We start from the raw sequence: 54,308 nt of genomic DNA, 5'->3' as shown, positions 1-54,308 counted from the left end.
AAGATTTGCTCGATACAGTAGGGTTTTAGTAGTAGGGATCATCGGATAGGACGACGAGAAAGATGACAAGCGGAAACATCACATCTGCAGAACAGGACGTATTGGACGAGATCGAAACGAAGGATGTCGACTTCCTTCGTCTCCAGTTTACCGACATCCTCGGCACCGTCAAAAACGTCTCCGTTCCGGCCCGTCAGGCCGAGAAGGCGTTCACCGACGGTATCTACTTCGACGGCTCCTCGATCGAGGGCTTCGTTCGCATCCAGGAATCGGACATGCGCCTCGTCCCCGATCCGGACACGTTTGCGATTCTCCCGTGGAGAGATAGCGAAGAGAGCGCGTCCGCCCGAATGATCTGTGACGTGTACAACACGTCGACGGGCGAGCCGTTCGAGGGAGACCCACGCTACGTACTCAAGCAAGCGCTTGAGCGTGCAGACGAGATGGGCTACACCGTCAACGCTGCACCGGAACCTGAGTTCTTCCTGTTCGAAGAGGACGAGGACGGACGTGCGACGACGAAAACGAACGATGCCGGCGGCTACTTCGACCTCGCACCGAAAGACCTCGCGAGCGATGTCCGACGCGACATCATCTACGGCCTCGAAGACATGGGCTTCGAAATCGAAGCAAGTCACCACGAGGTCGCACAGGGCCAACACGAGATTAACTTCGAGTACGACGACGCCCTCTCGACAGCCGACAACGTCGGAACGTTCCGAACCGTCGTTCGCGCAATCGCCGCCGAACACGACCTGCACGCGACGTTCATGCCAAAGCCGATTCCGAAGATCAACGGCTCGGGTATGCACACGCACCTCTCGCTGTTCACCGAGGACGGTGAGAACGCGTTCCACGACGGCGACGACGAGTTCGACCTTTCGGAGGAAGCCCACGCTTTCACCGCCGGTATCCTCGAGCACGCACCGGCGATCACGGCCGTCTCGAACCCTACTGTAAATAGCTACAAACGGCTCGTGCCCGGCTACGAAGCACCCGTCTACGTCGCCTGGTCCGACCGCAACCGCTCGGCACTGATCCGGAAGCCAGCCGCACGCGTCCCAGCCGCCTCGCGTGTCGAGGCTCGGTTCCCCGACCCATCGTGTAACGCGTATCTCGCGTTCGCCGCGCTCATCCACGCCGGCCTCGAAGGGATCGAAAAGGGACTCGAGTGTCCGGATCCAGTTCGAGAGAACATCTACGACTTCGACGAGGAGAAACGAGAAGAGTACGGTATCGAAACGCTCCCAACGAACCTCGGCGAAGCCGTCGACGCGCTCGAGGAGGACGAGGTCATCTACAACGCCCTCGGCGATCACATCGGACCGAAGTTCGTCGAAGCCAAGAGCCAGGAATTCAAGGAGTACCTCGTCGACGTCTCCCAGTGGGAACTCGACCGGTACCTCGAGACGTTCTAAGACCGTCGAACCGGTCGTTGGCGGCTTCAAACCAGCTACTGTGGCCGCTTGCTGTCTATATTCTTCCTTTTCGTTTTTCAGCTGATGAGTTACATCGACGATTCCCTCGAATCGGCTCCGGCTATCGAATTGGGGCCAGACTATCGTATCGTCCCTGGGGACCCGTTCGCGTTCGTCGATGCGGCGGCACCATCCGTACCGAACTGCGGTAACGCCAGAACGATTCCTCCAGCGACGAGTCCGACGAGGAACCAGACGAGATAGCTCTCGAACAGGATCAGGAGTCCCGCGGCGGCACCCAGCACCGACAGTCCGATGAGCAGTTGCGCGACGGTCCGTATCGTCATCGACCACCCGGTTCGGGCTGGTGGCACGTACTGCCAGACGACCAACGAACCGATCGCCCCACCGAGAAGGGCCGCCGCGTCCAGCCGGTTCCCGACGAGCAGCGAACAGACCGAAATCGCGGCCACGGTCACGAAGACGCCGGTTGTCGCCGCGTGCGGCCCGCGATCGGCGAGTCGCCGTGTAACCGAGAGGACGGCGAGCAGGTACGCGAGTGCGACTCCCGTCCCGACAGCTACGTCGATCGGGTAGTGAAGACCGACTCCGATCCTCGAGAATCCGACGAGAGAGATCACCACGGCCCCGGCCGCGTATCGAGCCCGCTTGGAACCGAGATCGGTCTCGAGGACGAGCATCGTCCAGATCACCGTTCCTGCGATAGCGTGTCCGCTGGGGAAACTCGTTGTTCCGACTTCGACCGCAGGAGCGTAGAGATGTGAGAGAACGGGCGGGAGGCTCTCGGGAGCGATCGTCGGACCGACACCCGGCCGCTCAACGGTGAAATAGCCTTTCAAACCAACCATGATCGCGTAGCCACCTATGACGATCCCTAGCCACGGCGCGAACCGATGGCGGTCGACGAGCCAGTACGCGAGGATGACGGTGGGTGCGACGAACCAGACACTACCGAGATAGGAGAGAAACGCGAAGAGAAAGGCCATCCACTCCGGGAAGGCGTTCTGCACGGCTTCGACGGACGCCGATTCGAAGAGCATGTTCTCACCGGACACACCTTGGAACACTATAACTTTCGGTGGGTTTCTCAGTCAGAGCATCCGTCGAGAACTCGGTACCTTCAGGACCGCCACTCGCCGATTCGGTTGCGTATTCGGCCAGGGATCCCGAGAATCGAGATCCCGGTGCCGAATAACACCATCAAGACGTAGACGCCGAGCGTCGACGTCCAGACGACGAACATGGCTAGAATGGCCCAGCCGCCCTCGAGGAAGTAAAACGCCGCAATCGCCATGGCCGTTCCGTAGAGCAAGACGAGATACGGCCCCCAGCCAACCAGGTGCCCCCGACGCACTCGTTTCCGGACGTAGCGTTTGAGTTCTCCTTCAAGGGAGTCACGCTGGACCGTCCGCTGGTCGACATCTTCCTCGAACGACTCGAGGCGATCGCGAAGTCGCTCGATTTCTTCTCTGAGCGCTTCCGGATCGTCGGATCTGTCCCGCGTGCGGGCGCTCTTGCGGTCTTCCGATCGATCTCCGTCGGCACCCGTGGCGTCGTCGGTCATCGCTTCTGTCGAAACCTGTCGCACGCCGGGACTTTGTAGCTGCCGATCCGTATCACGACCCGCAAGGACGGCGTTCAAGACCGCGCCGAAGATGATGATAATCGAGCCGATGTAGAGCCAAATGAGAACGAGCAACACCACACCTAACACGCCGTAGACGGCGTAGTCGTCCACGAACCCGGCGTACAACGAAAACGTTCGGCTCAGGAGAAACCAGCCGATCGAAGCGACGACGGTTCCAGGGACCGCTTCGCGGAGTTTGATATCGACGCCCGGAAAGATAAAGAACATCGGAAGAAACGCGGCGAACAGGCCGGACAAGACCAGAAGTGGACCGACTACCGCGACGCCGACGAACGGAACGAACGCGATCACCCCTTCGACGATCGCGACGACCGTGAGCCCGCCCGTAACAGCGGCTGCGACGAGCAAGGCATCCCAGAACGTATCCACGAGGGATTTTGAAGCGGCAGTTCCGTAAATCTTCGAGAACGCCCGATCGAGTCCGCGCAGGACCCGGCTCGAACCCCAGAGCAATCCCAGCGCACCGACGACGGTCGCGCTTCGAACCCCGGTCTGGTCGACGAGCGTCTCCGCGAGCAGTTCCTGTGCCGACGGCGTAAGGACGTCACTAACCGCCGTCGAGACGTAGTTCGCTAGTGCTTCGCCGCCGATCGTCACCGCGAGCGCGAGCGCGAGCAACGTCAACGGCACGAGCGAAATGAACCCGTAAAAGGCGACACCGGCGGCTAACAGTGTCAACTGTTCGGTGCGCGCGAGATTGATCACTCGTCGACCCACCTCGAACAGTCGTCTGTAATCGATCACGTGTACCCAGTCGTGACCGAGAGGCAAATATCGCCACCTCGAGCGGCCCGAAGTGTTTCTATAGATACTTTTTTGTCATATCATTTCGACCGTTCGTGTATGGCCGAATATCACTGCCCTGACTGCCGCGTGACGATGGAGGAAACGGCGATCCAGTCAGAGAGCGGCGGGGCGCTCACCGCCGATTCCGACGACGGGAGTGCCGTCCTCGAGAAGGTCGGAATGAGTACGTCGACAGCTGTCGAATCGGTCCGGTGCCCGGAGTGCGGTCTTGTTCGCCTCTACGCGGACGGAAACTAACGCAATTCGATTATCTGAGAATTTCTTCGACACAGATCGAGAACGATAGCACCGCAACTGTTCGGGCTACTCCACGAGCGACGCCGCAGTCGCGTCGAAAATCTCCTCGACGGTCGCGTCGGACTTGAACGTCGTTCCGCCGTAGTGGGTCTTCGACGTTCGATACCCCGCATCACGAAGATCCGCGAGGAAGTCGTCCATCGCGTTCGCCGGAAGCCCCCAGTTTTTGCACAGTTTGTGTTGATCGTAGTGGGTCGGCTCCTCGAGTTCGGCCTCGAGCGTGCGGAGTAACTCCCGAGCGGTCTCTGCGGTCTCGAACTCGTCGGTGAGCTCTCCGCGGACCGCCTCGAGGAATTCGTCATCCTGAATCGCACCGAGCCAGATCGGTCCAGCGACGAGGATTCGCTCGCCGCCGCAGTTGGGACACCGCTCGAGCGGCTCCGCGATCAGTCCTGCGGACGCTTCGCGGTGGAGACAGTCCTCGCAGTGAGAGAGATAGCCGAGTTCCTCGAGCGCGCGATCCGCGGCGGTCGATTTCCGGTCGAGCTCGAGGTACGTGCGAACGTAGTGACTCGTCGCGTGGGTCAAGATTGGGGTGACGCCGACGTCGAAGCGAGCACCGCTTCGAGCGAGCGCAGAGAGGAGCGTCCGAACGCCCATCTCGGTGTGATAGTCGGTGTTTCGCGGCACGGAGCTGTAGGACCGCATCCCGCTGTTGAGGTGGGCACCACACAGCGGTGCGGTATCGGTCGCGGTGACACAGACGAGGTTGTGACAGTTCGCGAAGGCCGCGTCGGCGAAGGGCATTGGCGTTCCGAACGGGTCGAGGTCGATCACGTCAAACATCGACTCGTGCATCAGGGCGTTGGCGTTGGCCCGTTCGACAGTCGCCTCGCAGTCGTTTCGCTCGAAATTCTCCCGAGCGAGCGACACGGCTTCGGGGTCGATATCACAGCACGTAACGTCCCATCCGTCTCGAGCCGCGCGGACGCCGCGGACGCCGCTCGCGGTCATCGCATCGAAGTACGTCTCGGCTCGCGGTTCGCGTCCGCGAAAGGCACGGAGCGTCGCGATCGTCAGGTCGCGGTTCATTTCCTGGCGCGGGTTATAAAAGACCGACTCCTCGAACCCCTCCGTTTGTTCGCCGGGTACCTCGAGTTCGACGTTTCCCTCCGTGACGCGCATATCCGTACTCCGTAGAGCGGGGCGAAAAACGGCGTGGTCTGACTCGAGTGGCGTTCGTACACGGAGAGAACTGCTCTCGAATACCTGTACCCGTTCTCGGGGTGCTCCGGGATCTTCGCACCGGACGAAACGCCACGACAACCAAACGGATTTTACAGTTCGGAAGAGAGGTTCGGTCGTGTCCGATTCGAACCCCGTCGAAGAGTGGGAAGCCCGGCTCGAGGAGTCGGGACAGCTCACGCCCGACATCGTCGAGCAGATCACGAGGCTGCACGACGACCGCGGGGTCCGCGCCATCGAAGCCGTCGGGGAGCGGCGAGTGAAATCCTACCAGGATTTCACGATCGTCGTCGGCTACGACGACGAGTACATCGTCGAGGGCCGAGGCTGTACGTGCAAGGACAGCGAGTATAACCTCGATAACGACGATCCGACCGACCTCTGCTGGCACGCGCTTGCGGTCGCCATCGCCCGGCGCGTCGGCCACGTCGATTACCACGATATGTGGTACTCAGAAGTTCGGGAATTTTTGTAAACTCGAGAACGAAAGACGGACGAGTCGTCAATCCTCGGCGCAGATTTCGACGAAATTCCGCAGAATCTGCAGTCCCGTCTCGCCGCTCTTTTCTGGGTGGAACTGCGTCCCGAAGACGGTTCCGTCCTCGTTCGCGACGATCGAGGGGAACTCCTGTTCGTAGTCGGTCGAGGCGACGATCGCGTTCGCCGCGTCCGGAACGGCATAATAGGAGTGGACGAAGTAGGCGTACTCCCCATCGACGCCCTCAACCAGCGGGTGATCTCGCTCGATCGAGAGTTCGTTCCAGCCCATGTGGGGTACTTTTTGTCCGTTATCGAAGCGAATGTTCGTTCCGGGAATCAAATCCAGACCCTCGACCGCGGCGTCGCCGTCGGTTTCGCCCTCCTCGCTCGAGGTGAGAAGCATCTGCATTCCGAGACAGATTCCGAAGAGCGGCTGACCGCGTTCGGCGACCGCGAGGAGATCCTCGCGGATCGAATCGGCGTTCTCAACGCCCTCCCGAAATGCGCCGACGCCGGGGAGGACGACTCCGTCGGCGGCCTCGAAGGCCTCTGGGTCGTCGGTGATCTCGACGGCCGCACCCGCACGCTCTAATCCGCGGGTAACGCTCCGGAGGTTCCCCAGGCCGTAGTCGACGACGACGACCGAGGCGAGTTCCTCCTCGGGCGGCGATGGCATCGTGCTCATAACCGTAGATTCGTGTGGGAAGGCAAGTGCGTTACTCTTCGAACAATCGATTACGGAAAATCGAGTACCGTTGTCTTAGCACTCATTGTACGCCGTCTGTCACATGATCTCGGAAACCGCATTAGACGCTAAAGCCGTCTGCGAGTGCCTCGAGCGTGAACTGGTCTCCATACACTCCCGATACCGACCACCGGGAAGGATAGCTCTCTCGTGACGTCAGCGAAAACTCGATCGATCCGTGAGCAATAGGTGGCCGTCGTTACTTCGCGAGCGACTCCGCCATCCGTTTGGGGAACCCCTTCAGCAATTCCACGATTCCCATCGCTTCGTCGCCTTCTCGAATGTACGACCGGGTTCGCTGGCTGATTATTTCGACAGTGATGATCAACAGCAGGATCACGAGGATCGTCGCCATCATCTCGGTGTAGGCGAACAATCGCTGTTGGGTGTTCAATATGAGCCCGATACCGCCACCGCCGATGATACCCAGCGTGACGGCGATTCGGATGTTGATCTCGAAGATGTACAACGTCCACGCAATGAACGGCGTGTACACCTGCGAGAGCATCCCGAAGACGATCACTTGAATCCGGCCGGCACCCGTGGTACGGATGGCCTCGATCGGACCGTCTTCGATCTCCTCGAGTTCGTCCGTGAACAAGCGACCCAGATTTCCGACCGTATCCGTCGCAACTGCGAGTGTCGCCGTGAACGGCGAAACGCCACCGAGCGGGACGTAGATCAGCGCCCAGACGAGCGCTGGGATCGCGCGGATCGACGACATCATACCGCGGAACAGGAAGTTAAACGGGAACGGCGTCACTCGACCCGATCCGAGCACTGCAAACAGCAGGGCTAACGGGAAGCCAAGAATGGTGCCGCCGAATCCGATCGCGAGCGTGATGCCGGCCTCGTGGAAGAGGTTCTGTTCGACGATGAAATCGACGTACTGCATGAAGTCGATAAACGGCAAAAACCCGAAGTAGGTCGTTCGCGGAAAGTACTCATCAAGCGCTTCAGCGAAAAACGGTGCGTAGTAGAAAAGCTCGTGGATCGAAAATCCGACCATCGTCAACGCGTAATTAAACGCGAATAGCAAGATTCCGAGGGCCCCGCCTGCAAAAATCCAACGACGCCGCCGAGCGCGTTGAATAGATTTGAGCTTTTCTTCGACGGCAGGTGAAACCGTTTCTGAAGGCTGTTCTGTGTCCGTGCTCATACGTCGGCGACCCCCGTTGCCCCCGTTGCTCCCGAGTCGCTATCGCTTTCGTCTTCCCGATGAGCGCCGAGGCCAGTCAGTTGATCGATGTTAACGTCTTCATAGATCCGTTCGATCACATCGAGATCGAATTCGTCTTTGTAGCCATCGAAGACGAGCTCGCCGTGTTTCAGCCCGATAAAGCGTTGACCGAACTCCTGGGCGAGGTTGACCTGGTGGAGGCTTATAGCCGTCGTTAGCCCGTGTTCTTCCGTTGCTGTCAGGAGGTATTCCATCACTTGTTGGGCACTGCCGGGATCCAGACTCGCAACGGGTTCGTCAGCCAGTAACGTCTCGGGTTCCTGGACGAGTGCACGGGCGATTCCGACTCGCTGTTGTTGACCGCCACTCATCCGGCGTGCACTTTGCTGAGCCTCGTCGAGCAATCCGACGGTTTCGAGGGCCTCAAGTGCGCGATACTTGTCTTCGGTATCGTTTCGTTTGAGAATGCTACTGAGCAGGCCAGTGCGTTTGAGCGAACCGGTGAGTGCGTTCGAGTAGGCGCTCATCTGTCCGATAATATTGTGTTGTTGAAAGATCATCGCCGTGTCGGGGTGCGGCTGAGTGATCTCAGTTCCGTTGATGACGATCTCCCCTGATGTGGGCTGGGTCAATCCGTTCATACACCGGAGAAGGGTAGATTTACCAGATCCGGAAGTTCCCAACACCACGACGAACTCGCCATCAGGTATCGTAAACGAGACATCGTCTAACGCTTGCGTTTCGCCAAATCGTTTACTGAGATTATTTACTTCGATACTACTCATCTATTGTGAGCATACAGAGTCTTCGTTTCATCAAGCGGTGCTGAGTCGATACGTGCGGTGACGAGAGATTATTCGTCAGCCACGTCTTCGAACGCGAGATCAAGGGTGTCCATCGCGTCTTCGATCGGTTCGTAATCCTCGATTGTCGCTTCTTCGACACCAGTGAACCAGAGCGGATCCTCGGCATCTTCATCAACTAAGTCTTCTTCTTCTGCTTCCAACAAGGCCTCTTCGATTTCTTCGACGACGGGGTCGTCCCAGTTCGACCGTGCGACAATCGGTGCGCGGGGGATCGGATCAGAAACAGCAAGCAACTGCAACTCTTCGTCGCCCGTGTCGAGATTGTCGACTTCGGCGGAGTGTTCCATGAAATCGTCGGACATCTGGTCCTCGGAGAGGTACTCGGACGAAACGAACGCACCGGTCCCCGCTGCGACGACGTCCTCCCGTTCAAACAGTTGATTCAATGCTGTGTCGTGATCGGAATAGCTAACCTCGAAGTCTTCCGGTGAGCCGTCGGGTGCGTCGCCAACATCTAACCCACCTTCGTGGAGCATCATAAGCGGGTAGAGTCCGCCACTGACCGAAAGTTGGTCGGCGAGATGAACATCGTGGTCTTCTTCGATGTCGGAGAGTTCATCAATCGGACTGTCGGGCGTCGTCACGATTGTCGAGAAATACACTGCGGCACCGTGTTGGATGCGCATTCCGAGGATGTCCATCGAATCCGGAGCGGCGACGACGCCGGTCGGCGAAATATCGGCCAGTTCGGCCTGTTCGTTCTCGATGGCCGCAACCGTCGCGGTGTAGCTTTCGGCCTCGCTGTAATCGACTGTAATATCGGCTTCGTCCTCTACGTACTGGAAAAACTGCGCATACTGTTCGGACATATCGACACCGCCCTCCGCCGGGTTGAGGACCATATCGATCACGTCGTCGTCGTCACTGCCAACGAGATCCCCGATACAACCCGCGAGTCCAACGGTTGCAGCGACACCGGTGCCTGTTAAGAATGTTCGTCGATTAGTACCCATTCGAACACGTTCTGACATAGTTCCTACTGATGTGCAACGCATTTAGTGTTTTCTATGTCACGAACAGAGGACTATAGAGAATATATGATGTATAGCTTAATATTTCTGGCCGTAAGCGGTTAAAAAGTGTCTAATCGCCGCTGGTTACTCGAGCTTCCGTCGACGCCGGCGAGATCAGCGGCCGTCTCCAGCGCTTCCCGAAACGTATCCTCCTGGCTTCGGTCGTACAGCGTCGCCGCCGGATGAACGGAGAGGACGACCCGGCGAGACGTACCGTTAACTCGGATCTCCTCGACGGTTCCCGCCGCGGAGGTTACCGAAACGGACCGACCGAGCAAATGCTCGCTCGGGACCTTTCCGAGCGTGACGATCACGTCCGGTTCCATTCGGTCGATTTCGGCCTCGAGGTAGCCGCGACAGTTCTCGAGTTCCGATTTTGTCGGGTCGCGGTTCTCGGGCGGACGACAGCGAACGCAGTTAGTAATCCGAACGTCTCCACGCTCGAGGCCGACCACGAGCAACGTGTCGTCTAACACCGAGCCACTCCGGCCGACGAAGGGCTCTCCCTGTTCGTCCTCGTTCGCTCCCGGTCCTTCGCCGACGAACAAGATGTCGGCGTCTTCCGGGCCCGTTCCGTTGACGATCTGACTCCGCGAGTCGACCAGTTTCGGGCATCGTTCGCAGGCGGTCACCTCGAGTCCGTCCAGCTCCTCGTCCATGGTCGTCGCTTGGACGCCCCGGTACTACGTGTTTCGGGTCGCAACTGCGTGGCCCGCCAGCGATCGGTTACGATGGAGTCACAGACGGCTCGAGTCGCTACCGGTCGCCAAATCGATACTCGTGGCCCGCTCGCGCGGCCGCTCGAGCGACCCGAATCGGCTCCGGTCGACCACCATCGGGCGTGAACGCGCGAACGAGTTCTACCGCCTTCGAATGCTCGAGCCCGACGGCGCGGACGTACACCGTCTCGCCGTTGACCAACACCGGCCGTCTCGGAGGGAGAGAGCGATAGCGCTCGAGGCGCTGTGCAAGCCGGTCACCAGAAAAAGCGTCTCTGAGGCCGTCTTCAAGGCCGTCGCTGTCTTCGAACGTCACCGCGATAACCGATCGATTAGTTGTTCTCGCGATACGTGAGAGGTCGACGATGTTGTACCACGCGGGGGCGATGGCACCGAGTATCACGTCATCGATGTCCGGCCGATCGAACTCGTCGATAAGCGAAATGACCGCACCAGTCGCGTCCGTTCCGCCGACCGTACACGAGGAGAACGCGAACTCCTCGACGGTTCGGTCGGCCCGAACGACCGCGCCGGCGAGCGTGCTTCGCTCACCGGCGGCTGATTCGGCGATACCCAGCGCCCGCGCCCCGGACTTCATCAGGAGTCGTCTTCGTCCTTGATCTCCTCGAGCCGATCGAGCAGTTCGTCGCTCGAGGCACCGTTTTCGAACTCGAGCGTGCCGTCGTGGTGGCTCTGTTCGGACTCTACCGCGTCATCATCATCAAAATCGGCGTCAACCTCTTGCTGTTCGGATTCGTCGTAGCTTCCGAATCCCATACGGTAGTACATACGACCCGGGGCATCAAAAGTTCCATGGGTGGCAAAAACATCATATTTCGGTACTATCGACGCCAGTATTATATCACCAGATACCGAGAACCCGTCCATGGAGGTTCAACACGTCACCGAAGATGCGGAGACGTTCACCTGTAACGCGTTTCTCGTTCGTGGCGATCAAACGATACTTGTGGACGCTGGCGCGTGGGACGGCGTCGTCGATGAGATCCGAACGTCCCTCGACGGCGAAACGATCGACGCGATCGTCCTGACTCACCAACACGGAGATCACGTCGCCCAACTCGAGGCCGTCTGCGACGCGTTCGATCCGGATGTGTACGCGTACGCGGATCACCCCCTTCGAACGCACGAGATCGATGACGGCGATACTGTCCGGATCGGCGACGAGTCCTTCGAAGTCGTTTACACCCCCGGTCACGCCGACGACCACGTCTCGTTCGTCTCCGGAGCGACGCTGTTTTCCGGCGACGTGGTCGTCCACGACGACGGCGCGTTCGACTACGGGAGCTTCGGCCGAACCGACATGGCCGGCCAATCTCGAGAGACGCTCATCGAGAGCCTCGAGGAACTGCTCTCGCGGCTCCCCGACTCCGTCGAACACATGTACGCGGGACACGGCGGCATCTTTCACGGCGACGTCACTGACGTGGTCGAGACGGCCCTTGAGCGAGCCCAAAAGCGCGAGCCGAAGTATCCAGACGAGTAGCGCGATCGCTCAGCGGCTAATTCTGACGCTCGAGAACGATCCCGTCGCTCGAAAACCGATTGTACCGCAACGAAAAACCGAGCCGTCGATTATGTTGCGCGTGCTTCCTTGGCTTTCGGTCGGAGCTTCTTGTACCCGCACTTGCGACAGCGGTTCGCGTCTTTCGAGTTACGAGCGTTACAGCGCATGCAGATCATCTTCTCGAGCATCCGTTTTTCCGCAGCGTCGAAACTGGCCATACAGGTCGGTTGTCCGTGGCGCATATAATGCCTGCGGTCCGGACTCACGGGAGTTCCCGCGAGGGACGTCTCGCGGGGTTCGTTGGGGGAAGAGCGAACGTTTGCAACTAGTCACTCGTCGGCCAGGTAGTCGTCCTGCACGGCGACGACGTCGCTCGAGTCCTCACACTCGGCGTACCGATCGAGGGGCTCCTCGTTGAGCGTCAGGAACGTCTCTCCCCAGCGGAACGGCTCGAGGAGATCCTCGGCCGCTTGGTCCTCGCCGAAGATACGGAGCGCCCCCGCGAGCGCTTCGACCGTCGTCAGCTGGAACGGGTTGCCGTAGTTCACGGGATTGGCGGCGACGAGAAACGGGAGCGCGCGGTGGACGCCGTTCATCGCGAACGACGCTTCCTCGGCGGACTCCCACGAACAGTCCAGTGCGACGAGCGTCCGAAGTCCGTCGGCGGCGTCCGCCGGCGAGAGCGCCTGCTCGGCGTGGGGGTTGAGAACGACCCCGTAGGGTACCTGTCGCATCGACCGATGGAGGATTGCTCGGTCGAACTTCTCGAGGCGACGGGCGGTGCACTTCTTCGGATCGTCGTCGCCTTCGTAGTAGACGTGACACTCCACACTCGTCTTTCGACGGGGTGAGAGAAAAGGCGTGTGACTCGAGTCAGTCCGGTTCGCCGAAGCTGTCTGTGACGATGAACCAGGCGAAGGTGAGAACGACGACGAGGAGGAACGCGCCGGCGGCGAAGCCGAAGGTTTCCGTGCCGCCGACCATTCCCTCTCCGAAGGCACCGGCTACCCATCCCGCCACCAACCCCACGAAGACGGTAGCAGTAACGAGGATGATTACGAGGTTTCGGTCGGCCATCGCGAGCGAGTTATCACCGGACTTCGATAAGGAGCGTGCCTGAAATCGCCAAGTCTCGCGGGCGAAAATCGAGACAGGAACCCCCCTCACGCTCGGGGCGACTACGCCTCGTGGATCGTCTCGCCGCGGTTCAGTCGCGCGGCGATGGTAAACGTCTGTTCGGCCTCCCGACGGGTCGGGAAGTGCGCGGCCAAATATCGAGCCGTCGCAATCAGTGGCACCCACTGCCGGACCTCGTCGCCGTCCCCGTCTCCGTTCCGTTCTCGAGCCAATTCGAACTGCCGAAACGCGGCCTCGAGGTTCTGGAGCGTGTGAAATCCGGCGTCTTCGCGCAATAGGGCATGGCCCAGCGTTCGCTTTAATTCAACCACGTCGCCGTCACAACCGACGAACTCGGCGACGAGACGACCTGCGCGGTTCACCTCGCCTTCGGCGTCGAACGTCTCGAGGAGGTCCTCGAGGACCGTGTCCGGATCGCGGCCCGTCTCGTTGTCGGCGGGTGACGGAACGGGTGCGGGCGGCGTGTTGAGGAAGCGATCGAGGTAGACGTTGAGCGCGACGTCGAAGACGCCCCGATAGAGTTCGATTGCGTCGGTTCGGCGCGTCGATTGGTGGACGGCGTTCGCGTAGGTGAACGTGTGGTGGACGGTGTTCCAGTCGGAGAACTCGTTGGCCGTACCGAATTGGGCGACTCGAGTCGCCGCGGCCCGCGCCGTCTCCTCGGCGAGCGCTTCGGTGCTCGCCCCCGCGCGTATCGCGTCTGCAAGACTCGAGACGATCGCCTCGGGGTCGTCCGAGAGTAATATTTCCTGGAAGCCGGAGGGAGATTCCCAATCGCCGCCATCACCGCTATTACCGCCATTGCGACCGGCCGTCGCATCCTCGCCCTCCTCGAGGAGTCGCTCGAGCCCGCTCGTGTCGGTCACGTCGCCGCCGTAGACGTCCTCGAGGAGCGCCACGAGATCGACCGGCTGTCGCCACGCAGACCGTTCGTCGCTTCGGGAGGCGGTCGCGAGCGGTTCGACAAGGCTCGCGAGCGTCGTCGGCGCGCGCTCCCAGCCGACGTGCTCGAGGCTCTCGAAGGCCTTGTTCGCGAAGTCGAGGACGTGGCCGGTCGAGAGGTAGGGGTGGTCCGTCGCGGCCGCAAAGACCAGTTCCGCGACCGCCGCTTCGTCGTGTCCGGCTTCGATCGCCGTGCGAAGACAGCGCTCCGCCCCGTCGGTATCTCGAACCTCGATGCACTCGCGGAACCAGGATTTCAGCCGCTCGAGGGAGACGTCGGTCGTCGAGAACGCGGGTTGGGAAACGGTCGGCGGCTCGCCGTCGCAGTCGCTCGCGACGTGGCGAGCGCCGGTGTACAGCGCTCGCTTTCGATCCTCGGGTTCGAGGTTGTCCATCACGTTAGCCATGCAACCGAGAATAGTCAACCCGGAGCTCCACCCCGACTCGCGATAGTGGGTTCCAAAGTCGAGGGTCGTTTCGACGGGTGAACGGTAGTCCACGCCCGCATTCAGTAGTCCGATCGTCGACTTGGCGATCACGAGTCGAAGGTTCTCCTCGAGGCCAGTCTCGAGGCGGTCGGCCCAGTGCTCCGCGGGCGGTTTCGCGCGCTCCGGCGTGGGATCGACGTAGACCGTCCCGTCCCGAATCTCGACGGGATACGTCTGGACATCGTCGGCCCACGGATCGAACGTGTCGCCACAGGAGAGTTCGAACCGCGCGTGGTGCCAGTGACAGGTGAGGATGCCGTCCTCGACGGTGCCCTCCGCGAGCGGAAATCCCATGTGCGGACAACGGTTGTCGACCGCGCGTATCTCGCCCTCGTGGGCGAAGACGGCGAGCGCCGTTCCGCCGCGGGAGACCAGCGTTCGCCCCTCTTCCTCGAGGATCTCGAGCGAGGAAACTTCGTACAGGTCGTCTGAATCGGTAGCCATGCGAGACACCACCACGCCATTGGTGAAAACCGTTCGCTGAACGAGGTTTTTGTCCAGCTATTGACTGGTTTTCGAACGCGCTTGCGAGACGTCTGCTCCTCCAAGACGCCCGCACTTTTTACCCGTGGGATCGAACCCGTTCAGATATGGACGGCGACCTCCTCGTAAGACGATACTACGACGCGCTCGACGACCACGAGTACGAGACGCTCGAGGGTATCCTCGACCCGGCGTTCGTCCAGCGACGGCCGGATCGGACCTTCGACGGCCGCGAGGCGTTCGTCGAATTCATGCGCGAGGAACGGCCGAATCCCGACACGAGCCACGAACTCGACGCTGTTGTCGTCGGGGATGAAGGTGATCAGGTCGCCGCTCGAGGGCGGGTGCTCGAGGGCGAGACGGAGCTATTCGAGTTCGCGGATTTCTTCGAAACAGCGAACGGGTCGATCGTTCGGTTAGACACGTACAGCCGATAGGTGCACCTGCGTGGGTAGCAACGGATGTTCTCTCAAAAATTGGGGAGGTCCGTGTCAAGCACGACGGTTACTCGATCTCGATTTCGCCACGCATCGTCTCCGGGTGAAGCCGACAGACGTACTCGACTATTTCGTCGGTTGCGTCGAACTCGATGAATTGCTCGTCGCCACCTTCGGTTGCTTCTTCGGTCTCGTAGTCTTCGACGACTTCGTCGTCCTCGTCGACGAGTTCGATGTTGTGTTCCTGGCCGTCGCCTTCTTCCCAGCCAATCTCGTACGATTCACCGTCTTGGAGCGTGAGCGTCGGATTATCTTCGTCTGCAATCTCTTCGGGTTCGACGCCGAGCCAACCCTCAGTCAGCCCTTCGAACACGATCCGCGTATCTGGCTCGAGCGCCTCGTCGTCTTCTTGTGCACTTGCAGGCAGACTGCTAATGCCGATCAGAAGTGCTCCGCCGGTTATCTGGATAGCTCGCCGCCGTGTTGTCTCTCGTACCATCAAACTCATCTGGCTACAACGAGGTTATTAAACCTTTCATGCCGCCATATTTATGCACAATAATAGGGTCCTAGCCGTTCTACCGTGAGAATAGTAGAGGCAGGACGTTATTGTATCGCGTTGTCGTCTGTACTGATCGCGTGGTTCACCACAAAATCAAATAAAGAAACAGAGCTACTGTCAATTATACCGGCATCTGGCGTACAGACGACGGCTCGCGCCTCGAGGGCTACTCGAGCGATCCTCACTACTCGAGCAAATCGTCGCTAATTCGGCTCCTGCAGGAAGGGGTGTTGTGGTGCGTCGGAACGACCTGAACGACCGCGATAATCGGGACCGCACGCCGGGAGCATTCGGGGTGGAGCGACGGCCCTTCATCGGTCACTCGGACGCCCAACTTCGTCACGAGAAGCGACAAAGCCCCGAAGCTCGAGGCATCCCTCTGCTTCTCGAGGGTTTGGACGATGCCCACGACCGGACCGTCCCCCGGCGGAATCATCGCCCACACTTGACACCGTTAGGCCGAACAGTTGTTCGGCCCCAACTCGAGTTCGACTCGATCCTCCGAATCCAGTTCCTCTCCGAGCGCGCCGCGATTTCGGTCGATGATCTCCTCGTAGTTCGAGGGCTTTTCGCCCGCATCGGCCATCCGCTCGACGAACTCCTCTTCCTCGAGTTCGAGGATGTCGATCCCGGTCCTGGCATCCTGGACCGTCGTCTCGATCGGCTCGCCGGGTGCGCCGTGGGCGAACTCGCCATCGGCGGTGACGGTGACGTGGCCCGGACAGACGACGATCGACTCGGGTTCGGCGAGCACGGTTCGGTGCAGGGTTTCATAGAGCATCCGTGCTCCTTTCTCGCCCTCGTCCTCGTTGAACTCGAGTTCCGTCCGGCCCGTCGAATCGACGTGGAGGGTGTCGGCGGTCAGCAGGGCCCGGTCGTCGACCAGTACCGAAATCATCTCGCTGGTGTGACCTGGCGTCTCGAGGGCCTTCAGCTCGAGCATGCCGACCTCGAGGACCTCGTTTCGCTCGAGGGACGTGTAGGAAATTTCGACGCCGCGTTCGGCCGCCCGCTCGCCGAGGTAGTAGGGGACCTCGAGCCTGTCTGCAAGGTCGCGCCCACCCGACACGTGGTCGGCGTGGACGTGCGTATCGAGGACGCCGACGATCGAGAGTCCGGCTTCTTCGGCGGCGACGGCGAACTCGTCGGTGTCCGCGGTGGGGTCGACCACCAGCGCCTCGCCGGTTTCGGGACAACCGACGACGTAGGAGAGACACCCCTTCGCCCGTCGTTGAATCTGGACGAGTTCGACGGAGTCGCCGACGTTGATCTCCGCCCGATCGTAGACCCGACTCCAGCCTTTCATCCCGCCCTCGACGGCCGCGACATCGTACTCGTCGGTCGCGGACTCGAGTTGAGTCGCGAGGTTAGCCGAGGAGATCCCCTTCGCGCAGATGGTGAGAACGCGACCGGTGCCCTCGAGGTGTTCTTCGAGTTCCTCGAGGCGGCCGTCGAGTTTCTCCTCGGGGCCGAAGGGAAAGTTGATCGCGTCGGCGACGTGCCACGACTCGAAGCTCTCTTCGGGGCGCGTATCGACGAGCGTGTACGCCTCGCCGTCGTCCTGTAGCTCCGCGAGTCGCTCCGCCGAGAGTGTGGTGACCATACCTGTTCCTAGGCGGTCTGAGACCTAAATATCGACTGCTAACTGCGGTGTACGAGAGCGGGCCGGAACGATCACGGACCGTCCTGAAAACGAAGGTGTCGCATCGTTCGAGACGTCGTCACGACACGATTGTGAAACCGGGTGATGGACCGCGGCTACACTCGATCGAAACGCGTCCGCGGTCACCGAATCGAAAGCGCTCGAGTGCGATTACTCGAGGTCGAACCGATCGAGCTTCATCACTTTCTCCCACGCGTCGACGAAGTCGTGTACGAACTTCTCCTCGGCGTCGTCGGTTCCGTAGACTTCCGCGATGGCTCGAAGTCGGGAGTTCGAACCGAAGACGAGGTCCACGCGACTCGCCTCCCATTTTAGGTCGCCCGTTTCGCGGTCGCGAACCTCGAAGACCTCTTCGGATTCCGAGGACGCTTCTACCTCCGTGTCGTTGTCGAGCAGGTTTACGAAGAAATCGTTGGTCAGCGTCTCGGGCTGGTCGGTGAAGACGCCGAGGTCTGAGTTCTGATAGTTCGCGTCCAGCGCGCGCATGCCGCCGACCAGAACCGTCGTCTCGTCGGGCGTCAGATTCAGGAGTTCCGCCTTGTCCACCAGCAGTTCTTCCGTCGGACGATCGGCCTCGTCACTGCGGTAGTTGCGGAATCCGTCCGCTTCGGGTTTGAGCGCCTCGAAGGACTCGACGTCGGTCTGTGCCTGCGAGGCGTCGGTTCGGCCGGGTTCGAACGGAACGGTCACGTCGTAGCCGGCATCTGCTGCTGCATCCTCCACGGCTGCAGCGCCACCCAGCACGATGAGGTCGGCCAGCGAGACCCTTGTCCCGTCGGAGCGCGAACTGTTGAAGTCCTCCTGAACCCCTTCAAGCGTCTCGAGCACCGTCTCCAGTTCCTCCGGATCGTTCACGTCCCAGTTTCTCTGGGGCTCGAGGCGAAGGCGGGCACCGTTCGCTCCGCCGCGCTTGTCGCTGTCGCGGTAGGTCGAGGCCGCCGCCCAGGCGGTCTTAACCAGTTGGGAGGTGGACAGATCCGTACCAAGGATCGTTTCCTTGAGCTCGGCGACCTCCTCGTCCCCGATCACGTCGTGGTCGACGTCGGGAAGGGGATCCTGCCACAGCATCTCTTCGTCCGGAACCTCGGGACCGAGGAACCGGATCGGCGGGCCCATGTCGCGGTGGATCAGCTTGTACCACGCCTTCGCGAAGGCTTCCTGGAACGCCGCCGGATCCTCCCGGAACCGCTGTGAGATCTCTCGGTAGTCCGGATCCTCCTTCAGCGCGAGGTCCGTCGTGAGCATCATCGGCGGGTGCGATTCCGACGGCTCGTGGGCGTCCGGCACGTCGTCGTCGGCAGACTCGTCCTTCGGTCGCCACTGGTGTGCACCGGCGGGGCTCTGCTCGAGTTCCCACTCGTACTCGAACAGGTTGTCGAGGAAGCCGCTGTCCCACGAGATCGGCGCGTCGGTCCACGCGCCCTCGAGGCCGCTGGTGATCGTGTCGTTGCCCTTGCCGGTGCCGTGTTCGTTCTCCCAGCCGAGGCCCTGCAAATCGATAGGGGCCTCTTCGGGCTGTGCGCCGAGGTTATCGTCGGGGGCGGCACCGTGGGTTTTCCCGAACGTGTGTCCGCCAGCGATGAGCGCGACCGTTTCCTCGTCGTTCATCGCCATGCGATCGAACGTCTGGCGGATGTAGTCCGCGGCCTTCTCCGGATCGGGTTCGCCGTTGGGGCCTTCGGGGTTCACGTAGATCAGGCCCATGTGGTCGGCCCCGAGCGGTTCCTCGAGAGTACCATCGTCGTCGTGGCGCTCAGATCCGAGCCACTCGTCCTCGGGACCCCAGTAGACGGCCTCGTCGGGCGCGTAGGCGTCTTCGCGTCCGCCGGCGAAGCCGAACGTCTCGAATCCCATCGACTCGAGGGCGACGTTCCCGGTCAGGACGATCAGGTCGGCCCACGAGAGTTTGCGGCCGTACTTTTGCTTGACCGGCCAGAGCAGGCGACGCGCCTTGTCAAGGTTGACGTTGTCCGGCCAACTGTTGAGTGGCGCAAAGCGCTGTCGGCCGCCGGAGGCACCGCCGCGGCCGTCGGTGGTACGGTAGGTACCTGCGCTGTGCCAGGCCATTCGAATCATCAACGGCCCGTAGTGGCCGTAGTCCGCCGGCCACCACTCCTGAGACGTCGTCAGCACGTCTTCGATGTCCGCCTTCACTTCCTCGAGATCGAGTTTTTCGAACTCCTCGGCGTAATCGAAGTCCTCGCCCATCGGGTCGTCGTCACGAGCGTTCTGGTCGAGGAGCTTCAGGTTCAACTTCTCCGGCCACCAGTCTTGATTAGACCTAGTCATCATGAGGGTATTGCTACTTTCGCTTATTAAGATTTTCTAATCTGCTAACGAAGTCTTCGATACGAACCAAGTAATATTTCTATTTTGGGAATTTTTATCAGCGATAAGGCGTGCTCTGTCACCGGTACAACCGCTGACAGCCGTCACAGATTGAGCCATTCAACGGGAACAGAGCTATTTTCTCGACGTTAGGATAGCCGTCTATCAGCAACGCTCCGGGTGGACCGACGCTGTGGTGGTTCTGGTTGTCCAAAACGGGTTCCCAGTGTGTCGCAGTCGGCGCCATCCGTCTCGAAAGAGTCACCCGTCTCGAACGGATCCTCCGAGGCCGTGATTCAGTGAGTCTTCCTTGCACGTTGGTAACCTCCCCTGTCGTCGGTAGCCTGCCCCTGTCGTCGGTAGCCTCCTCCTGTCCTCGGTTAGACGTTGTATTACTACTCGCACCAGTTCCTTCTCGTATCCAATACATAGTTTCCTAATTCCCGAATTTGTTTTCGGTGTTCGATGTCGAACTCGCCCGAATTGGCTTGAGGGAACTCGAGGAGCGATATTCTTGCCACGGGATCGTCGGCCCGCGCCGAGCGTGTTCGAAGACGAAATCACTACATACGCCTACTGTGAATCGCGAGTATGTCACTCGTCAAGTATCTCTCGTCGCTGTTGATGATCGTCATCGGAATCGCCGTCATGGTGTTGCTCGCAACGGTCGTCTTTTTCGTCACGATCTTCGTCGTCTCGACGGGATCGGACCTCGCCGGATACAACCCCGGTGATGACTACGTGGTTCTCTCCTCGACGCTGATCGTCGTCGCGGTCATCCTAACCGGCGGCTTCACACCGCGTCTCTCCGGCAACAGCGATGACGACGACGCAGCGGACGACGAATTCGGCGATCGAACGTTCCGATAGGCTTTTTGGCGATAACACTTCCGTCGATATCGGAGCGGAAGGGGCTGATTTTCCGTCACTCCGGACGAAGCGAGCGGTGGTCGTCTGCTCGAGAGAGAAGTTCTTTGCTAGCGACAGTTCCGGTCGTCAGCGGTGGCGCCGAACCGGAGAACCGCGCGATCGGAGACCGGAAGACCGAACCAGTAAAGGCGAGCGCTCTCGTCGTCGGTGATATGACGACGACGCTCGGAACCGCAAGCGCGGGGCCCGGCGAGATCGCCACGGGCCGTCTCGAGATCGGAGAGACGAGAGACGGCAGCCCGTTCGGATTACCCGTCGCCGTGGTAAACGGCGCGGAGCCCGGGAAAACGCTGTACCTGCAGGCGGCGAGCGACGGTGACGAGTTGAACGGTGTCGGCGTGCTTACGCGAGTCGTTCCTCGGCTCGATCCCGCCGAAATTGCAGGGACGATTCTCATCGTCGGAATCGTTAACTATCACGCGTTTCAGGTCGCCGAACATCGAAATCCGATCGACGATACGAAGATGAATCGGGCCTTTCCCGGCTCGGAAAACGGCACCTCGAGCGAGCGGATCGCCCACGCAGTCTTCGAGGTGGCACGGAAGGCGGATCTGATCCTTGACCTCCACCAGGGATCGACGAGTCGGATGATCGACGAGGTTCGGGTCCGCTGTGGGAAACGCCACCGCCTACACGACGACTGTCTCGAACTCGCGAAGGCGTTCGGCTGCGGCTACGTGCTCGACCAGAAGGGGCCGGACGGACAGCTCGCACGAGCAGCACCCGATAAAGGGATTCCGACCGTCGATCCGGAACTCGGCGGCTGCGTCGGCTGGGACGAAACCAGCATTCAGAAAGGGGCCGAGGGCGTGTTCAACGTCCTTCGGTACTACGACTTTCTCCCGGAAAGCTACGACCTGAACCGACAGATTCGCGCGAGCAGCTTCGAGCAGTACGGCTCGCCCGTCGGCGGGCTCGTCACGATCCAGAAAGAACTCGGCCAGCAGGTTCGTTCGGGCGAAACGCTGTTCGAGGTGACGAGCGTCTTCGGCGAGACGAAAGCCGAGGTAACGGCCGACAGCGACGGCGTCCTCTGGCGAACGCGGCGGCTCCCGCAGGTCGCGACCGGAGAGTACGTCTGCTCGGTCGGAACCGACGTCGACTCCTTCTGACGATGCCAGCCGATCTCGTCTGTCCCGCGTGTGACACCGTCTACGACGCGAGTCCCGACGAACCCTGGCGCTGTTCCTGTGGACGTGCTCTCGAGTTTCTGGAAGGCGGGCCGCTCGAGGAGACGGAGGACGTGCCGAGGGAGTTGAGCCTCGAGGAACCGAGGAACGACCTCTGGGCGTTCGCAGATCTCCTTCCGATCGAGAAACACGTCTCGCTTCATGAAGGAGCCACACCGCTCGTCGACGCTCCCCGGTGGGACGCGTCGTTCAAGCTCGAGTACGTCTTTCCCACGGGGTCGTTCAAGGACCGCGGCGCGACGACGACGCTCTCTCGAGCCGTCGAACTCGGCGTCGAGAAGGTGATCGAAGACTCGTCGGGGAACGCGGGTGCGGCGATCGCCACCTACGCCGCTCGCGCCGGACTCGAGGCGGACATCTACGTTCCGGCGGACGTCAAACGATCCAAGCTACGGGCCATCGAACGCGTCGGCGCTCGTCCCGTGCAGGTCGAGGGGACGCGCGCTGACGTGACGACCGCATGCCTTGAGGCCGTAGAAGACGGGGAAACGGGATGGTACGCGAGCCACGCGTGGAACCCGGCGTTTTACGCGGGGACGATGACGTTCGCGTTCGAACTCGCGGCCCAGCGCGGGTGGACCGTCCCGGACGCTGTCGTCCTCCCGATCGGCCACGGCACGCTCTTTCTCGGGGCCTACCGAGGCTTTTCCCGCCTCGAGGAAACGGGGATCACCGACGACATCCCGCGTCTGCTCGGCGTTCAGGCGACGAGCCACGCGCCGGTCGTTCGACGCCTCGAGGGGGAAACGAGTGCGGGCGTTCCGAGCGCCGTCGACGAACCTCAGGCGACGGTCGCCGACGGAATCCAGATCGCCGAGCCGGCCCGCGAAGACGAACTCGTAGAGGCGATCGAAGCGAGCGGCGGAGATGCAATCGCGCTTGAGAACGAGCCGATCGAAACCGCGCTGAATCGGCTCCATCGAAGCGGTTTCTACGTTGAACCGACCAGCGCGATCGCGCCGGCGGCGGTTTCTCGATACCGAAAATTGGGGATACTCGGAGACGATGACGATATCGTCGTCCCGTTGACCGGAAGCGGTCTTAAAATCTCGTAGCCGGACCGGAGTCTGGGACGTCCCCATGATCCACAGCGGGCGTAGACGTCGACCAAAGAGCTGTTAGGCCGGCGACAGTCTCTCACGTATCCAACAAACACTTATAAACCGGACAGTAATTCTCACGTATGAATCGTCGAAGCCTGCTCGCCGGCGCGACCGTCCTCGGGATATCGAGCGTCGCCGGTTGTCTCGGGACGATCGGAATGGACGAACACGAAGCGTCACCCGCGAGCGTCGACGAGTCTGCACGCGAGGAGACCGGATACGAACAGAGCGCGGTCGTCGAAGACACCCTCGAGGAGTCGGTTGATCTCGTAATCACCTCGGAGGAAGTGAGCGTGACGAACTACGTCACTGAACACGAGAAATCGGTGTCGGTCGGGCCGCTCACGCTGGACGACGGCGGCGTCTTCCTCGTCGTTTCGACGCCTCAGGTTAGCATCCTCGGCCAGCAGTTCAATCCCGTCGAGGATATGTCGGCCGGAGAGTTCGTCGCAGAAATCGAAGACAACTACGACGGGATGGAGAACGTCACTCCGCAGGGAGAGGAAACAGTGACAATCCTCGATCAAGAGACGACCCAGACCAGATTCACCGCCGACGCGACCTACGACGGCTCGAGCGTCGAGGTTTCGATACACATCAGCGAAGCGGTCGAAACCGACGACGACCTCCTCGTGACCGTCGGCGTGTATCCAAACGAACTCCGGGACGAAGAGGAACCGAACGTCATCTCGCTCATGGAGAGCGTTTCCGACGTTGCACCCGAAGGCGGCGACGAAAACGGAAACGAGTCTGAGGACAGCGAAAACGGCGATGGGGGCGACGAAGACGAGGACGAAGGTATTTTGGGTATTTGAACGGTTCGAGGCGAAAGACGGACGGATCGTTCGACACGACACTTTTCACCGAATCGAATCCAATCGTTGCGAACCCGAATAGTTCGGTCCGCGAGCCACGACCCGGTATCGTTCGAACCCGACATCCCTTTACTCGAGCCCTGAATACGGGTCGGTATGTTCCTAGCCCTACGCGAATCGGTCGAAGGCGCCCTCGAGGGGGCGCTCTCGGCCCTCGAGTACCCGACCGGGGACCTCGGGATCGAAGAGCCGCCCGAAGACGTCGACAGCGTGATCGCCTCGAGCGTCGCCTTCCGACTGGCGAGCGAAGCAGGCGCGCCGCCGCCCCAGGTCGCCCAGCAACTCGCGGACGAAATCTATACCGACGAACTCGAGTACGTCGCTCGAGTCGAAACGCAGGGTCCGTATCTCAACTTTCTGCCCAGCGACGCCTACTTCAAGGCGACCTTACAGCGGGCCACCGACGAGCGCTACGGCCACCTCGAGGATCGGGACGAATCCGTCGTCGTCGAGCACACGAGCGCGAACCCGACAGGGCCGGTCCACGTCGGCCGCGCCCGGAATCCGATCATCGGCGACGCCGTCTCGAACCTCCTCGATACGGCTGGCTACGATGTCGACCGCCACTACTACGTCAACGACGCGGGACGGCAGATGGCCGTCTTCACGTGGGCCTACGAGACCTTCGACGAGGCGGACCTCGAGGACGAGCCCGAACGCGACCGCATCGAGTACGATCTGGTTCGATACTACCGCAAGGGCAACGCCTATCTCGAGGACGCCTCGGAGGCCGAGGTCGAGGAAGCCGAAGCCGAAATCGAGTCGATCATGCAGGGCCTCGAGGCCGGCGACGAGGAGGCCTACGAGCGCGTTACCGAGGTCGTCGATCAGGTGCTCTCGGGGATGAAGACGTGTCTCGCCAGACTCCCAGCCGAGTTCGACGAGTTCGTCAAGGAAACGCGGTTCATGAAGGATGGCTCGACCGACGACGTCGTCTCGCGACTCAAGGAACTCGACGGCGCGGTCTACGAGGAAGATGCCTGGCAACTCGAGCTCGAGGAGCAAGGCATCGACAAGAACCTCGTCTTCTTGCGCTCCGATGGCACCTCGCTGTATCCGACCCGGGATCTGGCCCACCACGAATGGAAACTCGACAACTACGACCGCGCCGTCACGGTGCTGGGCGAGGATCACAAACTGCAGGCCAAACAGATTCGAACGACGCTCGAGTTACTTGGCAACGACACGGACGGCCTTCGGCAGGTGCTTTACTCCTACGTCAACCTCCCCGAGGGGAAGATGTCGACCCGCCGTGGAACGGGCGTCGACCTCGACGACCTCCTCGACGAGGCAATTTCGCGCGCACGCGACGAAGTCGAAACACGTCTCGACGACCGCATCCGCGACGACGATTTAGACGACGAGGACATCGAGCGCATCGCCCACCAGGTCGGCATCGGCGCGGTCCGGTACGATATCGTCTCGAAACAGCCGACGAAGGCGATTACTTTCGAGTGGGAGCAAGCACTCGATTTCGAGGCCCAGTCCGCGCCGTACGTCCAGTACGTCCACGCGCGCTGTTGTGGGATCCTCGAAGAGAGCGACGCTGCGGACGACGCCGACGCGGCCGTCGAAAACCTGTCGGCGGCTGCGGACGCGGATCTTCTCGAGACCGAGGCCGAACGGAACCTCCTCGAGACGATCGGACGGTTCCCCTCGGTTATCGACGAGGCGGCCGAAGACCTCCAGCCACATCAGGTGGCGACGTACACCCGCGAATTCGCGGACGCGTTCAACACGTTCTACCGCGAGTGCCCGGTCCTCGCCGACGACGTCGACCCCGAGGTTCGCGAGGCGCGACTCGCGCTCGTCGCCGCGTCGCGACACACCGTCGCGAACGCGCTGTCCGTACTCGGCGTCGCCGCTCCGCGCTCGATGTGAAAAACGGGCGTCGCAATCTCTCCGCGAGACCGGTCCGATAGCGGTGGCGGCGGAGGCTTCCCTCGCGGAACCGGTCCGGGACGGTGGAATGGTGTCTCTCGCATAGTGATTATTAGTGAGGGAAGCCACCACAGCCGAGATCGTATGGTAGCCAAACGTCTTGTTCTACATCAGGAACCCAGCCGGACCAAGTTGTACGAATCCCCCATTCGATGTCCGCTTCAATCTCAATGATTCGAGTAGACCCTCCACAGTTATCAGAATATTTGGCAGCTGCCCTCGACCGGCGAAGCGTCCGTGCATTCGGTGAAGCTAATGTATTCGATTGCGCTGTCGCCTGCCTCCCCAGGCTCAAGCGTCCCGTGGCGTGTACTCCAAGCCAGTTCGGTGTTGTTCACCGTGTTACATGTGATTTCAGAACACAACCAGTTAGTCAGATGAAACGTAATTGAGACCAACAGCGACGATCGTGATCAGTACACCCACCCAAATCAAGATGTAGCCCGCTCCCTCGGGGGTAGGGCCAATTTCCCGGAGCAGCAGATCGATTCCAGCGACTATCGAAATTTGAAAGCCGAGTATCCCGAGTAATATATCGTCCATGTTTGAAATGATATAATTTTTCTATTAAATATGTTGCGATGACACTTAAGAAATCATCCGAGAAGAATGTCACGAGTCCGGTCGTTGAGGTTTTCCTCCCCTGTTGTATCCTTCCTATGGGTCGAAATACGTTCTCGAGAGTACACTGAAAGGTGAGGATGTCAGAGAACTCTTAACAAACCGGGATGATGGTGTTTCCGGGTTGTCTCCGCGATTCGTCCGGTGGTGTTCAGATGAGGTTCAAGGAGTGAGTCGTGGCGTTTTCTGAGTGATTTATGTCCGAAAACGCACACTTCACGGGAATTATCGGCCAGATAGACTCGGATTTTGTGGAGCGGAAAGCAACACCGCGACTGTTGATGAAGTTCAGTATTCAGCTCCACCTTGCTGGACTTTCGCTTTCGAATACTGTTCGAGTCCTCGAGGTATTTGGTGTTGATCGGGCCCGATCGACCGTTCACAACTGGATTTACAAGGCCGATCTACAACCGGAATCCGGTCGGAGTCCGGATCACATCGCGGTTGACGAGGCGGTGATCCGACTCGACGACGAACAGTTCTGGTTGTACGCTGCCGTTGATCCTGAATCGAACGAATTGCTCCTACGAAGCTCAAGTCGACGAGAACCAAAGTTCTCGCGAGCGGCTTCATTCGTGAGCTTCGAGAGAAACACGACGGTCTCTCGAGGGCGAGCGCTTATCATCCAGAAACCTACTCGTTTCGAACGCAACCCGTGAGTCTGAAGTAGTTTATCGAAACCGCCGACCGTTCGAAGCTATCCCTTGCCGTGGTCAACCGCGAATCGTGGTTCGTCGTGTACACCCCCGAAGAACCCGCTGGCACCCATTCGGCACTGGTCGCTATCGAAACGAGTCCCCGCTCGTGGGAGGGCTTTTGGACCTTCGATCCGGAGTCGGTAACCGAAATTGACTCGTACATTCGAAAGACGCTGTAGGCACCAATCGGATCATGGTTCGAACGCGACTCACTGTAGCCACTGGTGCGAGCGCCGTCTCCGAAAAAAGTCAGTGTCCGACTACGCGGTTGCGAGAGCTTTGTGTTTGAACTCTTCTTCGGACATGTTGTTCTCGATGAACGCGACTGCCCACGCGACATCAATGTAGAAGCTCAACACCGTATCGCCGTCCGTGTTGAAGATCGTAAACTCGATCGTCTCGATCGATTCCACGAACGTTTCCGGATCGTCGATCGCCTCCGCGGCGACGATGCCGAGCTCCTCGACGACCGCGTAGAGTTCGTCCTGGCTCAGCGTGTCCTCGAGCGTTACCTCGACATCGACGTGATAGCCGTCGCGTTTGATGTCGTCGACTTTCACGTCCGTGTGACCGAGATCGATCTTATCTTTATCGAATCCGGGGACTTCGTCCGATTCCTCGTCGTCGGAATCGTCGTCGCTTTCGTTTCCATTACTATCGTCGATACCATTGTCGCCGTCATCTCCACTACCGTCACCGCCGTCGTCATCACCGCCATTCTCTTCACTTGTACTGTCTGAACAACCCGCGAGTGCGGTTGCGAACACGGCACCACTGCCGAGGAGGATCTTTCTTCGCTCCATATTCACCCACTCCAGACCACCCCTGATTAGTAATCATATCATTCTTTCCGGAATGGGTTGCTATCCGGAAATCTTTCCTGTAACCCCTCGCTATCGGGCAGTTGGCCGCGAATAACCGTTCAGAAGCCGTGGTAGTACGTCGTGCAACTATTCAGGTGCCGATTTATCGGGTCAGTACTCACCCAAATCCGCGCTCGTCGATCAGCCACAGAGAGTCCGTGCGCCCGAAAGAGTCGAAGGTCGTCGTGGTAGCAAGGAGCTACCCGGACGAAATTCGTGATGGTGGGAAAAACAGCCGGATTGCCCACAAAATCTTTCGCGGTAGTGGAAGACGGAGCACCGGGTCGTGCCCAAACCAGTCGTCGATCAGGAATCGGTCTCGGCTTCCGTGATACCCTCCGGGCGGTCTTCAGCGGAAGCCGAGCCGTCCACGGATGAATCCGACGAACCGGACGCTTCACCGCCGGTTCTTCCGGCGATAGCTGGTTCACCGCTGGGACCGTCCGACCCGTCCGCGGTAGCCATACCCGAGACGATCTCAGAAAATTCGGCTGCCAGTTGTTTGTACGCGACTGCGGCGGGACGCTGGCTGTCGTACACGACGAGAGGCGTCCCGGCGTAGACGCTTTCACGGACTGCGGTGTCGTCCGGGATCGCACCGACCAGCGGAATGTCGAGCCGGGAGGCGATGTCCTCGGGGGAAACGTTGCTCTCCGAGCGGGTCCGAGTAACGATCAATCCGCCGGCTTTCCCCTTGGCGTGATCGGTCAACTCGAGGGTCTTTTTGGTATCGTGGACCGACGCGGGTTCCGGCGTCGAGACGAGCAAGACGGCATCTGCGAGTCCGAGCGGGAGAACGGTTTCGTGGCTGACGCCAGCGCCGACATCAAGGAAGACGTACGAAAATTCGTCGCGCAGTTCGTCGACGACCTCCCGGAGTCCCTCGGGCGAGGTCTCGGCGTACTCCTCGAGTCCAGTTCCGCTCGGGACGGCCACAATATTGTCCGTCAACGGATACGTCGCGTCCGCGACCGAGGCGTTTCCGGCAAGCACGTCGTGTAGGGTGGTCGAATCCGTACTCAAGCTGACGAACCCCGCGAGGTTTGCCATTCCCAGGTCGGTGTCGACGATCGCCACGCGCTCGCCCGTCTGTGCCAATGCAGTACCGAGGTTTACCGTCGTCGTCGTCTTCCCAACACCGCCTTTTCCACTCCCGATGGCGAATACCGTCTTGTCGGACATATTGATTATATCGCCACAGTGTGGCGGGAACACCTTAAATCGTGACATATATCCTTCCATAATCGATCCGGAATTTAACTCAGTTAGTGGAATGGCCGAACCGAATTCGATCACAACTCTCGATCAATCCCGGAGAAAATTGGCGTTCACGCCGACCGCGAGCCACTTTTGCGCGCGTGCTCGAACAGGTCAACAAATACTTACCCGCAGCAGTGCTTTGTACGACCAATGAGTCAGGAGGGCGAGCAGGAACACTCCGACCGGAAGAAATACGAATTCCGGAAGGTTATCGAGGATCTCAAGAATTTCGAGGGGTCGGGAACTCAACTCGTTACGATCTACGTTCCCGACGACCGCCAGATTAGTGACGTCGTCGCACACGTCACCCAGGAACACTCCGAAGCGGCCAACATCAAGTCAAAACAGACTCGGACTAACGTTCAGGACGCGTTAACGTCCATCAAAGATCGGCTTCGATATTACGACACCTTTCCGCCAGACAACGGTCTCGTCCTGTTCTCGGGCGCCGTCGACTCCGGCGGCGGCAGGACAGAGATGGTCACAAAAGTCCTTGAGAGCCCGCCCCAACCCGTCGAATCTTTCCGTTATCACTGTGACTCTGACTTTCTCACCGAACCGCTCGAGCACATGCTCGCGGACAACGGCCTGTACGGCCTGATCGTGCTCGACCGGCGCGAGGCTAACGTCGGCTGGCTTCGAGGCAAACGCATCGAACCGGTCAAGTCCGCCTCCTCGCTGGTCCCCGGCAAACAGCGAAAAGGTGGTCAGTCCGCCCAGCGATTCGCTCGACTCCGCCTCGAGGCGATCGACAACTTCTATCAGGAGGTCGCCGAGATGGGCAACGACCTGTTCGTCCCCAAACGACACGAGATGGACGGCATCCTCGTCGGCGGTCCGTCACCGACCAAAGACGAGTTCCTCGACGGCGACTATCTCCACCACGAGATTCAGGACAACGTTATCGGCAAGTTCGATGTCTCTTATACCGACGAATCCGGCCTGAAGGAACTCGTCGACAACGCCGAGGACGCCCTCGCCGACGCGGAGGTAATGAAGGAAAAGCAGGAGATGGAGCAGTTCTTCGAGGAGCTCCACGCCGGCGAGAAGGCGACCTACGGTTTCGAACAGACGCGAGACAATCTCATCATGGGGTCGGTCGAAACGCTGTTGATCAGCGAGGATCTCCGGTCCGACGTCGTCATCTTCGACTGTCCGGAGTGTTCGAACACCGATTACGAAGTGATCGATCGGCGCAAATCGACGCCGGACCACGAGTGTACGGAGTGTGGCACTGCGATCGAGGCCGACGAAGAGAATCGAGAAGACGCGATCGATCACCTCATCGAAATCGCCGAACAGCGCGGCACCGAGACGAAATTTATCTCGACCGACTTCGAGAAGGGTGAACAGCTGTACAACGCCTTCGGTGGCTTTGCAGGGATCTTGCGTTACAGTACGGGCGTCTAGCGATAGCGGCCAAGGGAAGCGTCATCTGGACCGAGAACTTTTTAGCCGCTCCTCTGCGTCCAATAGGTGAGATGGGGAACTCGAGTGCAGATCCCGATATTCTTCAAACGGTCGCCAAGCGATCGCCACTGCTCGAGCGACTCGAGGACGGTCCGGCGGCCAAGCCCGAACTCATCGAGGTCCTCGATTGTTCCCGGTCGACGATCAATCGAGCCATCCGCGAACTCGAGGGATTAGACTGCATTCGGCGAACCGACGACGGCTTTCAACTGACCGTCGCGGGTCGACTCGCGCTATCCGAGCATCGCCGAAGTCTCCGGACGTTCGAATCGGTTTCTCAGCTGAGCGATCTATTGCGAGACTTGCCAGCCGAGACGCCGATAGCCGTCGAGATGGTACGCGGTGCGACTCTGCTCGAGACCCCACCGCACGCGCCGAGTGAACCGCTCGAGGAAATTATCGACCTGATCGGTCGGGCCGACCGGATCCGCGGGATGGCTGCGGCCGACAGGATGCCGAAGTTCCGACAGCAGTTCTACGACGGATCCGTTAACGGAGATCTCGATGTCGAACTACTTCTCACGGAGGATCTCGCGAGGTTTACGCTGACAGAATACACGCAGCGACTCCGCGAGTTGATCGTCGACGGCGGCGTCGATCTCTACGCAGTCGAAACGGTGCCCTACGAGCTATCGATCGTCGAAACGCCGACGAAATCGGTCGTCTACGTCATCCTGCTTAATTCGGACCTGACACACCGGGGAGTAATCCGAAACGACTCCGCGGACGCAATCGAGTGGGCGCACGGATTGTTTCGGCGGCATCGGGCAAGCGCGACCTCGTTGTCCCCGTTCGACGATCGCTGATAGGGTCGGTTGTACGCCATTTCCGGCCATTTGCCACCCCGACCTGGCGACAAACCGGTAAACAGGGACAACCGACCCTATGAGCCGCCGCCTGCGCTCACAGCGTCCCGCGCAGATAGACCGCATCGTCGGTGATCTTCTCGATGCTCCCCGAATCGAGCGGGTGCGCCTCGTCGGTAACGGACCCCCAGCCGAGTTTCGCTTTGATCGTCTCGGTGAGGCCAGGGTCGAGAACGACGTAGCCGCGACCGTTCTCCACGTCGGCGATGCGCCCGACTGCAGTCCCGTCGGCGTTTAGTACGCGCTTTCCGGTGTCCGAGGGTTCGAGTTTCTCCCGCATAGTGTAGTTCCGGCGTTCGACTTCGTTGAATTCGATCGGCGCGACTGCCGTTTCGGTCGGCGAACGGCTGGTTTTTCGGTCAGCGTGCGTTCGTCCGACGCGCAATCGATCGTCCACAATCACAGGACGATGTTCGCTATCGAGTATCCACCGTTACGCAGGAACGCACACTAGATAAACCATCGAAACCGTTGTCATAGCTCACAGAATGTTACTTCCCGGAACGAGCCCGAACGGAGGCGAGACTCCGATAAGTTCACCTTGTCGCCTCGAGTCGGACGGACGATGGGTTCTCTCCGATCGAACCGCTCTCGACGACGGCCGCCGATTCCCAGCTCCGATGACCGTTTCGTACGATAAACGAGCGACTTCCGCGAATAACAGAAGGGTTATGACCGTCCTACCGTAGTATTATTCGTCTCCATATGGCATCGTCTTCGATCGCGACCGCCGTCGATGATCCCCGAGTCACCCCCCAGTTTTGTCGCTCCGTTCGGCATCCCGACGGCGACGTCGTTCTCCTCGGCGTCGTCCACGACCACCCGGCGAGCGTCGGCCGCGTCCGGACCGTCCTCGAACGGGCCGAGCCCGATATCCTCGCCCTCGAGTTGCCCTCGGCCGCCGTGGCGTTGTACCGAGCCTACGCTCGAGACGATCGGTCGCCGCCTCGGTTCGGCGGCGAGATGAGCGCGGCGATCGACGCCGTTTCGAACGCAGATATTACTGGTATCGACGCCCCGAACTGGCCGTTCTTCCGCCGCCTCGTTGCTCGACTCGTCGCCGATCGCGTCTCGCCCTCGACTGCCCGCCGCGTCGTCTCGAGCCTCGGAGGCGCGACGCGGGATGCGCTCACCTGCCGCGTCGCTGCGACACTGACAGACGTGACCTCGATGACCGTCGCCTGCGATGAACCGATCGATTACTCCTGCGAGCACGACGACGACCCGGAAACCCAGGCCGCTCACGAGCGGGCACACGTCGCGGGCGTCCAGGCGCTTCTCGGCGGGACAACGGGGACCCCGCCGAATTCGGTCGACTACCGCGACGAGACCCGCGAACGGTGCATGATCGAGAAACTACGAGACCACCGAGAGCGAGGGTCCGTCGTCGCCGTCGTCGGCGTGGACCACCTCGACGCGCTCGAGGCCGGATTATCGGCCTCGACGTAGGTCCTGGCCGGTGGGAGTACGCGATTCCTCGATCTCGAGAATCAGTATCGCACCTCACAAAGAGATCTTGTCCTCACGAAAGTAGATATTACCGGGACTCACAGCGATTCAGGCAGTCTCACAGCGATTCAGGCGGTGGTAGAATGCTATCGATGAATCGACGACACGCAGTTCCAGCAGTACGTGAACGTCTGGTCGGACTTGTTTCGAGCGCCACAGTGGGGACACTGCATCGTGTCGCCGTCGAACTCGAGGGTCTCTTCGAGTTCCGACGGGTCGTCGAACGCTTCCCGAGCGGGATAGCGTTCGTACGGCGTCTGGGGTGACGATTTCGGACGGCCCTGATCCGGTTCTGAAAACGACGGCGACGACGCCGTGTCGTCGCTCGCTCGGCGGACGTAGAAATAATACAGTAACAAGTGGAGCAGGGCGAACAGGACCACGTAACCGGCGAGCCACCCCCAGGGGTCCATGTGTGAACATAACGCACTCCACACACTTGGCTATTCCCTGCGTTCAAGCCATGAGAGAGTCAGCGTCGGGAGACAGTTCAATCAGTTCGGGGATTCGAGATCGCGCTGGAACTCGTCGAAGACCTCGAGGTTGTCGTCCAGCTCGTACTCGAGGTGGCGTTGCTCCTGTCGGTTGACGCCGGCGTCCTCGATCGGCGTGGCGACGGACTCCCAGCCGGGTTTGATTTTGACGCTTTTGGCGGGCATCCCGACGGCGATGTGGTGGGCGGGAATGTCGTGCTGGACGATCCCGCGTGCGCCGACGATCGCGTTCTCGCCGACCCTGTTGCCGGCGCGGACCATCGAATCGTACGTGAGACGGACATCGTCTTCGACGATCGTGTGGAAGTTTCGAACCGCCGTCTGGTCGACGACATCGTGGTCGTGGCTGTAGACGTGAACACCGTCCGAGATCGAGACGCGGTCGCCAATCGTTAGCTTCCCTCGGTCGTCGAGGTGGGCATCGTCGTGTACGACCGTGTTGTCGCCGATCGTGATGTTGTGCCCGTACGTGAACGAGATCCCCTTGAAAAATCGGCAGTTCTCCCCACAGTCCTCGAAGAGGTGGTCCGCGAGCATCCTGCGGAATCGGAGCGCGAACTCGACGTTGTCCGCGATCGGGAGACTGTCGAACTGCCGCCAGAGCCACTGGAGGTGTTTCGACCTGCGGAACGTCTCCTCGTCCTTTTCGGCGTAGTACTCGCTCTCGAGGGTCGTGTGACACGGGTCGTAGCTCTGTAGTCGGACGCGTTCGGCCGTCGAGACCGACGCTCCGGCCTGCCATCGATCGTAGGCATCTCTGTCACCGGAGAGGTCGATTAGGACGTCTTCGACGACGCTGCACGTATCTTCGTCGCCCGAGAGTCGGTCGTCGACCTCCGCTACGAACTCCCGCATCCCCGCCTCTGCCTTCTCGGGAAGCGAGACGTACCGCTTTGTCATATAGACGTATTACTCACGGGGAGGTCATAGGGGTTCGGTTGTCCGATCGACTTGCCGGACCTCCGCGTTCCTGTCAGCGTAAAATGTTTTTGAGGGCGGTACAGCCTCAAGAAAACACGAGCGATGCGAGACGAGCAACCACGAACGCACACAGAACACCAGCGATCAGAACCACCGTGATAACCATCAGGAATCCGATGACGGTTCCCAGAACAACACCCACCATTCCCAGCGGACCGGGAAGAGCCACCGCCCCGGACTGGAGGAGGAACACACCGACGACCGCTACGATGACGGCGATCGACGCGAGGACCCAATGTCTCTTTCGAGAGCGGAACTCGTCCATACGCGCATCTAGTAGACAAATACCGTAAGGGGTTCGATCTCCCCGTGGACGGCGTGTCCGATCGCGGCGTTGACGGTATGGCCGCCTTGAGACACCACCGTATGGCGGGCGGGTTCCCACCGAATGGGCACGTTCCGTACACCCTAAGTCCCCTCGCTTCGAACGATCGCATATGCATTATAGCGAACTCGGCGACTCCGGCCTCGAGGTCAGCGAGGTCGGCTTCGGCGCGTGGGTCGTCGGCACCGACTGGTGGGGCGACCGCTCCGAGGAAGACGCGATCGAGATGGTCCGGTACGCCGTCGAGCAGGGCGTCACGTACATCGACACGGGCGACGTCTACGGCCACGGACGGAGCGAGGAACTCATCGGCGAGGCGCTCGCCGACGTGCGCGAGGACGTGACCCTCGCCACGAAGGTCGGCTACGACTTCTATAACAACCCCCAGGCGGGCCACGGCGAGCTCCCCAAGGAGATGGATCCGGAGTACCTCCGCGAGGCCGTCGAGAAGAGCCTCGAGCGCCTCGAGGTTGAGACGATCGACGTGCTCCAGCTCCACAACGCGGACGCCTCCGAAATCACGCCCGACGTACTCGAACTGCTCGACGAACTCGAGGAGGAAGGAAAGATCGACGCGACCGGGCTCGCGCTCGGCCCCTCGATCGGCTGGCTCGCGGAGGGCGACCTCGCCATCGAAGAAGAGTTTGACTCCGTCCAACTCGTCTGGAACATGCTCGAACAGGAGGTCGGCAACCACTTCCTCGAGACGATCGACCGAACCGGCTCGTCGACGAGTCTCATCCCCCGCGTTCCCCACTCCTCGGGCATCCTCAACGAACAGGTCACCCCCGAGACGGAACTCGGCGAGGGCGACCACCGCGGCTTCCGTCCCGACGAGTGGTACGAGACCGGCTGGGAGAAACTCGAGGCGCTCCGGTTCCTAGAGCGGGCGGAGTCGGGCTCCGCGAATAGCTCGAGCGTGAAGGGGTCGCGAGAGCACGCGGACGCCGTGGAGGGAGAACGCACGATGGGACAGGCCTCGATCGCGTGGCTTCTCTCACACGACGCCGTCGCGACTGTGACACCAACCTTCCGAACGAAGGCGGACATCGACGAGTGGGCGGCCGCAAGCGACGTCCCCAAACTTACCGACGAGGAGATGGCCCGCGTCGAGGAACTGTACGAGAACGACTTCAATATCGACCGCGACGACGGCATGGACTCGCTTCGCTCGTCGGTCGACGGTGCGGATATCGAGTCGGCAGGACTCGACAAGCTGGCCGCCGACTGACCGGCTAAATGCCTTTTCAGCGTTCGGCGTTTTTGCCCCATCGCTCGAGCCACTGTTCCCACGTCACCGACCCGACGGTCCGTTCCGGACACGTCGACGCGCCGGAGCGGAACCCACGGGCGATCGTTCCCGGAATTGGTACGGAAACGATCGGCCGCCGCGCGGATCGAGCGTCACGGTACGCACGCGCAAGGTCGGCGGCAGTTCGAACCTCCGGGCCGCCGACGGGTGGCACCCGCCCACCTGGCTCAAGCGTCGCGAGGTCGACGATCTCCGCGGCGGCCTCTCCGGTGTCGATCGGTTGCATCCGAAAGTCGGTCGGCATCGGCCAGACCGGCAGCCGCGAGACCACCGTGAGTACCTCGAGGACGAACTCGTGAAACTGCGTCAGGCGAACGATCGTCGAGGGAACGGCGTGTTGCTCGACGATTCGCTCGGCGGTTCGCTTGTGTTCGTAGTAGGAGTAAGGAATCTCGTCGACGCCGACGATAGAGACGTAGACGACGTTCGAGACGTCGGCAGCGTCGGCGGCCTCGAGGAGCCGTTCGGTCCCGCGAACATCGACCGCCTCGCTGTCTCCTCGAGGTGCGGTGGCCGCGTGGACAACGACATCGACGGTTTCGGTCGCGTCCGAAAGTCCGGTCCCATCCACCAGGTTCAATTCGACCCACCCCGCCTCGTCGGCTTCTACCGGAGGCGACCGACTCGCCGCGCGAACCTCGTGATCCGCGTCGCGCAATCGGGGGCGCAACGCTTCTCCGAGCGTCCCCGTCGCGCCGGTAAGGAGCGTCCGAATTGTTCCGCTCATGTGCGTCTAAAGCGTAGCGGCGAGAGAGTAAGTCAATACTACCGGACCCGTCTGCGGGGTTTATACGGTGAGAGAGGACAGAACACGTATGAAATACGTTCGGCTCACTCTCGACGCCGGCGGTCGTGCGGATGAGATTCATCCGATGTACGACCTGCTCGTCGACGAAACGGTTGTCGACCGAGCAACTGCGATGCACTGGAATATCACGGACGAAGAGCTCGGGATCATGCACTTCGTCGAGGGCGACGCCAACCAGTTTATCGCGGCGCTCGAGCGAATTCCGGAAGTACGTGCATACGAGATTGCGCGGGCAGGTGACGGGAAGTTTTACGTCTACGTGCGTGACGAGATGAGCGAACCGCTTTGTGACCTGTTTTCGGAGCTCACCCGCAGTCCGGTCGTCGTGATTCCGCCCGTCACTTATGAAAGCGAAAGCGGCACGGTTTCCTACGCGGCGTTCGGCCCCGCAGGCGAAGTGCAGACAGCTATCGACCGTATTCCAGAGCCGATCGAGGTGACGGTCAGCGAAATCGGCGGACTGTCGGCCGTCCCCGGTATTCACGAACCGCGACTCTCACCCCGACAACGAGAGGCGCTCACGGTCGGTCTCTCGCACGGATACTACGAAATCCCCCGCGAAGCCAGCCACGTGGATGTCGCGCGTGCGATGGGATGTGCACCGAGCACCGCCGCCGAGCACCTCCGAAAAGGAGAGGCGAACCTCCTCCGGTCGGTGCTCCGGGACTAACTGGATAAGCAGGCGAAAGCGCCCGGTGAAAGCCCAATCAGGTAGTTTAAATCGAATCGCTCAGTGATGGATGAGTATGGCTATCACGGAGGAAGCGATTCGATGAGTGCGATTCGACTCTTGGAGCGCATCGGTGCGTTCACGAGCACGTACTTCGTCGTCTGGATTCTGCTCGGCTCGGCGCTTGCACTGTACTCGCCGTCGACGTTTACACCCCTGGGGGAGTACATCCCGGTGTTTCTGGGCGTCATCATGCTCGGCATGGGACTGACGCTCACGCCAGCGGATTTTCGACGAATTCTCGAGCGGCCGCGAGACGTGTTCATCGGTGCGGCGGCCCAGTGGGTGTTCATGCCGGTGTTCGCCTATTTGCTCGTCGTCTTGCTTGGTCTGCCGTGGGAGATCGGAGTCGGGCTGATTTTGCTCGGTGCCGCGCCGGGTGGAACGGCCTCGAACGTGATGACCTACCTCGGCCGCGGCGACGTCGCGCTCTCGGTGACGATCACGTCGGTGACGACGCTCGCCGCGCCGCTCGTGATGCCGGCGTGGGTCGTATTACTCGCGGGAGAATCGGTTACCGTCACCTTCGGCGCGATGGCCGAGGAGATCGTCCTTATCGTGTTGATCCCGGTCATTGCCGGGTTAGGCCTGCGAATCGTACTCGACAGGTACGCACCGACAGCCGCGGAAGCAGGCCTCTCCGTGTTCCCCGCGATTAGCGTGCTCGCCATCGTCCTCATCGTCGCCGCGATCGTCGGCCTCAACGTCGAGGAGATCCTCGCCGCGAGCGCAGTCGTCTTCCTCGCGGTGATCGTCCACAACGCGCTCGGGCTCGGTGCCGGTTACGGCGCTGGCTATCTGACCGGGATGAGCACGGACCGAGCGCGCGCCTGCGCGTTCGAGGTCGGTTTGCAAAACAGCGGGCTCGCCGTCGCGCTCGCGGTGGCGTTTTTCGACCCGATCGCCGCACTGATCCCGGCCCTGTTCAGCGTCTGGCACAACATCTCCGGACCCGCCCTCGCGACGGTTTTCACGCGGCGAGACGACGTGTCGATCACGGAATCCGACGCGACGTCGACTGCAGACTGAATCGGGACCCATCGTCCTCGCCCACCGTCAAGATCGCGCCCCCATCATCGCAACTCTCACTATTTTTGATGGGTTCCGCGTCCGAATCCCCTTAATCACACTTAATTCCCTTGAGGATACGCTTTTCACGCCGGTCGTTGTGCCACCTGATATCATGACCGAGATCACGTACGTCCAGAAGGCGTGTGCCTACGTGACGCGCGACACGGGCGAGTTACTGGTGTTCGACGGACCGGGACACGACGGCCTACAGATTCCGAAGGGAACCCTCGAGCAGGAAGAAACCCCTCGAGAGGCGCTGTTCAGGGAAGTCATGGAAGAGAGCGGACTCGGAACGCTCGGCGCGACCCGCCACCTCACGACCGACGTCTGGACGCGACGAGAGTCCCCGCCCAAGCGCTACGTGCGCCACTTCTTTCACGCGACCGTCCACGAACCGCGCGACGCGTGGACGCACACGGTGACGGACGGGGGCGGAGAACACGGTGCCGAGTTCGAGCTCTACTGGGTTGACCCGGCAACGGACCGTGAGTTCGCGCTCGATCTCGACGACTACGCGCACCTTCTCCCGACGTCCGACCTCCCCGGCGAGCCGGTCGAACACGCCGGCGATATCGCGGCGGCCTCGGACTGAACTCGAGTCGACAGCGACGCCTCGCTTGCGCTACTTCGAAAGCGCCCGTTCGACGGCTCCCGCGACGCTTCGGGCCTTCTCCGCCAACTCCGTCGAAACAATGTCATCTGCGACGGCCGCCTCGAGTTCGGCTTCATCGACGATTTCGACTTCTCCGTCGGGCGTCCGAATGACATCGACGTAGAGATCGACGTACCGAACCGTCTCGGGGAAGAGTTCGACCGGCGTACAGACGTTGACGTAGGTTCCCTTCGTCGAGCCGTCGTCGGCTTTGTACGTCGTCGGGTACCACCAGCGCCCCTCCCGGAACTTCGTGACGGCCGTGTCGCCGTCCTCCTTGGGGGTACCGAGCGCGTCGTAACTGCCGCCCCCGCGCATGCTCCGCTCGAGCGTGAGCTTCCCGTCTGGTTCCCAGTCGGTTACGTCGCCGTAACCGAGCGATATCAGCCGCCCGTCTGGTTTGCCGTGTCCGATCTCGATCCGGTCGCCCGAGTCGGGGCCGAACTGTTTGACAACGGCATCGAAGGGGAACGCGCCGTCCGCGCCTTGGCTCGGATCCGCCCACGAATGCCAGTCCGAGTTCGAGTCCGAACTCGAATCGACCGCGAGAGAGCCACGGACGGCTTCGGCAAAGTCCACGGCCGAACTCGCCGCTCTGGTTGCGGCCTTGGTCCGGTGATGACCCGGCATCGTCGTCTCGACCGTGCGTCGGGCTTCGTCGAGCGCGAACCGCGATCGGCGACCGAACCAGAGCCAAATCGTGGTCTCCGTCGCGACGAGTTGTGACGGCTCGTCCGGCTCCGAAGGAGCGTCTGCGAGTTCGCTCTCGAGCGCCGCGGCTCGCTCGGCGATCGCCGCCAGCGCGTCGCCCATCGCCTCGAGGTCCGCGTCGGCGGCCGTGTGGTGCCAGCGGAGTCCCCAGCCGTCGGGAACGTCCGTCGAAAGCAGGTCCGTCATGCCGACGAGTTCGTTGGCGCGCTCGCCCGAAAGCGCGGCCGAGACGCCGGTTCGGTCCTGAGAGAGCGTACAGAGGCCGCTCCGGACTTCGAGCGTCGGAACGACGCGAGGCCGGTCGTCGACCCACGGCGGCGTCGACTCGCGAACCTGCACGCGATACCGATCGCCCGAGTCGACGTAGCCGTCCGCGTCGTCGTAGTTGAGATAGCCGCGGCGGCCCTCGCCGAGGTCGACGACCGCGCCGCTTCCGCCCGATGCCTCGAGCACTTCGGCGTCGAAAACGGCCCCGTCGGAAACCTCGCTCTCCCAGCGGAAGGCGTCGATGGCGACGGACTCCAGTTCGTTCGCGATGGTTTCGACGGCCTCCGGCGGGCCGGAGACCCCGACGCCCTGCCTGTCTCGAGTGGTGTCGACGGTGACGGCCGCGGGAGCGACTTCGAACTCGTCATCGAAGCGCTCGCGAATCGGTTCGGAGGCCTGCACGACCTCGAGGTCGGCCTCTCGGAGCAGATGTGTGACGGCGGTCGTGTAGATTCCGCGGACGCGAGCCGTCGTCATCCCTCGCCCTCCATCGTTTCGTTCTGGGCCGTTCTCGTATTCCGCTCGCTCATCGGAGGGTGTCGCGATCCGGTGCGAATCTGACCCGGCCGTTGATCGTCGGCCCGAGAGTCAGTTCGACGTGTTCGTCCTCGAGAATCCGCCCGCCCTCGACGTAGACGCCCCAGCTGTCGAATCGGAGCCAGCCGCGCATCTCGTCGGCGTGGGTCATCAGATCCAGGTACTCGACGGCGTGTTCAGGGTGCTCCTCGCTCGAGTGGGCCATGTCCATATCGGAGTAGACCGTTTCGTGCTCGTCGAAAAACGCCTCGAGCGCGTGGGCGTCGTCCTCGACGGCCTCGACGACGGCCGTCGACGCCTCGCGGAGATCCTCGGTCTCGAGGCCGACGTCCCGAAGCGCGCGTTGGGTTCGCTGATCGAAGTGCATACGACCCCGTACGAAGGGGAGGCCTTTGTGGATTCCGTGTTCACTGAGCGGAAACGTCTTTCCGAACGGGCGGTGATTTGCGTGATATGCCACGGCGACGCGATCCGATCGAACGGGCCGCAGACGACTCGAGGGATTTACAGGAGGTATCAACCTGGGAGCCGCGCTCGTTGCTCGACCGGTTCGCCTACGGCGTCTACACCGCACTCAGCTACGGATTTCCCGCCATCGTCTTACTGGTCGCGCTGGCGATCACGGCGTCAATCCTGTTGTCTCCAGCCATCATCGTCGCCGAGCAACCGCTTGTGAGCGTCTTCTTCCTGCTGTCGGTCGTCCCCGCCGCGTTGCTCGCGGCGTACATCTGGTACGCGGATATCACGACGAGAGAGCCCCTCGGTCTGCTCGTCGCGACGTTCGTGCTGGTGATCCTGTTTGCACCCTTCGCCGCGGTTATCAACACAGTCGGCGGCGAGTTCATCAATAGGGCGACCGTCCTCGGCAGTCTTCTCTTTTTCTTCCTGATCGTCGGGCCCGTCGAGGAAGCCGTCAAACTACTCGCCGTTCGCGTCTACGCCTACCGAAGCAACAGTTTCGACGCGGTGATCGACGGCGCGGTGTACGGTGCCGTCGCGGGACTTGGCTTTGCCTCCATCGAGAACGCGATCTACATCGGGGGCTACCTGACCGACCTCGAGTCGGGGACCGGACTGTTCGTCGCCGCAACCGAAATCGCGACGACTCGAGCGCTGGCCGGTCCCGGCCACGTTATCTACTCCGCCATCGCGGGATTTTACCTCGGGTTGGCGAAGTTCAATCCGCAGAACGCGGGTCCGCTAGTCGTCAAAGGACTGCTGGTCGCCGCGTTCGTCCACGGATTGTACAACTCCACCGTACAGTTCGTTCCGGCGATAGCCGCCGAGTTGTTGGCAATCGGGCCCGACGCCGCCTTCGTCGGCTTCGTCGTCGCGTTCAACGCCATCTTCGGCTACTACCTCTACCGAAAAATCGCCCATTACCGGCGGACGTACCGTGACGTTCGAGAAGACATCGCCGATCGGGACCTCACGCCGGAACGGACGGAGTTCGAACCGGCTCAGCGATAGCGAGTGCTGTTCTATCGATTCCGTTATGACTCGAGCGGGTCCTCCAACGCCGCTTCGATTGTGTCGTCTCCGGAGAGCACCTCGAAGGTACGGCCCTTGGTGCGTTCTGCGGTGAGTGCGGTGACCAACGTCTGGGCCACGTCTTCCCGCGGAACGTCCCCGTCAGTCCGCTCGAGTTCGGTACTCGTCCGAATACGACCGGTTCCGTTCTCGTTGGTGAGTTCACCGGGGCGAACGATGGTGTACGTCAGGTCGCTCTCTCGGAGCCGCTCGTCGGCTTCAGCCTTCGCGTTTAGATAGTCTCGGAGCGCCTCGGGGGCCTCCTCCGGCGTGTCAGCGCTAATGGAACTGAGCATGACAAACCGCTCGACACCCTGATCCTCGGCGGCTTCCATGAGGGTTATCGCGCCGTCGCGGTCGACGTCCCAGACGGCGTCGCCGCCGGATCCGGCGGCGAACACGACGGCGTCACAGCCCTCCACGGCGTGGGAAACCTCCTCCGTCAGGTCCGCAACAACGGGCTCAGCGCCGAGTTCCTCGATCGCTTCGATCTGATCCTCGCTTCTGATCATGCCTCGCACGTCGTGATCGCTTTCGGCTAAGATGCTCGTGACGTGCTGTCCGACCTGTCCGTGGGCTCCCGCAACGAGTACGTGCATACACTGCTCTCCGGTATCGCCACTGGAATAGCTTTTTGACGACGACGGTTACCTACCAGTTTGCCAGTTTGTCCATCCGACGACGGTAGTTCCGTTTCCCGCGCCCCTACCCGAGGTGTGACTCGAGCAACCGTTCGACGTACTTCGCGAGGACGTCGACCTCGAGGTGGACCGGATCGCCGGACGATTTCTCGGAGAGGGCGGTCTGATCGTACGTCGTCGGGATAATCGCGACCGTCACGTTCCCGTCTTCGGTTAGCTCTGCGACCGTGAGGCTGATTCCGTCGAGGGTGATCGACCCCTTCTCGACGACGTAGCGGTCGTAGCCCTCGGGGAGGGCGAACTCGAAGTACCAGTCCTCGCCGACGGATTCGACGGCCTCGACAGTCGCCACGGCGTCGACGTGACCCTGCACGACGTGGCCGTCGAAACGTCCGTCGGCGGGCATCGCCCGCTCGAGGTTAACGACATCGCCCTCATCAAGTTCGCTGAGATAGGTGCGGTCAACCGTCTCGCTCGCCAGAAAGACTTCGAACCACGACCTGTCCTCGAAGCGTTCGACCGTGAGACAGGCCCCGCTGACGCTGATGCTCTGGCCGTGCTCGAGCCCCGTAGCAACCGTATCGGCCGCGATTCGGAACCGAAGCCCGTCCTCGGTCTGCTCGCGCGAGACGATTTCGCCGGTCTCCTCGACGATTCCCGTGAACATGATCTACTCTCGCCCGAAGATGGCAGGCGACGAGCCAAAGCCGTTCCGGGTTGACCGACGTCGGCGTCTTTTTGGGGCTGTCGTTCGTAGCCCGACCCAATGGCCGGCATCATCGACACGTTCAAGCTCGCGGGCGTGCTCATCCTCGCGATTCCCGCCGCCCTCGCGGGACTCGAGTTCCTCTTCGTTCGGGGTGACCCGTTCGTCGGCGGGACGTTACTCGTTCTCTCGGCTGGGTTGGTTCTCATCCAGCGTCGGCTCACGATGCCCTCCGACGTTCCCTCCGCGGTCGCCAAACGCGTCGCCGGCTCGGTCACGAGCGAGCCCGATCCCGAGCACGAGGAGTCGGTCGAGAGAGACTGATTTGGGCGAAGAACCGGCGGATAGAGAACGCGCTCGTTACGACAACTCTGTGAGAATCTCCGCTTCGAACGTCTCGAGCGCCCGCTCTCGATCCTCGCCGCCGAGTCCGACGATAACGTGATCGACGCCCATTCGCTCGAGATCCCGAAAGTACTCACGGAACCACTCGGGCTCGGCGCACATTCCCTGATGGATCGGCGTGGGTTCGGCACCCGATTCACCGGCAAATTCGACGCCCATCGCCATGGAGAACGGCTTCTCGCCCGCCTGCTCGCGCCAATCGGTAAGAAAGCTCTCGAGGGTCGACTCCGGGAGATGATAGAACAGCCAGCCGTCGCCGTTCTCCGCGATCCACTCGAGATCCTGGCGAGCGTGACCCGTCGGGAGCAACGGAAGCGTCTCGGTGGTCGGCTTCGGGACGAGTTCGAGTTCGCCCGAAAGCGTTCCCCACCGGCTCTCGAGTTCGGGTGCCGGCTCGGACCAGACAGTTCGGAGAATCTTGACGGCGTCCCGAAAAAGGGCACCGCGACTCGAGGGGTCGACGTCGAAAGCGGGAAACTCCGGATCCCTGTCACCGGTCGCGACGCCGAGGACGAGTCGGCCGTCCGAGAGCCGATCGATACTCGCCGCCGCCTTGGCGACGTGGAGCGGATGGCGAAGTGAGAGGACGATACTGGCCGTTCCCAGGGCGATTTCGTCGGTGTGGGCGGCGATGTGTGAGAGCCAGGTCCACGGATCGAACGTCTGTCCGGCGTCGCCGAATTTCGGCCAGTACGTCGGCACGTCGCGACACCAGAGCGCGTCGAAGCCCAGCGACTCGGCTCGGCGGGCGAGGCGCATCTCTTCGGCGACGTTCGGCCTCGAGCGGCTCGAGTCCGTGAGCGGAAAGCTCAGCCCGAACGAGAGTCCCTCGTCCTCAAACAGTCGCCGGTAACCTGCGTTTTCGTATCCAGGCATTCGGTTACCGGAAGTAGTGCTCTACGTCGTATATCTTCTCTGGCGTTGGATCAGCCGTAGATACGGACAACGGCTTAACGAACGCAAAGCCCGTCGACACCGATGAGCGACTGCGGGACAGCGTTCGACAACAAAAAAGGAAGAGAAAACCGCAAAACCACGGGCTCGGAACCTCGAGTCGGTTCCGATCAGTCGTCAGCGGGCGCGGCGCCGGTTCCCTCTGCCTGTTCTTTCGTCCAGGAGAGCTTGCCACCGGCTGCGAGAATGTCGCGTTCGCGCTGGGAGGCGTCGAGCGTCGCCGTGACTTCGTAATCGCCGTTGACGCGGACGGTGAACTCCTCCTGTCCGTTCGCGACTGCGTCGTAGACATCGTCGACGACTTCGATATCGTCGCCCTGATCGATGTTCTCGTAGGTTTCCTCGTCGATCGTCAGCGGGACGATACCGAAGTTAAAGAGGTTCGCGCGGTGGATCCGTGCGAAGCTCTGTGCGAGGACGCCCTCGATGCCGAGGTACATCGGACAGAGTGCCGCGTGTTCTCGCGAGGATCCCTGTCCGTAGTTCTCGCCGGCGACGAGGAAGCCGCCGTCGGCGTCGAGTGCGCGTTCCGCGAAGGTCTCGTCGACACGCGAGAGCGTGAACTCCGAGAGCTTCGGCACGTTCGACCGGTACATCAGGATATCCTGCGTCGCAGGGATGATGTGGTCGGTCGTGATGTTGTCTTCCATCTTCAGGAGCGCTTCGCCGGAGACGTCCGAGCCGAGCTGGTCTCGGATCGGGACGTCGCCGATGTTCGGTCCTTTGATGAGTTCGTCGTCGACCGCCTCGTCGGGTGCGATGAGGTCGGTCTTGGAGCCGTCGTACTCGTCGGGGAGTTCGACGCCCGGTGCCTCGAGATCGTCGAGTTCGTCCTCGAGGTCCCGTGGGTCGACGATTTCGCCGGCGATCGCGGCGGCGGCGGCGACTTCCGGTGAGCAGAGGAAGACGTTGTCGTCTTCGATACCGGAGCGACCCTCGAAGTTGCGGTTGAAGGTTCGCATGGAGACCGAATCGGAGGCCGGCACGTGGCCGATCCCGATACAGGCACCACAGGTCGCCTCGGAGAAGTTGACGCCGGCGGCCATCATCTCGGCAACCCAGCCCTGACGGGCGAGCATCTCTGAGGCCTGCTTGGAACCGGGTGCGACGATCGTTTCGGTTTCCATCGAGACCTCGCGGCCTTCGAGCATCTTGGCGACGGGGAGGATGTCCTCGTAGCCACCGTTGGTACAAGAGCCGACGATAACCTGTTCGACGTCCTGACCCGTGACTTCGCTGACGGGGACGACCTTGTCGGGCATCGAGGGCTGGGCGACCAGCGGCTCGAGGTCCGAAAGATCGACGACGATCTCGTCGTCGTACTCGGCGTCGTCGTCGGGCTGAAGCTCGACGTACTCCTCTTCGCGGTCGAGCCGTTCGAGGTAGTCCTCGGTCTGGTGGTCGGTTGGGAAGATCGACGTCGTCGCGCCGAGTTCCGTTCCCATGTTGGTGATCGTCATCCGCTCTGGGGCGGTGAGCGTCTCGACGCCAGGGCCGGTGTACTCGAGAATCTTGCCGACGCCGCCTTTGACGGTGAGACGACGGAGCATCTCGAGGATGACGTCCTTTGCGGTCGCCCACTCTGGAAGCTCGCCTTCGAGGCGAACGTTGACGACTTCGGGCATCTCGACGTAGTATGGTGCACCGCCCATCGCGACGGTGATGTCGATTCCACCCGCGCCGATCGCGAGCTGGCCGAGCCCGCCGGGCGTCGGGGTGTGGCTGTCGGAACCGAGCAGCGTCTTGCCGGGCGCTGCAAAGTTCTCGCGGTGAACGTTGTGACAGATACCGTTTCCGGGTCGGGAGAAATGAGCGCCGAATGTACCGGCCGCAGAACGCAGGAAGCGGTGATCGTCCGTATTCTTAAAGTCGAACTGGTACGTCTGGTGGTCGCAGTACTGGGCGGCGATTTCGGTCTGGACTTCGTCCAGTCCCATCGCTTCGAACTGCAGCCAGACCATCGTACCGGTCGTGTCCTGTGTAAGTACCTGATCGATCTCGATGCCGATCTCCTCGCCAGTTTCGAGTTCGCCCTCGACGAGGTGATCCTCGAGAATCTTTTCGGTGAGAGTCTGTCCCATAGCGTCCGAATCTCGGCTTTCCGTCCTGATAAATCCAGCGTGTTTCCGTCCGGGTCGACCATGCTAGTTCCTGAAAAATCGGTATCAATGGAGCAAATGTTGCGCCGGAAGTACACGGATGTACACACTCGAAATCAGCAGGCCTACGCGAATAGTGAACATACCAATATCAGGAGAACGGGTCCAGTAGTACCGTGAGAATGTGACACCACCGCGAATCGGACGGAACGCGATACGTTTTTCCCGGTTCCGATCCGTTTTCGAGGATATGTTCCGTTCCGGTGCCTTCGTCGCCGACTACGTTTCGCCGGCGACTGACGAGCAGATTCAACCTAACGGTGTCGATCTCACCCTCGAGATCGTCTTCGAGCAACTCGAGCCAGGCCGTATCACGAAAGATGGAAAGTCCGTCGGCGAGCGCGTCGCCCGACCCCTCGAGGAACTCGAGGAGAAGATGCCCCAGACGTATTACCTCCCGGAGGGGGCCTACGTGGCTCGCTACGGCGAACAGATCGAGATTCCGGAGGGCCATATCGGGTTCGTCTACCCGCGCTCCTCGCTCATGCGCAACTCCTGTATGCTCAACACGGCTGTCTGGGATGCCGGCTACGAGGGTCGTGGCGAGGGACTGCTGCAGGTCCACCACGATATCGAAATCCAGCGCGGTGCCCGGATCGCCCAGCTCGTTCTGGTCGAGGCCGATCACGAGGACTTCTACGACGGGAGTTATCAGGGGGAGAACCTCGAGGGGTAGCGACGATACCTCGCGCCGAGCGATCCGTTCTGCACGTTTGACGCCGCCTAATTCTCAGCGGTTGTATCCATTAGTTGTGAGGGCAGAGGATCGAAATAAGTAGTTAGACAGACGAGATCGGACGGTACCGAGCCCGTGTAGGTAGTACTCTGTCTGCTTTTATTATAGATTTGAGAGAGAGTCTACCCTTATTAGCGGTGAGAATAAGAGGGAGATGTGAGACGAAGACACGTGCTAACCGCAGCTAGCTTCCCAGTAGTAGGTGGGTGCATCTCTTCGGACAGCGAGATACAACTTGGCGGGGTTCGAGTAGAAAATTTTCACGATGAGGAGATGACTGTTGAGATCCGAATAGACGAGGACGAAAAAACGATTCAGCAAACAACGATCACGGCCTCATCTGCTTCAGATTCTCCGTCAACGCAAATCGTCGACTGTGAATGGAATACTGAAGCGGAACACGAATACAGTGTTGCGGCGAGAACTGACGAGTCTGCAGAGTGGAGTGATGTCAATCTCGGCACCGATACTAGCGATACCAATTGTCAGTGGATCGGGGTGCAACTCGAAGCAGACGCTCCGTATCTGGTTGAACGGGATTGTGAGAACTATCCTGAACCCCCCTGCGAAAAAACGCTGTAGTGAGTGCGGACTCGAGGACGAGAGTCGTCCCTAGCGTTATCAGCGTCAACGACGTTCAGCCGAACGATGACCGACTCATCCGCCGATCGCGTCCGCCCTGTCGGAATCAACCACGTCGCCCTCGAGGTCGGAGACGTCGACGACGCCCTCGAGTTCTACGGCGACCTCTTCGAGTTCGAACTGCGCGGACGAGGCGACACGAGCGCCTTCATCGACATGGGCGACCAGTTCATTGCGTTGTCCGAGCACGCGACGCCGAACGCCGACGAGCACCGCCACTTCGGGCTGGTGGTCGACGATACCGAACCCCTCGAGCGGCGACTCGAGGAGTTCGACGTCGACGTACTCGATACGCGCGGACTCGAGTTCCGTGACCCGTGGGGCAATCGCGTGCAGGTCGTCGATTACGAGGAGATCCAGTTCACGAAGGCCGAGTCCGTTCGCGAGGGGATGGGCATCGACCACCTCGAGAAGACCGAGGGGGCACTCGAGGAGTTAGCCGAGAAGGGGATAGCTCCCGAGGACAGCGAATGATGGCTAGTTGAGCGCGATTCGCGTACAGTTTTCCCGCTCGCCCGCGTACTGAGGCGTATGATGGCGACGACGCACGTGTTCGCGGGCCTCGCAGTCGTCGTCCCCGTCGCTTACGCCGTTCCCGAACTCGCGACCCCGCTCGCAATCGGGGCGATCTGTGGCGGACTGGTCCCCGATTTCGACCTCGTTCTCGAGCACCGGCGAACGCTTCACGCGCCCGTGCTGGGGAGCGTCGCCGCGGTCGGCTTCGTCGCCCTCGCTCTGCTCGTTCCCACGGCCGCGACCGCCGCACTCGCCTCGTTCGCCGTCGCCGCGTGGCTCCACGCGATGAGCGACGCGCTGGGCGGCGGCCCCGAGATGGACCCGTGGAACGATCGCAGCGATCGAGCGGTGTACGATCACCTCCGCTCCCGATGGATCCGTCCGCGGCGGTGGGTCAGATACGACGGCGCGCCCGAGGACGCCGCGCTCGCTATCGCGCTCGCGGTGCCGGGCCTGCTCGTCTTCGACGGTTGGATCAGCGCCGCCATCGTCGGCGGCCTCGTCCTTTCGGTCGGCTACGCGCTGGTTCGCCGACGGATCGTGGAGTGGACGCCCGAGTGGCTCGAGTGACGATCGCTTTAGTGACAGCGGATCGAATTGCGTTCGATCGAGCACCGCACGCCCGGCGAGACTTTTTATATCAAAACGAGGCCAGCACTCGCATGGTCGACGACTGTTCGAGCCGGAGTGAACCGCCGGAAAACGGAACGACTCGTCCCGACGCGGAGACGACCGAGGACGACGGGCGAACGCCGTCGGACGAACTCGAGGGCGACTGGCCGCATTCGGTTGCGGCATTACGGAGTCACGTCCTGTGATACCGACGACGATCGGTCTCGGCGCGTCGTCAGTAAGTTCGCTCCTCGGGGATCACGCCCCGCACGCCGCCCGTCGGGTCCTCCATATCGCCCTCGTACCGAGGGATGATATGCCAGTGGAGGTGCGGGATCGTCTGCCCGGCCGCCGATCCGTTGTTGATCCCGACGTTGGTCGAGTCCGGTTCGTACCGCCGATTCACCTCGGCTAGCGCCTCTCGCAGGAACTCGTAGAGTTTCGGATCTTCGAGGTCCTCCATGTAACGAACGTGCGTTTTCGGGGCGACGAGCGCGTGACCCTCGTTCACGGGATAGGCGTCGAGAAAACAGCAGTAGTCCGCCGATTCGAGAAGCACGTCCGATTCTCGTTCGCCGCGAACGATCTCGCAAAACGGACACTCGTCGGATTCGGTCATCGAGAGCAGAGTCGGCGCCGGCCGATATAATTGTTTTCCGTCGGACGGTCGAGCCCTCGACATCAATCAGGAAGTCGTTAGTCTCCGTCGGTCTCGAACCGCGAGTCCCGGCGATCGTCCCCCTGCAGGTGAATCGGCGGAAGACGGCGAATCGCCCGGATCACCGGCTCCTCGAGCGAGGTAACGATCGTTCGGTAGCCGATGATCGTAAAGCCGGCGACGATGACCGCGAACCCGGCGACGGCCAGTCCCGAGAGCTGTTCGCCGAGGAAGAGCCAGCCCCCGAGCGTCGCGAAGACCGGGCTGGCGTAGAAGGTGAGACTCGAGCGGATCGCGCCGACCTCGTCGATGAGTTCGAAGTAGGCGATGTAGGCGATGGCACCGGCGAAGACGCTCACGTAGACGAGCGCGACGATCGCACCGGTCGTCCACTCGATTGCGCCGACGGACTCGCCTGCACCGAAGCTCATCGCGTGGAGCATCAGCGCGCTCACCGGGAGCGCCCAGGCGGTCCGGACGGTACTCGAGGTCGTCACGTCCGCGCGGCGGATCAGGACGGCACCGAGCGCGCCACTAATCGCACCGAAGAGGACGATCGCGGTGCCGCCGTTTGCGGCTCCGAGGAGGTTCCCCGGCTCAATGCCGATCACCATCGCAACGCCGACCAGTCCGACGGCGGTGCCGACAGCACCTGTCGCCGTCAGGCGCTCGTCGGTGAGCAACACGCCGGCGAGCAACGGCGAAAAGATCGGAACGAGGCTGAAGACGATCGAACCGACCGCGCTCGTGACGTAACCCTGACCGACGAACAGGAGCCCGTTCGCCAGTCCGATGGCGAAGACGCCGGCGGCGAGGATGCCGGCGATATCGCCTCGAGTTGTAGGGACGAGATCCTCGCGAGGCGTCGTCAAGACGGCGTAGCCGATCAGCAGGACCGCAGCGATGTCGAAGCGAAGCGCGACGAACAAAAGCGGTGGAATAAATTCCTGTCCGGCTCTGGCCGCGACGAAGGTCCCGCCGAAGAAGACGCTCGCGAGGGCGAATAGAACGAGGGTTCGGACTCGAGACACGTTAGTTCGACACCTCCGTGGCGTCTCGTTCGAACCGACCGAATGTCAGCAGTTCCGTAATCATCTCGTATGAGAACAGAAGGGCGTGAGCCACATAAATTATTTCAGTAAAAATTACACGGTAAGAAACTTCGTGATGCCGTGTGATTCTTTCGGGCTCCGTAACTATTCACGGGGTGAAATCCGTTCACGGCCCGAAACACACTTTTCGGAACGGTTCGAACGACGGGTATGGACCTCGCACTCGAGGAGATCGAGTTTCTCGCGCTCTCTCCGAACCGAGTCGCGGTGTTGAACGCGTTACGCGAGTCGTCCTCGACACGACGTGAACTCGAGGAGGCGACGGGTGCTTCACAGCCGACGCTCGGGCGAATCCTTCGGGATTTTGACGAACGTAACTGGATCACCCGAACGAGCGACGGCTACGACGTAACGGCGACGGGACGGCTCATCGCGGCCGGGTTTACGGATCTTCGGAAGATCGTCGAGACGGAGCTTACGCTCCGAGACATCGTCGAATGGCTGCCGACCGACGAGATGGCGTTCGATCTCCTCGCGCTTCGGGACGCGACGATCACAACGCCCTCACAGACGAGGCCGGGCGCGCCCGTTGGACGAGTGACCGAGACGATTCGAGGTGCGAACCGCGTTCGGATCGTCTCCTACGCGTTTAACGAGCGAAGTCTCGAGACGGTATGTCGAAACGTGCTCGAGGACGACCAGACCTTCGAGGGCGTGTTTTCGGCGACGGCGATCGACGCGCTCGCTGACGACTCGACGCTCCGAGAGCGGCTTCGAGAGTTACTCGAGGCCGATCGAGCCGAGATTCGGGTCTTCGACGGCGACGTTCCTCACGCCGTGACCGTCGCCGACGACGTAGTGAGCCTGATGATTCGCGACGACGACGGCGTGTTGCAGGCGGCGCTCGACACCGACAATCAGCACGTCCGCATGTGGGGCGAAGACCTCCACGAGCGGTACTGGGAGGAATCTGACCCGCTCGAGGCAGACGCGCTCGAGGAGTAATCGATCCGAAAGGAGAGCTACGGCAATTCGAAGATTTCGCGATACAGTCCGTTCGCGAGCGTCTCGAGGTCGCTTTCGGCTTCGCCTGCTGACATCGAGTCGCTGATTCCATCCCACTCGATCGACAGCCGAGACATCGGAGCGAGTGCGAGACCGCCCACGGTCACGTCGCCGTCGGGAGTATGGAGCGTCCACTGCGTTCGCATCCCGCTCGAGGAGCGGGTAACCCGTTCGATCGCGACCCCCTTCTGGCTCCAACGCTCGGCGAGACCGTCGGTGATCCGACGGAGTTTTCGCTCGCCAAGAACGTGGCCGACGACGCCGATAACTGTGAGCGTCGCGAACGCGACGCCCGCCATCGGAAGGCCGCCGTAGGGGACGTTCACCGAGGCGGCGAGTCCGGCGAGGGTCACGACGAGTCCGAGCACTCTGGCGTCGAACGCGCTCGGAATCGTATCGGTCCAATCGGTGTCTGTTCCGGTTTCGGTCGCTGATTGCTCGAGTTGCATGGAGAGCTGTTACGTGGTGATTTCGAGACGCGACCCAAAGCGGTTAGCCTGTCTCAGTTGACGCTTTAAGACGGAGCTTGCAGTAGCCGGGAAAGGTCCACTATTCGTCCTCGAGGAGCGCGTCGTCACCGTGGGTCGAGCGGAGCGACTCGAGGTGTTCGCGCTGTTGCTCGAGTCGCGGCGTCGGCTCGTCGTAGGTGTACTCGAACATCGCTCGAGGATCCGCCTCGTAGTCTTCCGCCTGCTCGAGGAGCTCCGCGAGGGTCTCCTCGACGTCGGCTTCGACGGCCTCGATGTGACCGTTGTCGATGAGCCCCTGATTCCGGAGGTAGAGTTCGAACCGGTCGATCGGGTCCCGCTCGCGCCACTGCTTGACCTCCTCGTCGTCCCGGTAGACGCTCGGGTCATCCGCGGTCGTGTGTGCGCCGAAGCGATACTGGACCGCCTCGATGAGTGTCGGTCGCAACTGCTCGCTCGAGTCGTCATCGTCTTCGGCTCCCCGTCCGTCTGGCGCGTCGGAGGGCGAGCCGAGCGCTTTCTCTCGAGCGGCCTTCGTCACGACGTAGGTCGCGAGCGGATCCATTCCGTCGACCTGCACCCCGTCGAAGCCGTAGGCGTTGGCCTTCTGAGCGATCGTCTTCGAGGCCGTCTGGCGCTCTCGAGGGACCGAAATCGCCCACTGATTGTTGTGACACAGGAAGACGGTCGGCGTGTCGAAGACGCCCGCGAAGTTCATCGCTTCGTGGAAGTCGCCCTCGGAGGTCGACCCGTCGCCGAAGTGGACAACTCCGACGCGTTCGTCACCCTTGAGTTTGGCCGCCCAGGACCAGCCGACGGCGTGGGGGATGTGCCCCGCGATAGAGATGTTCAGCGGGAAGACGTTCACGTCGGTCAGCGCGGCGTTGCCGTCCTCGTGACCCATCCAGTACAGCAGGTACTCCCAGGGGAGGTCCCGCGAGACGATCGCTCCGTGCTCGCGGTACTGAAAGGAGAGCATGTCCTCGTCGGAGAGCGCGTACGTCGAC

62 protein-coding genes and 1 pseudogene (1 of these 63 running past the window's edge) are annotated in these 54,308 nt (G+C 61.2%); 27 read left to right on the top strand and 36 right to left on the bottom strand.

Annotated features, from left to right (window positions below; translation table 11 throughout):
- Positions 1-62: 62 nt before the first annotated feature.
- Positions 63-1,418 carry a type I glutamate--ammonia ligase gene (glnA, locus tag QNM96_RS09870; protein ID WP_283836025.1) on the top strand — a complete coding sequence of 452 codons (1,356 nt, stop codon included), beginning with the start codon at positions 63-65 and terminating at the stop codon, positions 1,416-1,418.
- A gap of 140 nt (positions 1,419-1,558) precedes the next feature.
- Here glnA and QNM96_RS09865 read toward each other — a convergent pair whose 3' ends face one another.
- On the bottom strand, positions 1,559-2,479 hold the full coding sequence (locus QNM96_RS09865; protein ID WP_283836024.1) for a phosphatase PAP2 family protein: 921 nt from the start codon (positions 2,477-2,479) through the stop codon (positions 1,559-1,561).
- Positions 2,480-2,559: 80 nt separating this feature from the next.
- On the bottom strand, positions 2,560-3,831 hold the full coding sequence (locus QNM96_RS09860; RefSeq protein ID WP_283836371.1) for a YihY/virulence factor BrkB family protein: 1,272 nt from the start codon (positions 3,829-3,831) through the stop codon (positions 2,560-2,562).
- A 99-nt stretch (positions 3,832-3,930) separates the two neighbouring features.
- Here QNM96_RS09860 and QNM96_RS09855 point away from each other — a divergent pair, with 99 nt between their 5' ends.
- Positions 3,931-4,131, top strand: a complete 201-nt coding sequence (locus tag QNM96_RS09855; RefSeq protein ID WP_283836023.1) for a hypothetical protein — start codon at positions 3,931-3,933, stop codon at positions 4,129-4,131.
- A gap of 66 nt (positions 4,132-4,197) precedes the next feature.
- Here the strand turns inward: QNM96_RS09855 and QNM96_RS09850 are convergent, their stop codons facing one another.
- A complete protein-coding gene (locus QNM96_RS09850; RefSeq protein ID WP_283836022.1) occupies positions 4,198-5,316 on the bottom strand; it encodes a tRNA (guanine(26)-N(2))-dimethyltransferase in 1,119 nt (372 codons plus the stop codon).
- A gap of 178 nt (positions 5,317-5,494) precedes the next feature.
- On the opposite strand from QNM96_RS09850, the gene QNM96_RS09845 reads away from it, so the two are divergent.
- On the top strand, positions 5,495-5,851 hold the full coding sequence (locus QNM96_RS09845) for a hypothetical protein (RefSeq protein WP_283836021.1): 357 nt from the start codon (positions 5,495-5,497) through the stop codon (positions 5,849-5,851).
- Between the two features lie 27 nt (positions 5,852-5,878).
- On the opposite strand, the gene hisH is transcribed toward QNM96_RS09845, so the two are convergent.
- The 7 genes from hisH to QNM96_RS09810 form a co-directional block, all read right to left on the bottom strand.
- A complete protein-coding gene (hisH, locus tag QNM96_RS09840; RefSeq protein ID WP_283836020.1) occupies positions 5,879-6,541 on the bottom strand; it encodes an imidazole glycerol phosphate synthase subunit HisH in 663 nt (220 codons plus the stop codon).
- Positions 6,542-6,800: 259 nt separating this feature from the next.
- The gene (phnE, locus tag QNM96_RS09835) at positions 6,801-7,760 is read right to left on the bottom strand and encodes a phosphonate ABC transporter, permease protein PhnE (RefSeq protein ID WP_283836018.1); all 960 of its coding nucleotides are present in this window, start codon (positions 7,758-7,760) and stop codon (positions 6,801-6,803) included.
- Entirely contained in the window at positions 7,757-8,566 is an 810-nt protein-coding gene (phnC, locus tag QNM96_RS09830) for a phosphonate ABC transporter ATP-binding protein (RefSeq protein WP_283836017.1), read from the bottom strand. The genes phnE and phnC overlap by 4 nt, the downstream gene beginning before the upstream one ends.
- 68 nt (positions 8,567-8,634) lie before the next feature.
- Positions 8,635-9,600, bottom strand: a complete 966-nt coding sequence (locus QNM96_RS09825) for a PhnD/SsuA/transferrin family substrate-binding protein (RefSeq protein WP_283836016.1) — start codon at positions 9,598-9,600, stop codon at positions 8,635-8,637.
- 119 nt (positions 9,601-9,719) lie between these two features.
- Positions 9,720-10,319 carry a uracil-DNA glycosylase gene (locus QNM96_RS09820; RefSeq protein WP_283836015.1) on the bottom strand — a complete coding sequence of 200 codons (600 nt, stop codon included), beginning with the start codon at positions 10,317-10,319 and terminating at the stop codon, positions 9,720-9,722.
- Between the two features lie 97 nt (positions 10,320-10,416).
- Complete coding sequence (locus tag QNM96_RS09815; protein WP_283836014.1) at positions 10,417-10,977, bottom strand: DUF99 family protein; 561 nt, start codon at positions 10,975-10,977, stop codon at positions 10,417-10,419.
- Positions 10,977-11,156: a DUF5786 family protein gene (locus QNM96_RS09810; protein WP_283836013.1), complete on the bottom strand. Its 180-nt coding sequence runs from the start codon at positions 11,154-11,156 to the stop codon at positions 10,977-10,979. The genes QNM96_RS09815 and QNM96_RS09810 overlap by 1 nt, the downstream gene beginning before the upstream one ends.
- A 109-nt stretch (positions 11,157-11,265) precedes the next feature.
- On the opposite strand from QNM96_RS09810, the gene QNM96_RS09805 reads away from it, so the two are divergent.
- Positions 11,266-11,883 (top strand): MBL fold metallo-hydrolase, encoded by a 618-nt coding sequence (locus QNM96_RS09805; RefSeq protein WP_283836011.1) that lies wholly within the window; start codon positions 11,266-11,268, stop codon positions 11,881-11,883.
- An 89-nt stretch (positions 11,884-11,972) separates the two neighbouring features.
- On the opposite strand, the gene QNM96_RS09800 is transcribed toward QNM96_RS09805, so the two are convergent.
- From QNM96_RS09800 to QNM96_RS09785, 4 genes are all read right to left on the bottom strand, one after another.
- Complete coding sequence (locus QNM96_RS09800) at positions 11,973-12,122, bottom strand: 50S ribosomal protein L40e (RefSeq protein WP_283836009.1); 150 nt, start codon at positions 12,120-12,122, stop codon at positions 11,973-11,975.
- A 111-nt stretch (positions 12,123-12,233) separates the two neighbouring features.
- The gene (locus QNM96_RS09795; RefSeq protein WP_283836008.1) at positions 12,234-12,734 is read right to left on the bottom strand and encodes a DUF367 family protein; all 501 of its coding nucleotides are present in this window, start codon (positions 12,732-12,734) and stop codon (positions 12,234-12,236) included.
- A gap of 43 nt (positions 12,735-12,777) precedes the next feature.
- Entirely contained in the window at positions 12,778-12,981 is a 204-nt protein-coding gene (locus QNM96_RS09790) for a hypothetical protein (protein ID WP_283836007.1), read from the bottom strand.
- A gap of 101 nt (positions 12,982-13,082) precedes the next feature.
- Positions 13,083-14,915, bottom strand: a complete 1,833-nt coding sequence (locus QNM96_RS09785) for a Rieske (2Fe-2S) protein (protein WP_283836006.1) — start codon at positions 14,913-14,915, stop codon at positions 13,083-13,085.
- 146 nt (positions 14,916-15,061) lie between these two features.
- On the opposite strand from QNM96_RS09785, the gene QNM96_RS09780 reads away from it, so the two are divergent.
- Positions 15,062-15,391 (top strand): nuclear transport factor 2 family protein, encoded by a 330-nt coding sequence (locus QNM96_RS09780; protein ID WP_283836005.1) that lies wholly within the window; start codon positions 15,062-15,064, stop codon positions 15,389-15,391.
- A gap of 67 nt (positions 15,392-15,458) precedes the next feature.
- On the opposite strand, the gene QNM96_RS09775 is transcribed toward QNM96_RS09780, so the two are convergent.
- The 4 genes from QNM96_RS09775 to katG all read right to left on the bottom strand — a co-directional run bounded on the left by QNM96_RS09775 (position 15,459) and on the right by katG (position 19,905).
- Positions 15,459-15,890, bottom strand: coding sequence for a hypothetical protein (locus QNM96_RS09775; protein ID WP_283836003.1), 432 nt, complete (start codon positions 15,888-15,890; stop codon positions 15,459-15,461).
- Between the two features lie 247 nt (positions 15,891-16,137).
- Positions 16,138-16,389, bottom strand: coding sequence for a hypothetical protein (locus QNM96_RS09770; RefSeq protein WP_283836001.1), 252 nt, complete (start codon positions 16,387-16,389; stop codon positions 16,138-16,140).
- A gap of 18 nt (positions 16,390-16,407) precedes the next feature.
- Positions 16,408-17,556: an MBL fold metallo-hydrolase gene (locus tag QNM96_RS09765; RefSeq protein ID WP_283836000.1), complete on the bottom strand. Its 1,149-nt coding sequence runs from the start codon at positions 17,554-17,556 to the stop codon at positions 16,408-16,410.
- A gap of 210 nt (positions 17,557-17,766) precedes the next feature.
- Positions 17,767-19,905 carry a catalase/peroxidase HPI gene (katG, locus tag QNM96_RS09760; RefSeq protein ID WP_283835999.1) on the bottom strand — a complete coding sequence of 713 codons (2,139 nt, stop codon included), beginning with the start codon at positions 19,903-19,905 and terminating at the stop codon, positions 17,767-17,769.
- 630 nt (positions 19,906-20,535) lie between these two features.
- On the opposite strand from katG, the gene QNM96_RS09755 reads away from it, so the two are divergent.
- From QNM96_RS09755 to argS, 5 genes are all read left to right on the top strand, one after another.
- Positions 20,536-20,814: a hypothetical protein gene (locus QNM96_RS09755; protein WP_283835998.1), complete on the top strand. Its 279-nt coding sequence runs from the start codon at positions 20,536-20,538 to the stop codon at positions 20,812-20,814.
- Positions 20,815-21,026: 212 nt separating this feature from the next.
- Positions 21,027-21,986 (top strand): succinylglutamate desuccinylase/aspartoacylase family protein, encoded by a 960-nt coding sequence (locus QNM96_RS09750; protein WP_283836370.1) that lies wholly within the window; start codon positions 21,027-21,029, stop codon positions 21,984-21,986.
- Positions 21,987-21,988: 2 nt separating this feature from the next.
- On the top strand, positions 21,989-23,119 hold the full coding sequence (locus QNM96_RS09745) for a pyridoxal-phosphate dependent enzyme (protein WP_283835997.1): 1,131 nt from the start codon (positions 21,989-21,991) through the stop codon (positions 23,117-23,119).
- 128 nt (positions 23,120-23,247) lie between these two features.
- On the top strand, positions 23,248-23,982 hold the full coding sequence (locus tag QNM96_RS09740) for a DUF6517 family protein (RefSeq protein ID WP_283835996.1): 735 nt from the start codon (positions 23,248-23,250) through the stop codon (positions 23,980-23,982).
- A 156-nt stretch (positions 23,983-24,138) separates the two neighbouring features.
- On the top strand, positions 24,139-25,923 hold the full coding sequence (argS, locus tag QNM96_RS09735) for an arginine--tRNA ligase (RefSeq protein WP_283835995.1): 1,785 nt from the start codon (positions 24,139-24,141) through the stop codon (positions 25,921-25,923).
- Positions 25,924-26,352: 429 nt separating this feature from the next.
- On the opposite strand, the gene QNM96_RS09730 is transcribed toward argS, so the two are convergent.
- Positions 26,353-26,526 carry a hypothetical protein gene (locus tag QNM96_RS09730; protein WP_283835993.1) on the bottom strand — a complete coding sequence of 58 codons (174 nt, stop codon included), beginning with the start codon at positions 26,524-26,526 and terminating at the stop codon, positions 26,353-26,355.
- Positions 26,527-26,801: 275 nt separating this feature from the next.
- Between QNM96_RS09730 and QNM96_RS09725 the strand changes: the two are divergent.
- Positions 26,802-27,202: pseudogene (locus tag QNM96_RS09725) on the top strand (DDE-type integrase/transposase/recombinase); the annotation flags it as partial.
- A gap of 138 nt (positions 27,203-27,340) precedes the next feature.
- Positions 27,341-27,481, top strand: a complete 141-nt coding sequence (locus tag QNM96_RS09720; protein ID WP_283835992.1) for a hypothetical protein — start codon at positions 27,341-27,343, stop codon at positions 27,479-27,481.
- Positions 27,482-27,562: 81 nt separating this feature from the next.
- Here the strand turns inward: QNM96_RS09720 and QNM96_RS09715 are convergent, their stop codons facing one another.
- On the bottom strand, positions 27,563-28,105 hold the full coding sequence (locus QNM96_RS09715) for a hypothetical protein (protein ID WP_283835991.1): 543 nt from the start codon (positions 28,103-28,105) through the stop codon (positions 27,563-27,565).
- A 366-nt stretch (positions 28,106-28,471) separates the two neighbouring features.
- Positions 28,472-29,347: a MinD/ParA family protein gene (locus QNM96_RS09710; RefSeq protein WP_283835990.1), complete on the bottom strand. Its 876-nt coding sequence runs from the start codon at positions 29,345-29,347 to the stop codon at positions 28,472-28,474.
- Between the two features lie 228 nt (positions 29,348-29,575).
- Here QNM96_RS09710 and prf1 point away from each other — a divergent pair, with 228 nt between their 5' ends.
- Both prf1 and QNM96_RS09700 read left to right on the top strand, forming a co-directional pair.
- On the top strand, positions 29,576-30,835 hold the full coding sequence (gene prf1 / locus QNM96_RS09705; protein WP_283835989.1) for a peptide chain release factor aRF-1: 1,260 nt from the start codon (positions 29,576-29,578) through the stop codon (positions 30,833-30,835).
- A gap of 71 nt (positions 30,836-30,906) precedes the next feature.
- On the top strand, positions 30,907-31,701 hold the full coding sequence (locus QNM96_RS09700; protein ID WP_283835988.1) for a transcriptional regulator: 795 nt from the start codon (positions 30,907-30,909) through the stop codon (positions 31,699-31,701).
- Between the two features lie 97 nt (positions 31,702-31,798).
- Here the strand turns inward: QNM96_RS09700 and QNM96_RS09695 are convergent, their stop codons facing one another.
- Complete coding sequence (locus tag QNM96_RS09695; RefSeq protein ID WP_283836369.1) at positions 31,799-32,041, bottom strand: PRC-barrel domain containing protein; 243 nt, start codon at positions 32,039-32,041, stop codon at positions 31,799-31,801.
- A gap of 425 nt (positions 32,042-32,466) precedes the next feature.
- Here QNM96_RS09695 and QNM96_RS09690 point away from each other — a divergent pair, with 425 nt between their 5' ends.
- Positions 32,467-33,210, top strand: coding sequence for a hypothetical protein (locus QNM96_RS09690; protein WP_283835987.1), 744 nt, complete (start codon positions 32,467-32,469; stop codon positions 33,208-33,210).
- Positions 33,211-33,356: 146 nt separating this feature from the next.
- Here the strand turns inward: QNM96_RS09690 and QNM96_RS09685 are convergent, their stop codons facing one another.
- The 3 genes from QNM96_RS09685 to QNM96_RS09675 all read right to left on the bottom strand — a co-directional run bounded on the left by QNM96_RS09685 (position 33,357) and on the right by QNM96_RS09675 (position 35,010).
- Positions 33,357-33,683 carry a hypothetical protein gene (locus tag QNM96_RS09685; protein WP_283835986.1) on the bottom strand — a complete coding sequence of 109 codons (327 nt, stop codon included), beginning with the start codon at positions 33,681-33,683 and terminating at the stop codon, positions 33,357-33,359.
- 81 nt (positions 33,684-33,764) lie between these two features.
- Positions 33,765-34,664: an acyltransferase gene (locus QNM96_RS09680; RefSeq protein ID WP_283835985.1), complete on the bottom strand. Its 900-nt coding sequence runs from the start codon at positions 34,662-34,664 to the stop codon at positions 33,765-33,767.
- A gap of 106 nt (positions 34,665-34,770) precedes the next feature.
- Positions 34,771-35,010, bottom strand: a complete 240-nt coding sequence (locus QNM96_RS09675) for a hypothetical protein (RefSeq protein ID WP_283835984.1) — start codon at positions 35,008-35,010, stop codon at positions 34,771-34,773.
- A gap of 172 nt (positions 35,011-35,182) precedes the next feature.
- Between QNM96_RS09675 and QNM96_RS09670 the strand changes: the two genes are divergently transcribed.
- A complete protein-coding gene (locus tag QNM96_RS09670) occupies positions 35,183-36,301 on the top strand; it encodes an aldo/keto reductase (protein ID WP_283835983.1) in 1,119 nt (372 codons plus the stop codon).
- Positions 36,302-36,317: 16 nt separating this feature from the next.
- On the opposite strand, the gene QNM96_RS09665 is transcribed toward QNM96_RS09670, so the two are convergent.
- Positions 36,318-37,109, bottom strand: a complete 792-nt coding sequence (locus tag QNM96_RS09665; RefSeq protein WP_283835982.1) for an NAD(P)H-binding protein — start codon at positions 37,107-37,109, stop codon at positions 36,318-36,320.
- Between the two features lie 88 nt (positions 37,110-37,197).
- Between QNM96_RS09665 and QNM96_RS09660 the strand changes: the two genes are divergently transcribed.
- From QNM96_RS09660 to QNM96_RS09650, 3 genes are all read left to right on the top strand, one after another.
- Entirely contained in the window at positions 37,198-37,860 is a 663-nt protein-coding gene (locus QNM96_RS09660; protein ID WP_283835981.1) for a helix-turn-helix domain-containing protein, read from the top strand.
- Between the two features lie 102 nt (positions 37,861-37,962).
- Complete coding sequence (locus QNM96_RS09655; protein ID WP_283835980.1) at positions 37,963-38,949, top strand: bile acid:sodium symporter family protein; 987 nt, start codon at positions 37,963-37,965, stop codon at positions 38,947-38,949.
- A 154-nt stretch (positions 38,950-39,103) separates the two neighbouring features.
- Positions 39,104-39,583 (top strand): NUDIX domain-containing protein, encoded by a 480-nt coding sequence (locus QNM96_RS09650; RefSeq protein WP_283835979.1) that lies wholly within the window; start codon positions 39,104-39,106, stop codon positions 39,581-39,583.
- A gap of 30 nt (positions 39,584-39,613) precedes the next feature.
- Here QNM96_RS09650 and QNM96_RS09645 read toward each other — a convergent pair whose 3' ends face one another.
- Positions 39,614-41,098: a DUF402 domain-containing protein gene (locus tag QNM96_RS09645; protein WP_283835978.1), complete on the bottom strand. Its 1,485-nt coding sequence runs from the start codon at positions 41,096-41,098 to the stop codon at positions 39,614-39,616.
- Positions 41,099-41,147: 49 nt separating this feature from the next.
- Complete coding sequence (locus tag QNM96_RS09640) at positions 41,148-41,525, bottom strand: hypothetical protein (RefSeq protein WP_283835977.1); 378 nt, start codon at positions 41,523-41,525, stop codon at positions 41,148-41,150.
- A gap of 86 nt (positions 41,526-41,611) precedes the next feature.
- Here QNM96_RS09640 and QNM96_RS09635 point away from each other — a divergent pair, with 86 nt between their 5' ends.
- Complete coding sequence (locus QNM96_RS09635) at positions 41,612-42,628, top strand: PrsW family glutamic-type intramembrane protease (protein WP_283835976.1); 1,017 nt, start codon at positions 41,612-41,614, stop codon at positions 42,626-42,628.
- 23 nt (positions 42,629-42,651) lie between these two features.
- Here the strand turns inward: QNM96_RS09635 and QNM96_RS09630 are convergent, their stop codons facing one another.
- Together QNM96_RS09630 and QNM96_RS09625 are read right to left on the bottom strand one after the other, a co-directional pair.
- A complete protein-coding gene (locus tag QNM96_RS09630; RefSeq protein WP_283835975.1) occupies positions 42,652-43,287 on the bottom strand; it encodes an SDR family oxidoreductase in 636 nt (211 codons plus the stop codon).
- A gap of 106 nt (positions 43,288-43,393) precedes the next feature.
- Complete coding sequence (locus QNM96_RS09625) at positions 43,394-43,996, bottom strand: riboflavin synthase (RefSeq protein WP_283835974.1); 603 nt, start codon at positions 43,994-43,996, stop codon at positions 43,394-43,396.
- A gap of 99 nt (positions 43,997-44,095) precedes the next feature.
- On the opposite strand from QNM96_RS09625, the gene QNM96_RS09620 reads away from it, so the two are divergent.
- Entirely contained in the window at positions 44,096-44,359 is a 264-nt protein-coding gene (locus tag QNM96_RS09620; RefSeq protein ID WP_283835972.1) for a hypothetical protein, read from the top strand.
- A gap of 36 nt (positions 44,360-44,395) precedes the next feature.
- Here QNM96_RS09620 and QNM96_RS09615 read toward each other — a convergent pair whose 3' ends face one another.
- Both QNM96_RS09615 and QNM96_RS09610 read right to left on the bottom strand, forming a co-directional pair.
- On the bottom strand, positions 44,396-45,316 hold the full coding sequence (locus tag QNM96_RS09615) for a TIGR03571 family LLM class oxidoreductase (protein ID WP_283835971.1): 921 nt from the start codon (positions 45,314-45,316) through the stop codon (positions 44,396-44,398).
- 188 nt (positions 45,317-45,504) lie between these two features.
- Positions 45,505-47,475 (bottom strand): aconitate hydratase, encoded by a 1,971-nt coding sequence (locus QNM96_RS09610; protein WP_283835970.1) that lies wholly within the window; start codon positions 47,473-47,475, stop codon positions 45,505-45,507.
- Between the two features lie 268 nt (positions 47,476-47,743).
- Here QNM96_RS09610 and QNM96_RS09605 point away from each other — a divergent pair, with 268 nt between their 5' ends.
- The 5 genes from QNM96_RS09605 to QNM96_RS09585 all read left to right on the top strand — a co-directional run bounded on the left by QNM96_RS09605 (position 47,744) and on the right by QNM96_RS09585 (position 50,265).
- Positions 47,744-48,229, top strand: coding sequence for a deoxyuridine 5'-triphosphate nucleotidohydrolase (locus tag QNM96_RS09605; RefSeq protein WP_283835969.1), 486 nt, complete (start codon positions 47,744-47,746; stop codon positions 48,227-48,229).
- Positions 48,230-48,445: 216 nt separating this feature from the next.
- Positions 48,446-48,871, top strand: a complete 426-nt coding sequence (locus tag QNM96_RS09600; protein ID WP_283835968.1) for a hypothetical protein — start codon at positions 48,446-48,448, stop codon at positions 48,869-48,871.
- 66 nt (positions 48,872-48,937) lie between these two features.
- Positions 48,938-49,405 (top strand): VOC family protein, encoded by a 468-nt coding sequence (locus QNM96_RS09595; protein WP_283835967.1) that lies wholly within the window; start codon positions 48,938-48,940, stop codon positions 49,403-49,405.
- Positions 49,406-49,465: 60 nt separating this feature from the next.
- Entirely contained in the window at positions 49,466-50,017 is a 552-nt protein-coding gene (locus QNM96_RS09590) for a metal-dependent hydrolase (RefSeq protein WP_283836367.1), read from the top strand.
- 92 nt (positions 50,018-50,109) lie between these two features.
- Entirely contained in the window at positions 50,110-50,265 is a 156-nt protein-coding gene (locus QNM96_RS09585) for a hypothetical protein (protein WP_283835966.1), read from the top strand.
- Between the two features lie 29 nt (positions 50,266-50,294).
- Here QNM96_RS09585 and QNM96_RS09580 read toward each other — a convergent pair whose 3' ends face one another.
- Positions 50,295-50,678 (bottom strand): HIT family protein, encoded by a 384-nt coding sequence (locus QNM96_RS09580; RefSeq protein ID WP_283835965.1) that lies wholly within the window; start codon positions 50,676-50,678, stop codon positions 50,295-50,297.
- A 77-nt stretch (positions 50,679-50,755) separates the two neighbouring features.
- Positions 50,756-51,748 carry an EamA family transporter gene (locus QNM96_RS09575; protein ID WP_283835962.1) on the bottom strand — a complete coding sequence of 331 codons (993 nt, stop codon included), beginning with the start codon at positions 51,746-51,748 and terminating at the stop codon, positions 50,756-50,758.
- 231 nt (positions 51,749-51,979) lie between these two features.
- On the opposite strand from QNM96_RS09575, the gene QNM96_RS09570 reads away from it, so the two are divergent.
- Positions 51,980-52,774 (top strand): transcriptional regulator FilR1 domain-containing protein, encoded by a 795-nt coding sequence (locus tag QNM96_RS09570; protein ID WP_283835961.1) that lies wholly within the window; start codon positions 51,980-51,982, stop codon positions 52,772-52,774.
- Between the two features lie 17 nt (positions 52,775-52,791).
- Here QNM96_RS09570 and QNM96_RS09565 read toward each other — a convergent pair whose 3' ends face one another.
- Complete coding sequence (locus QNM96_RS09565; RefSeq protein WP_283835960.1) at positions 52,792-53,283, bottom strand: hypothetical protein; 492 nt, start codon at positions 53,281-53,283, stop codon at positions 52,792-52,794.
- A 100-nt stretch (positions 53,284-53,383) separates the two neighbouring features.
- Positions 53,384-54,308, bottom strand: the 3' portion of a protein-coding gene (locus QNM96_RS09560) for a thiamine pyrophosphate-dependent dehydrogenase E1 component subunit alpha (RefSeq protein WP_283835959.1). Its footprint extends 233 nt past the window's final position; only the last 925 of its 1,158 coding nucleotides appear in the window; its start codon lies beyond the right edge, outside the window; it ends in the stop codon at positions 53,384-53,386.

Source organism: Halostagnicola sp. A-GB9-2, assembly GCF_030068615.1.
Classification (GTDB): domain Archaea; phylum Halobacteriota; class Halobacteria; order Halobacteriales; family Natrialbaceae; genus Halostagnicola.
The sequence above is the reverse complement of the archived record's forward strand: the minus strand, read 5'-3'. Positions and strand labels throughout refer to the sequence as shown.

What these genes read in the sequence shown, in the direction of transcription:
- QNM96_RS09775 (WP_283836003.1), bottom strand. Translation starts at nt 15,890, where the DNA reads ATGGTACGAGAGACAACACGGCGGCGAGCTATCCAGATAACCGGCGGA.
- QNM96_RS09585 (WP_283835966.1), top strand. Translation starts at nt 50,110, where the DNA reads ATGGTCGACGACTGTTCGAGCCGGAGTGAACCGCCGGAAAACGGAACG.
- QNM96_RS09620 (WP_283835972.1), top strand. Translation starts at nt 44,096, where the DNA reads ATGGCCGGCATCATCGACACGTTCAAGCTCGCGGGCGTGCTCATCCTC.
- QNM96_RS09680 (WP_283835985.1), bottom strand. Translation starts at nt 34,664, where the DNA reads ATGACAAAGCGGTACGTCTCGCTTCCCGAGAAGGCAGAGGCGGGGATG.
- QNM96_RS09580 (WP_283835965.1), bottom strand. Translation starts at nt 50,678, where the DNA reads ATGACCGAATCCGACGAGTGTCCGTTTTGCGAGATCGTTCGCGGCGAA.
- QNM96_RS09700 (WP_283835988.1), top strand. Translation starts at nt 30,907, where the DNA reads ATGGGGAACTCGAGTGCAGATCCCGATATTCTTCAAACGGTCGCCAAG.
- phnC (WP_283836017.1), bottom strand. Translation starts at nt 8,566, where the DNA reads ATGAGTAGTATCGAAGTAAATAATCTCAGTAAACGATTTGGCGAAACG.
- QNM96_RS09660 (WP_283835981.1), top strand. Translation starts at nt 37,198, where the DNA reads ATGAAATACGTTCGGCTCACTCTCGACGCCGGCGGTCGTGCGGATGAG.
- QNM96_RS09770 (WP_283836001.1), bottom strand. Translation starts at nt 16,389, where the DNA reads ATGATTCCGCCGGGGGACGGTCCGGTCGTGGGCATCGTCCAAACCCTC.
- QNM96_RS09685 (WP_283835986.1), bottom strand. Translation starts at nt 33,683, where the DNA reads ATGGACCCCTGGGGGTGGCTCGCCGGTTACGTGGTCCTGTTCGCCCTG.
- glnA (WP_283836025.1), top strand. Translation starts at nt 63, where the DNA reads ATGACAAGCGGAAACATCACATCTGCAGAACAGGACGTATTGGACGAG.
- QNM96_RS09815 (WP_283836014.1), bottom strand. Translation starts at nt 10,977, where the DNA reads ATGAAGTCCGGGGCGCGGGCGCTGGGTATCGCCGAATCAGCCGCCGGT.
- QNM96_RS09810 (WP_283836013.1), bottom strand. Translation starts at nt 11,156, where the DNA reads ATGGGATTCGGAAGCTACGACGAATCCGAACAGCAAGAGGTTGACGCC.
- QNM96_RS09655 (WP_283835980.1), top strand. Translation starts at nt 37,963, where the DNA reads ATGAGTGCGATTCGACTCTTGGAGCGCATCGGTGCGTTCACGAGCACG.
- QNM96_RS09630 (WP_283835975.1), bottom strand. Translation starts at nt 43,287, where the DNA reads ATGCACGTACTCGTTGCGGGAGCCCACGGACAGGTCGGACAGCACGTC.
- QNM96_RS09650 (WP_283835979.1), top strand. Translation starts at nt 39,104, where the DNA reads ATGACCGAGATCACGTACGTCCAGAAGGCGTGTGCCTACGTGACGCGC.
- QNM96_RS09765 (WP_283836000.1), bottom strand. Translation starts at nt 17,556, where the DNA reads ATGGTCACCACACTCTCGGCGGAGCGACTCGCGGAGCTACAGGACGAC.
- QNM96_RS09800 (WP_283836009.1), bottom strand. Translation starts at nt 12,122, where the DNA reads ATGGCCAGTTTCGACGCTGCGGAAAAACGGATGCTCGAGAAGATGATC.
- QNM96_RS09670 (WP_283835983.1), top strand. Translation starts at nt 35,183, where the DNA reads ATGCATTATAGCGAACTCGGCGACTCCGGCCTCGAGGTCAGCGAGGTC.
- argS (WP_283835995.1), top strand. Translation starts at nt 24,139, where the DNA reads ATGTTCCTAGCCCTACGCGAATCGGTCGAAGGCGCCCTCGAGGGGGCG.
- phnE (WP_283836018.1), bottom strand. Translation starts at nt 7,760, where the DNA reads ATGAGCACGGACACAGAACAGCCTTCAGAAACGGTTTCACCTGCCGTC.
- QNM96_RS09595 (WP_283835967.1), top strand. Translation starts at nt 48,938, where the DNA reads ATGACCGACTCATCCGCCGATCGCGTCCGCCCTGTCGGAATCAACCAC.
- QNM96_RS09710 (WP_283835990.1), bottom strand. Translation starts at nt 29,347, where the DNA reads ATGTCCGACAAGACGGTATTCGCCATCGGGAGTGGAAAAGGCGGTGTT.
- QNM96_RS09715 (WP_283835991.1), bottom strand. Translation starts at nt 28,105, where the DNA reads ATGGAGCGAAGAAAGATCCTCCTCGGCAGTGGTGCCGTGTTCGCAACC.
- QNM96_RS09855 (WP_283836023.1), top strand. Translation starts at nt 3,931, where the DNA reads ATGGCCGAATATCACTGCCCTGACTGCCGCGTGACGATGGAGGAAACG.
- QNM96_RS09695 (WP_283836369.1), bottom strand. Translation starts at nt 32,041, where the DNA reads ATGCGGGAGAAACTCGAACCCTCGGACACCGGAAAGCGCGTACTAAAC.
- katG (WP_283835999.1), bottom strand. Translation starts at nt 19,905, where the DNA reads ATGACTAGGTCTAATCAAGACTGGTGGCCGGAGAAGTTGAACCTGAAG.
- QNM96_RS09610 (WP_283835970.1), bottom strand. Translation starts at nt 47,475, where the DNA reads ATGGGACAGACTCTCACCGAAAAGATTCTCGAGGATCACCTCGTCGAG.
- QNM96_RS09785 (WP_283836006.1), bottom strand. Translation starts at nt 14,915, where the DNA reads ATGGCTACCGATTCAGACGACCTGTACGAAGTTTCCTCGCTCGAGATC.
- QNM96_RS09570 (WP_283835961.1), top strand. Translation starts at nt 51,980, where the DNA reads ATGGACCTCGCACTCGAGGAGATCGAGTTTCTCGCGCTCTCTCCGAAC.
- QNM96_RS09745 (WP_283835997.1), top strand. Translation starts at nt 21,989, where the DNA reads ATGCCAGCCGATCTCGTCTGTCCCGCGTGTGACACCGTCTACGACGCG.
- QNM96_RS09825 (WP_283836016.1), bottom strand. Translation starts at nt 9,600, where the DNA reads ATGGGTACTAATCGACGAACATTCTTAACAGGCACCGGTGTCGCTGCA.
- prf1 (WP_283835989.1), top strand. Translation starts at nt 29,576, where the DNA reads ATGAGTCAGGAGGGCGAGCAGGAACACTCCGACCGGAAGAAATACGAA.
- hisH (WP_283836020.1), bottom strand. Translation starts at nt 6,541, where the DNA reads ATGAGCACGATGCCATCGCCGCCCGAGGAGGAACTCGCCTCGGTCGTC.
- QNM96_RS09675 (WP_283835984.1), bottom strand. Translation starts at nt 35,010, where the DNA reads ATGGACGAGTTCCGCTCTCGAAAGAGACATTGGGTCCTCGCGTCGATC.
- QNM96_RS09730 (WP_283835993.1), bottom strand. Translation starts at nt 26,526, where the DNA reads ATGGACGATATATTACTCGGGATACTCGGCTTTCAAATTTCGATAGTC.
- QNM96_RS09665 (WP_283835982.1), bottom strand. Translation starts at nt 37,109, where the DNA reads ATGAGCGGAACAATTCGGACGCTCCTTACCGGCGCGACGGGGACGCTC.
- QNM96_RS09565 (WP_283835960.1), bottom strand. Translation starts at nt 53,283, where the DNA reads ATGCAACTCGAGCAATCAGCGACCGAAACCGGAACAGACACCGATTGG.
- QNM96_RS09805 (WP_283836011.1), top strand. Translation starts at nt 11,266, where the DNA reads ATGGAGGTTCAACACGTCACCGAAGATGCGGAGACGTTCACCTGTAAC.
- QNM96_RS09750 (WP_283836370.1), top strand. Translation starts at nt 21,027, where the DNA reads ATGACGACGACGCTCGGAACCGCAAGCGCGGGGCCCGGCGAGATCGCC.
- QNM96_RS09850 (WP_283836022.1), bottom strand. Translation starts at nt 5,316, where the DNA reads ATGCGCGTCACGGAGGGAAACGTCGAACTCGAGGTACCCGGCGAACAA.
- QNM96_RS09590 (WP_283836367.1), top strand. Translation starts at nt 49,466, where the DNA reads ATGGCGACGACGCACGTGTTCGCGGGCCTCGCAGTCGTCGTCCCCGTC.
- QNM96_RS09645 (WP_283835978.1), bottom strand. Translation starts at nt 41,098, where the DNA reads ATGACGACGGCTCGCGTCCGCGGAATCTACACGACCGCCGTCACACAT.
- QNM96_RS09740 (WP_283835996.1), top strand. Translation starts at nt 23,248, where the DNA reads ATGAATCGTCGAAGCCTGCTCGCCGGCGCGACCGTCCTCGGGATATCG.
- QNM96_RS09640 (WP_283835977.1), bottom strand. Translation starts at nt 41,525, where the DNA reads ATGCACTTCGATCAGCGAACCCAACGCGCGCTTCGGGACGTCGGCCTC.
- QNM96_RS09790 (WP_283836007.1), bottom strand. Translation starts at nt 12,981, where the DNA reads ATGGCCGACCGAAACCTCGTAATCATCCTCGTTACTGCTACCGTCTTC.
- QNM96_RS09690 (WP_283835987.1), top strand. Translation starts at nt 32,467, where the DNA reads ATGGCATCGTCTTCGATCGCGACCGCCGTCGATGATCCCCGAGTCACC.
- QNM96_RS09635 (WP_283835976.1), top strand. Translation starts at nt 41,612, where the DNA reads ATGCCACGGCGACGCGATCCGATCGAACGGGCCGCAGACGACTCGAGG.
- QNM96_RS09605 (WP_283835969.1), top strand. Translation starts at nt 47,744, where the DNA reads ATGTTCCGTTCCGGTGCCTTCGTCGCCGACTACGTTTCGCCGGCGACT.
- QNM96_RS09625 (WP_283835974.1), bottom strand. Translation starts at nt 43,996, where the DNA reads ATGTTCACGGGAATCGTCGAGGAGACCGGCGAAATCGTCTCGCGCGAG.
- QNM96_RS09780 (WP_283836005.1), top strand. Translation starts at nt 15,062, where the DNA reads ATGGACGGCGACCTCCTCGTAAGACGATACTACGACGCGCTCGACGAC.
- QNM96_RS09755 (WP_283835998.1), top strand. Translation starts at nt 20,536, where the DNA reads ATGTCACTCGTCAAGTATCTCTCGTCGCTGTTGATGATCGTCATCGGA.
- QNM96_RS09865 (WP_283836024.1), bottom strand. Translation starts at nt 2,479, where the DNA reads ATGCTCTTCGAATCGGCGTCCGTCGAAGCCGTGCAGAACGCCTTCCCG.
- QNM96_RS09820 (WP_283836015.1), bottom strand. Translation starts at nt 10,319, where the DNA reads ATGGACGAGGAGCTGGACGGACTCGAGGTGACCGCCTGCGAACGATGC.
- QNM96_RS09615 (WP_283835971.1), bottom strand. Translation starts at nt 45,316, where the DNA reads ATGCCTGGATACGAAAACGCAGGTTACCGGCGACTGTTTGAGGACGAG.